A 57671-nucleotide genomic window follows, 5' to 3' on the forward strand; every position below is an offset into this window, starting at 1 on the left:
TTGTAAATCACGGGTCGAAGGTTGACTCACGCTTACATCATAGCCCGACCACAAATACCGGTTATTTTTGAGGTCATAATTCAACGAAGCGTTGGGTATCCACGTCGTAAACCGACGGTTGATGTTGATAAAAGAAGCTGGGTTTTGGCCAAGTGCAAATTTGCCGTCAATTTGGAAGCTCTGTACCGCCAACCCTCCTGAAAAATTCAATCCTTTGTAGGAGTACCGCACACTGCTTCCTATCCGGGCGTAGTTGTAACTGTTTTTATAAAAACTGCTTAAACTATCAACAGGTACCCGGCGACCGCTGTCTTTGGCGAGGTCAAATACGTCGCGGTCTACGTTGTCGGAACGGTAGCTCAGGTTGACAAAACTTTCCCAGAAAAAGCGCTTAGCAAATGGCTCCACAAACAGCAAACTAGATTTTAGCTGGCTCACTCGACTGCCAGTGTTGTTGGTTAAATCCAACATGCGGCGCATTACATCGGTGGGGTCGGTGGCGTTGTAGAATAAGTTGAGCGATTTTTGGTCGGCAACTCCGTCGTTGTTGGTAAAGTTATAGGAAGCACTGGCGGCAAAACTCCGTCCTTTATTTTTCTTAAATTTCAAGCGGTAAATCAACGTGTTGGCCGTTTCAATTTTATCCACGTTGGTGGCATTATTGATGGTGGTTTCGTTGGATTTGAAATTGTTGTTTCTGAAAAATTCCTGAAGGCTGTTCAGTCGGGTATCACCTACGTTGTAGCGGCTGTTGTTGGTAAAAATAAAGGCATTGAGTGAGTCAACGGTTTGTTCATGGCGGAACGCGAGTCGGTGATTGCCGACGAAATTGATTTGGCTGCTTTCTTCTTCGGTTTTAAAAGAGCCGTTTTGTAGGAAGTTCTCGCGGTTGCGCACTGCATCCACTACCTGCCGGGTAGAGTTGTAATAATAACTGGCGTTGGTCTTGATTTTTTTGGTGTTGTAATTGTAGTTGATACCGCCAGCAATGTTGTTGGAGTAGCCGCGACCGTTGCCGCCGCCGACTGGAATGCTGAGTCCGCCGTCGTCGTCACCGCCAATGATGATGTATCGACCGCCGCCGCCACCAAAACCAAAATCGCCGTTGTCGTTCCAACTATTAAAGGAGCTACTGCCTCTAAAGTCTTGATAATCATCCCATGACATTCCAGTTTGGTTGGTGTTATTGGTCAATCCTATGACCGAAAACTGGTTTTTATCGTCAAACTTATTGTAATTTCCTTTGATTTCGCCGCGCGGTCCGGCATTGCCGTTGCCGTCGGCTCCCAATCCAGCGGTCAGTTTTCCAAAGCCTCCTTTCTTAAATCCTTCTTTGAGTTCGAGGTTGACCGTTTTTTCTTGTTTCCCATCGTCTACGCCCGTCACTTTTGATTGCTCAGTTTTGTCGTTGAAAATCTGCACTTTAGTAATGGCGTCGGCGGGGAGGTTTTGGGTGGCCATTTTAGGGTCACTCCCGAAGAAACGTTTTCCATCTACGGTTACTTTCTGTACTTGCTGGCCTTGGGCAATGATGTTGCCGTTTTGGTCTACCTGCACGCCAGGAAGCTTGCGTAATAAATCTTCAACCGTTGAGCCAGGAGGTACTTTAAACGACGCGGCGTTGTACTCAATCGTATCTCCTTTGATACTCAGGGGCGCGCGGGCCGTCTTGACCACCACCTCAAAGAGCTCTTTGGTAATGGCTTTTAATTTGAGGGTTCCTAAGTCGACGATTTCTTTGTCGCCAAAAACAATGTCTTGTTGAAAAGGAATGTAGCCGACGTACGAGATTTTGAGCAGATAATCTCCGCGCTTTACGTTGCGCATGGCAAAGGCGCCTTTGTCGTTAGTGCGGGTAAAATTAACCAGTGAGGAATCTTTGCGTTGGAGCAGCATCACCGTGGCAGAACCCAGGGGAGTAGATGAGGTGTCGGCGGTAATACCTTGAATTTGAAAGCGATTGGGCGTTTGAGCATACAATACACTCATGCATGGCCACAGTAGGGCCAAAAGGAGAAGTTTACGCATGGCTGTTTAGGTAAAGGTTTAAATTAAGGATGGATGGATGGTGATGGTGTATTTTTCACGGCTACTATAAAGGTGTAAACGTACTAAAGATTTAGTTTATTGTCAAGAAAATTAAATAATTTATATTTAAGAATGTTGTATATTTTTGAATACTGTAATATAAGCATTAACGACTACTTGATTTTGAGAAAAAGGTTACAGTAAGGCCAAAAAAAAGAGCCAACTCTTGCGAGAAGGCTCTTTTTTGTATCTTCTTTCCTAATTACTAGAAACGGAAGTGCGAGAACGCCTTGTTGGCTTCAGCCATACGGTGCGTATCGTCTTTCTTTTTTACTGAAGCACCTTCACCTTTTGAAGCGGCGATGATTTCAGCGGCCAAACGATCACGCATGGTTTTTTCACCGCGTAAACGAGCGTATTTGATCATCCATTTCATTCCCAACGCAATTTTACGGTCAGGACGAACTTCGGTAGGAACCTGGAAGTTGGCACCACCTACACGGCGGCTTTTTACTTCTACAGCAGGCATTACGTTGTTCAACGCTTTGCGCCAGATTTCAAGACCGCTTTCGCTAAGACGTTTTTCGGCAATTTCCAACGCGCCGTAGAAAATATCATAGGCGGTGCTTTTTTTGCCTTGCAACATCAAGTTGTTTACAAACTTGGTTACCATTACGTCCCTGTATTTAGGGTCAGGTAATAGGTATCTTTTTTTCGGTTTTGCCTTTCTCATTGTACTGAGTTGTTAATGTAGGTTTCGTTTTTCAACTGATTCACCCCAAACCTTTGCTTGGGATTACTACCCTTTTATGCTATTGTACTGTATTACGCAAACAAAAAGGACGAGCGATTAAACGCTCAAATTACTTCTTCTTCTTAGCCGGAGCGCCTTTTCCTGCGGGTGCTACCTGACCTGGTTTCGGACGTTTTGCTCCGTAAAGTGAGCGGCTTTGCTTACGACCGTTTACACCGGCAGTATCAAGCGCACCACGCACTACGTGATAACGTACCCCTGGAAGGTCTTTTACACGACCACCACGCACCAATACGATTGAGTGCTCTTGGAGGTTGTGTCCTTCGCCTGGGATGTAAGCGTTGACTTCCTTCATGTTTGATAAACGTACACGCGCTACTTTGCGCAAAGCCGAGTTTGGCTTCTTCGGGGTCGTTGTGTATACACGCGTGCATACACCGCGACGTTGTGGGCACGAATCTAAGGCCGGAGACTTAGATTTCCACGTCATTTGTTCACGTCCTTTGCGTACTAACTGTGAAATAGTTGGCATTTTATGCTGGTTTTTTCAAAAATGGTTATACCACCCCAAAAATGGGAGTGCAAAAATAGTGGGTTTTTGCGGGAATGCAAAAATTAAGAGAGAAGTTTTTTGAAGAATCCGTAGGGGCGGGGCTCGCCTCCGCCCCTTTTAACGAAGCAAATCGCCCTTTTTTGACGGAATAAGCGGATACTGGGCAGAATAAAATCAGGCGTACAAAATATATCTCTTCGCTTTAGGCGGCAAAGCGGAGGAATGTGGGCGAAGGTAAGCCCCGCCCCTACGATGCTTGGAATTCCTTTTACATTTTGTATTTATTATTTTTCTGTCTTTCGGTTTATGTAAACTGACGGGTGTTTTCGGGCGGAGGCGAACGGTCCATCGATGCGACCCCGCCCCTACGATTATTTGATGCCTTCTTTGGCCAAATCGGCATAGCCTGCCCCTTGGAGGTTATAAATTTCTTTAAAACCTGCTTCTTTCAGGATTTTGGAAGCTTTGGCGCTGCGGCCGCCAGCGGCGCAATACACAAATACGGGCTTGGATTTATCCAACTTCTCGACTTGCTGTTTAAAATCAGCGTCCATGAAATTAACGCATTTGGAGGATTCGATTTTTCCAGCGTTCCATTCGTTGGGGGTGCGTACGTCTAGTAATTGTGCCTTGGGCGTTTCCTTAAACTTTTGAACGAAGGCTTTGGTGTCAAGATTGGTTTGGGCAAAAGCGCCGTTAAGGCAACTTACGGCGACTAGCAAAATGAAAGATAAAAGAAACGATTTCATATCAGAATAAAGTTAAAATGATGGTTTTGAAATATTACCTCAAAAATAGCTCTTTAAAAATAATGAAGACCCCCATCAAGAGAATAAAATAACCAAAAATGGGTTTGAGTCTTTCGCCGCTGATTTTGTGGGCTAGGGAGCTGCCCGTTAAAATTCCCGTGATGGCAATGGTGGAAAAGTAGACCAAGAAGCGCCAGTCAATGAGTTCATGCAATTGATAGTCGCGCCAAAAACCCATAAAAGAATTGGCCGTAATGATTACCAACGAGGTGCCTACGGCTTTTTTCATTGGGAGATTTGCCATCAGAACCAATGCTGGAATAATGAGAAATCCTCCTCCAGCTCCTAAAAGTCCCGTTACGCATCCTGCCAGCATTCCTTTTATAGATAATGAAAACAGATTGTAGGAGATACTTCCTACAGTCTTATCTTCTTCGGTCGTTTCTTCTTGGTCTCTAATCATGAAAAAAGAAGCAACGAGCATGAGTATTGCGAAGAGAAGCAGTAAAAATAGCGATTTGGTGAGTACTAAATCGCCCAGTTGATAAATAACGGGAGGGATAAGTGGGAGGACGAAAGACCGAGTCAGATAAACAGCGGTCAGCGAGGGAATACCAAAGACCAGCGTGGTGGGCCAGTGAATATTGCCAGCACCAGCGCGTACAGTTGCGCCGACTAAACTCGTAATCCCTACAATGAAAAGCGAGTAAGTGGTAGCAATGAGGGTATCAATATAAAATAAATAAACGAGAATGGGCACGGTGAGAATGGAGCCACCACTCCCCACAAGGCCCAGCGACAGTCCCATTAAAAATGCTCCGATGAAGCCTGCAATTTCCATTTGGTAAACGTTGCCCCGAACGACGCACCACAACTTGCGTGTCTTGGGGCCGAACGTTGACTATGTTTCCAAAATTAGAGTAATTTTTCTTCCAAAGCCAGTTTGACGAGTTCGGCGGCGTTGTGAACCTGAAGGCGGCGCATCATGTTGGCGCGGTGATTGTCGACGGTACGAACGCTTAAATCCAGTTGGTCGGCAATTTGGCGACTGCTCATTCCTTCTACCAACAACCGCAATACTTCTCTTTCTTTTTTGGATAAAAGCGTTTTGCGTGACTCGGTCGCTTTTTCAACTTTTTGTACCTGAGATAAATAGCCGCTTACAATCACGCTTGCCACCGATGCGTTGAAGTATTTCTCGCCATTTTTGACGGCATGAAGGGCGGTCAGAATTTCGTCGCGGGTGGCATCTTTGAGCAAATAACCATACGCGCCTGCTTCAACCGACTTGAGGATATAGGCGTCGTCGTTGTGCATTGAGAGGATAATGGGCCGGATATTGGTCCACTGCTTCGTTACTTTTTTAATCAATTCAATGCCCGAGATACCCGGCATTGAGATGTCAACGAGGATAATTTGCGGTTTGAGAAGGGGGATTTTTTCGAGGGCTTCTTCGCCGTTAGAGGCTTCGCCGATGACCTCTACTTCGTCGGTGTTTTCTAAAATAGACCGTAGGCCATTTCTAACAATGGTGTGGTCGTCTACGAGCAGTACTTGGATTTTTTTCATCGTTTGTTGATTATAATTGGGGTATTTGTGCAATGACTTCGGTGCCGCGCCCGATGGCTGAGTTGATTTTCAATACACCATCAAGCAAATGCGCTCGTTCGTGAAGATTGCGTAGTCCATTGGTGGCAGTTGATTTTTTTCGAGCAGCATTAAAACCCTTGCCATTGTCGGTCACCCGCAGGGTTACTTTTTTGTTGCTCAGCGAAACATCCAGACTGATTTGTGTTGCTTCTGAGTGCTTTACGGCATTATTAATGGCTTCCTGCGCAATTCGGTAGAGTCCTATCTCAACATTCCTGTCCAGACGTTTTTCCTTCAAATTGGAAGTAAAAGTCAGCTGAGCGCTTGTATTTCGCGCCGTTGAATCCATCAATTGTTTCAAGGCCAAGTCGATGCCAAAATCATTGAGGACGGTCGGCATCAGGTTGTGGGAGATGGTTCTGACTTCCTGAATCGTTTGGCTGATAACGGTCCGCAAATCTTGCGCATTGCGGAGGTCGCGCGGGCTCCATTCTTTGGTTTCGCCAAAATTTTCAGCAATGAGTTTTAGGCCCGTAAGCATTTGCCCCACCCCGTCGTGCATTTCTTTTGAGAGGCGTTTGCGCTCTTCTTCCTGTCCTTGCAAAAGCGCCGAAGCCCGAATTTTATGCTCTTTGATTTCTTGCTGGTGGCGGAGTTGGGTGGCTTCCAATAGCTGCGCCTGCGTGTCGCGCAGTTGTTGATACGCTTTTTGAAGTTCCCGGTTAGCAATCATCGTGTTTTCGCGTGCATCCATCAATTGAGCGATTGTTTCGCGTAATTTTCCCACCGCTGGGCGGAAAATAAACAACCCCTCCAACAATAGTATAACCAACGTTAAAGCCATCAGCCATAGTTCAATACGACGAAGGCGAGTTACTTTTTCTTTTGCTTCTTTATCGTATTGGAATACGATTTGATTCATTTTGTGTAAAAAAATCAGTTCGTGCGCAAAAATATTACGAACTGATAAGTCGATGCTGGCCGAGTCTCCAGGCTTTTCCATCCACTTCAGTACCGAATGGGCATTTTGTTGAATAGCGCTGAAATGAGGTTCTATATCCACAAACATTGCTCTTACGGTGTCACTATTGACGTAAGTGGCCGAAATATCCCGCAGGTTGCCCGTTTGGAGTTGATCCTGGTGGTCTTCCCAATCGGCCAATACCCGTTTAAACTCTTTCAATTGAGTGCTTTGGTCGGCCAAATCGGGACGTTGGGTAAGGAGCAGGGCGGTTTTGGCAATCAGTTGACTTTGAAAGCGCTGCCGCCCTGCAAAATTGACCAACCAAGAGTCATTCAGGCCGTCTTTAAGGGTGTTTTGGACCAAGATTTGCCCCAATATCGTTAAAAAAGCAACTAACGATAAAGCCGTGATATACAATCGGGTGAACCGTTTGGGAATACGTATGGGCATAATTCATGGTTTTAGACGCCAATAAAAACGAATCCGTCTTCTACTTTGACGGGGTATACATTGATGCAATAGTCTTCGCCTTGCAGGTTGAGGCCTGTTTCGAGCGAAAAGGTTTTTTTATGAAATGGGCACGCTACTTTAGGATGCCCCTGTTGGTCGCCGAGCATCCCTCGGCTCAAAATCATCTGGTGCTTGTGAGGACATTCGTTGTCGGTGGCATACCATTTGTCTAATTGTTTGAAATGGAACACCGCAATTTGCCGGTCATTGTATTTTACACAGGCTCCGCCATTTTCGGGAAACGCTGATATCGGGGCCGCTTTAAACCAAGTTGTATGTTGAGTTGTCATGAGAATTGTCGAATAAATGATGATTAGAAACGTTGTTTTTACCAGTCCGACGGACGTTTTTGGCCTCTCATTTCTACAAATTCAAGGGTTGGGTCGGCTTCTTCCGAATTGACAAAGTGGGTAAAACGCGCCCGTATTTCGGGGGTTTCGACGGCCACTCGCCATTCATCATGGTACGTTTCAATCAAATACTCCATTTCTTTTTCCAGCTCCGCACAAATCCCCAGACTGTCGTTGATAATTACGTCGCGTAGGTACTCCAGCCCGCCTTCTAGTTTGTTAAACCACGTGGCGGTGCGTTGGAGTGGCTCGGCGGTTTTGATATAAAACATCAAAAACCGGTCGATGTACTTGATGCAGGTGTCGTCGTCGAGGTCGCTTGCAAAAAGCACGGCGTGTTGGGGCTTGATGCCTCCGTTGCCGCAGAGGTACAGATTCCAGCCTTTTTCGGTCGCAATAATCCCGAAGTCTTTGCTTTGTGCTTCGGCGCATTCTCGGGTACAACCCGACACCGCACTCTTAAGTTTATGGGGCGCACGAATTCCTTTGTAACGATTCTCGATTCTGACCGCATACCCTACGGCGTCTTGCACGCCAAAACGGCACCACGTATTGCCAACGCAGCTTTTTACGGTGCGCAGGGCTTTGCCGTAGGCGTGCCCACTTTCGAAGCCCACGTCAATCAGTTCTTCCCAAATAAAAGGAAGTTGCTCTACGCGTGCGCCAAATAAATCAACCCGCTGTCCGCCAGTGATTTTGCAATAAAGGTCGTATTTTTTAGCAACGGTTCCGAGGGCAATCAATTGGTCGGCAGTGATTTCGCCTCCAGGCACGCGCGGTACAACCGAATACGTTCCGCCGCGCTGAATGTTGGCTAGATACCGGTCATTGGTGTCCTGAATAACGGCTTGCTTGGCAATCACGTCGTTATAAATACTCGCCAGCATGGAAGCTACTGCGGGCTTACAAACTTCGCAGCCGCAGCCTTTGCCGTGTTTTTCTAGCACTTCATCAAAGGTACGCGTACCCGACATTTTGATGAGGTGATACATTTCCTGGCGCGAGTAGTCAAAATGTTCACACAGTACTTTTTTGACCGTTTTGCCTTGTTTTTTGAGGGTTTCGGTCAATAAATCCGATAGCATCGGAACGCAGCCTCCGCAACCCGTACCTGCTTTGGTACATTTTTTAATGGCCGCTACATCTCCCAGATTCTGCCCTTCAATGGCTTCACAAATGGTGCCTTTTGTAATGTTTTCGCAGGAACAAATGCTTGCGTCGTCGGGTAAGGAAGCTACACCCATGCCTGCACCAACGCTTTCGCCTTTGCGAACGGGCATGACCAAGTCTTCTGGGTTGGGCGGTAAAATCATTTGATTTTTAACCATTTGAAGCAGCATATTATAATTGTCTGCTTCGCCTACCAGAATTCCGCCCAAGAGGTATTTTCCGTCGGTGGTTACGTTGAGGCGTTTGTAAATACCTTTGAGTTTATCTTCTACCACGATGGTGTCGTGGGGTGTATGCTCGCAGAAAGGCTCCCCGAAACTGGCTACGTCGACCCCAATCAATTTAAGTTTGGTCGACATATCAAAGGCGTGAAAGGATTTCACATCTCCTTTTTTGGTAACAGACAGCGTGAGGTTATTGGCTACTACTTCGGCCATTTCGTAGCCAGGCGCTACTAGCCCGTAAATCATTCCTTTGTGCAATGCACATTCGCCGATGGCATAAATATCGGAATCGGTGGTTTGCAGTTCGTCGTTGACCATGATTCCACCCCGGGGGCCAACGCCCAAACCAGCTTGTTTGGCCAGCTCGTCGCGGGGGCGAATACCCGCCGAAACCACCACCATGTCTACCTCCAACGAGGTATTGTCCACAAAGGCAAGCCCTTTTACGTTGGATTCGCCTTCAAAATGCGCCGTATTTTTATTAAGGTGAATTTGAATCCCCAAGGCTTCCATTTTACGTTTGAGCATTCCTGCCCCAGCGGCGTCCAATTGCCGTGGCATGAGGCGCGGAGCAAACTCAATAACGTGCGTTTCGAGGCCGAGGTCGAGGGTGGCTTTGGCGGCTTCTAGCCCCAAAAGCCCGCCTCCGATTACCGCCGCTCGGCCAGCTCCCTGCGCATAACTTATGATGGCATCTAAATCTTCGATGGTGCGATAGACAAAGACACCTTCTTTTTCAACGCCGGGTACGGGGGGGACAAACGCCGAAGAGCCCGTAGCGAGAATGAGTTTGTCATACTCGATTTTTCGCCCAGTGTGGGTCATGACGTAATGCGCTTCGGGGTGGATGTGCAATACGCACTCGCCCGTGAGGAGTTGGATGCCGTTTTCGGCGTACCAACTTGCGGGAGCCATTGTAAGCTCGTCGACCGACGTGCCAGAGAAATAAGCGGAAAGATGAACCCGATCGTACGCTGGCCGAGGTTCTTCGCCGATTACCGTGATAGAAAACGAGCCGCCACCCGCTTTATTCAGCAACTTTTCGCAGAACTTATAGCCTACCATTCCGTTGCCTACTACCACTACCTTTTGAGGTTGTGCCATGAAAATGTTGTTTTGAGAATCCCTAAGTACTCTTTGTTATTTACTGCTTTTTATTAAAATAGTTAAATTAATACTTGTTTTACCTTAAAACTGAAAATTGTTGTTTTTGCAAAAAAGAATAATAAAATAGATATTATTGAATGTTGTTTTTGCAAAAATAGTAGTGTTGTTTAAATTATTACTTAAAAATAATACTTAATTTCTCAAAATTTGCTATTTTTGAATAAATATTTTTTAAAATAGCTACTTAGCAAAATAATATTTCAATAAAGTATTTATAAAGTACAAAAAGCGTTTGTGTAAGCATTAAAAGTAGGTCCAGAAAATACTGAGTAGACAAAGGGTGGCGGCCCTGTTTCTGGAAGTATTCATTTTTTTAAAACGGGATTAACGATGAAACCAAAATTAACACTCGTGGGAGCAGGTCCAGGAGACCCTGAGCTCCTCACTCTCAAAGGACTTAAAGCCATTCAATCGGCAGATGTGGTATTGTACGATGCCCTTGTTTCTACCGAACTTCTCACGTACGCGCCAGCCCACGCCCGTATCGTATTTGTTGGCAAGCGTCGCGGGCGTTGTGAATTTGTCCAGCAAGATTTGAATCAGCTCATTGTAGATTATGCCCTCAACTACGGCCACGTGGTCAGACTCAAAGGCGGTGACTCGTTTGTGTTTGGACGCGGCTATGAAGAGATTGCTTTTGCCCAAGATTTCGGTATTGAAACAACCGTTGTGCCGGGCATTTCAAGCAGTATTGCTGTACCAGCCTTGGCGGGAATTCCGCTGACGTGCCGTGGGGTGAGCGAAAGTTTTTGGGTATTGACCGGAACCACAAAAAATCATACACTTTCTAAAGATGTAGGCAAAGCGGCGCAAAGCTCCGCTACCTTGGTGATTTTGATGGGAATGCAGCATTTGGCACAAATCGTGGCTGAACTTGCTGGGGCTGGCAAAGGCGATACGCCCGTAGCCATCATCCAAAATGGCAGTAATCCCGAAGAAAAAATAGGGTTGGGAACGGTTGATACCATCATTGAAGTCGTTGAAAAAGAGGCATTGGCCAATCCCGCAATTATCGTTATCGGCGAAGTAGTACGACTGCACCCCTCTTATGAAAAAGGTAGAATAGAAGTGCTTTCGGCTTTGGGTTACTAAAAACCCCTCTGTATGAAACGCCTTTTATTATTGCTTACTACCTCTGTGGTTTGTCAGCTTTCGTATGCCCAAGCGGCGCCTGAACTTTGTCAAGGTGCGTATTTTACCGAGCCTCAGGGAAAAGATTTTTTGGGGCAGCACGTTCCTGCGTCCAAACAAGAATGGGAAACCAGAGCGCAACAAATCAGGAATCGTATTTTGGAAGGCAGTGAATTGCAAAAAATGCCTCCGCGCCCTTCCTCAAAGCCGATGATTCACAGTCGGAGAGAAATGGATGGGTATACCATTGAAAATGTGGCATTTGAGAGCATAGATGGGTATTATGTAACGGGTAATCTCTATAAACCACTGAACCAAAAAGGCCCTTTTGCGGCGGTCTTGTGTCCGCATGGGCATACCGCCAAGCCAGATGCGCGTTTTCTGGAACCGATGCAGTTTAGGTGCGCCAATCTGGCCCGCATGGGCGCGGTGGTGTTTGCTTATGATATGATTGGGTACAGCGATTCGCAACTGAGCACGCACAAAATCCCCAAAGCCTTTAAACTTCAGACCATCAACAGCATTCGAGCGTTAGATTTTTTATTGTCACAACCCAATATTGATAAAAACCGGGTAGGGGTAACGGGAGAATCGGGCGGTGGAACGCAGACTTTTATGCTCACGGCGTTGGACCCTCGTATCAAAGTTTCGGTGCCAGTGGTGATGGTGTCGGCGCATTTTTTCGGCGGTTGTGTGTGTGAAAGTGGGATGCCCGTTCATAAAAAAGGGGGCTTTCAAACCAATAACGTAGAAATTGCGGCATTGGCGGCCCCGCGGCCCATGTTGTTGGTGTCGGACGGTGCCGACTGGACCAAAAATAATCCAGAGGTGGAGTATCCACATTTACAAAAAATCTACGGATTATATGGCAAAGAAAATTTGGTTGAAAATGTACACCTGCCCAACGAAAAGCACGACTATGGCCCCTCAAAACGTGCGGCAGCGTATCGTTTTTTAGCCAAGCATTTAAAATTGGACATTTCGAAAGTAACCAAAGCCGACGGTAGCATTGACGAAAGTCACGCCAAACTCCTCGACCGCAAAGACCTTGAAGTGTTTAATGAAGCCCATCCGCGTCCTACCAATGCTGTGGCTAGTGAAGAGGCGGTGATGGCGCTGTTGAAGTAGTACTGCATCGCGGTGTCAGACGGTTTTAAACCGTCCGACACCGCGATTTTCTTATAAACCATTCAGTGCTTGTTTCAAATCTTCAATCAGATAGTCAACTTCTTCCAGACCTATATAAAGCCGTACCAGACGGTGTTCTGGATTTTTGGCATTAAATTCTTCGGGGTGTAGGCCTGCGCATTTGGGCATGATGAGTGATTCGTGGCCACCCCAACTTACTGCTAATAAAAAGTGTTTCAGGGTTTTAGCAAATTTCTCAATTTGGTCATATCGTTCTACTTTGAGCGCAATGGTCACCAAACCACAAGCCCCGGTCATTTGTTTTTTTGCCAATTCATACTGCGGAAAATCAGGGTCGAGTGGAAAATAAACGCGCTCAATGGCGGGGTGATTTTTCAAAAAAGCGACCACTTTTTGGGTACTTTCCGAAATATGTTTCAGCCGAATGGGCAACGTCCGTAAGCCTCTTAATAGCAACCAACCGTTAAACGGAGATACAAATGCACCCGTATTGAGGGCTTCACGGTCAAAAATCTGCTTTATCATGGCTTTACTGCCCGTCAAAACACCCGCTACGGTATCTGAGTGCCCGCCGATGTACTTGGTGGCCGATTGCAGGGATAAATCGATGCCAAAGCGATGCGGTTTTTGGAACAATGGGGAACAGTAACTATTGTCAATGATGGTGACAATGCCCCGCGATTTGGCCAGTTGAGCCACCGCTTCCAAATCTTGCAGGTCAAAAGTCAGGGTATTGGGTGATTCCAAATAAATCACTTTAGTGTTGGGTTGCAGGGCAGCTTCAAAATTTTCAATCAGCGTACCGTCAACGTAAGTGGTCGAAACATTGTACCGGGGCAGAATGTTGTCAAACAATTTCCAGGCCCACGTATAGGGTTTGTGAACGCTTACAATGTGGTCGCCAGCCTGAACATTGGACATTACCGCGCAAAAAATGGCCGACGCGCCGCTGTTTAGGACCAAACAATCTTCAGCTTCGTCTAAGGCGGCTAATTTTTGGCGTAAAATATCGACCGTTGGGTTCACGCCCCGAGAATACAAGTAGGCCGACATTTCATCTTCAAAAGCCGCGCGCAGAGAAGCAAAATCATTAAAAACGAAATTGCTAGTTTGGACAATCGGCGGGCTAACGGCGTTGAAGTACTGCTCGCGGTCTTCGGCAAGCTCGTTGATAATATGAGAATAGTGCATGTAAAGTGAATTTATCGCAGTAACATCCCGATGAAAATGCGAAAATAGAACACTACGTTAATTATTAGTGCTACTGCTGACAGAAATATCCAACCGTAGGAGAGCAATGGCTTTCGGGGTTGGGATTACAAGGGGAGAGATATGACAAAGCGGGTGCCCTTTCCGAGTTGAGAAAAAGCCCTGATACTGCCGTTGTGAAGTTGAATAATTCGTTGGGTAAGGGCCAGCCCGATACCGTGTCCTTTACGAGATTTACTAGAATCACCCCGGTAAAAAGGTTCAAAAATATGGGGTAAATCTTCTTCCGAAATACCGATGCCCCGGTCGGTAAAAGAAATACGTATGGTGTCGGAATGGGCCAGTAATGACACATTAACGCGTTGGTCTTCTGAGTATTTACAGGCATTTGCCATGATGTTTTGAAAAGCCATTTGAAGCAGTGATTTATCGCCCTTGATTTTAAATTCTGTTTCTTCCTCTTGCGACTCATCAAACTCGATTTGAATGTTGTAGTCAGGAAATTGGATGAGCAACGATTCGCGAACCTGCCACAACAAATCATCAATATTTAACGGACGAAAATGCAACTGAAATATGTCATTGTTGATGCGGGCAAGTTCTAGTAGTCCATTGATTAAATCGCGCATTTTCTTTACCTCTTCAATGGCCTCTTTGATGGTTTGTTGGTAGTCTTCGACGGTTCTTTTCTGAAGCAAAGCTACTTCTAATTGCCCCATCATGATAGTGAGTGGGGTGCGTAATTCGTGCGAAGCGTGTGAAACAAAATTGCGCTGTGAGCTAAAAGCTTCCTCCAATCTACTTAGCAAATCATTGAAAGTGGCCACCAATTGCCCCAATTCATCTTTATGACGTCGGGCTTTGAGGCGTTCGTGGATATTACGGGCTGAAATGTTTTTTACCTGTTCAATAATATCCGAAACAGGCCGTAGAGCATCGCTCGCAAAAAGCCATCCTGCCAAAATAACCAGCAGCAAACTAACCGCCCAACCCGTAATAAGAATGTTACGTAACCTTTCCAATTTACTGAATCCATACACATCAATTGCGTACGCAACCACGACCAGCACCTGTTTTCGTTTGTCTACGTACCTGACGCCAATGATTTCTTTTTCGCCATCCCGAAGACTAAAATCAATTCCTTCTCTTGCTTGAGCCAGCAATTGAGGGGTGATGATGTAGGGCTCTTTCCCACTGTCATAAACTACTTTGTTGTTGGAATCATAGACCGTCACTTCCTCTTTGTACATCGTAGTGAGGTCGTTGCGTTCGATGTCGTGTAGAAGTTCTTCGGTGATTCCCCCCACATCCTCAAACAGCCGAACCGTGGTCAAGGCTTTGTCGCGCAAGCGTTTGTTAAATTCTTGCTCTCGAAATTGATTGTATAAATAGTAAACAGACAACGAAAAGGCCAGCATGATGGAAGCAACCAACACCGCAAAGAGAAGCGTGAGGCGCAGCCGAATGTTCATATTCTCATTCCAATGCGGAACGTCCAGTATTCTTTTCATTATTCTTTGAGAATATATCCCATGCCAACGACGGTATGAATCAGCTTATGCGAAAACTCTTTGTCGATTTTTTTACGCAGAAAATTAACGTAAACATCGATGGTATTGGTGCCAGTGTCGAAATGTATATCCCAGACTTTTTCGGCAATATCTACCCGTGAAACCACCCGACCACGGTTGCGCATAAAATATTCTAACAGGCCAAACTCTTTGGCTGTCAGTTCAATACGATGCCCTTCGCGCCGTGCTATTCGCTCATTCAGGTCTAATTCCAAATCGGCGATTTTTAAAACATTGGTTGTGGGTCCGCTTTCTGAATTTCGTTTCTGTAACGCTCGGAGTCGAACAATAAGCTCTTGAAATTCAAAGGGTTTCACCAAATAATCATCTGCACCAGATTCAAAGCCCGCCAGTTTATCATTGAGGGTTCCGAGGGCGGTCAGCATCAGAATTGGAGTACGGATGTTTTCCCTGCGCAACAGAGCGGCCAACTCAAAACCGTTCATTTTAGGAAGATTAACGTCCAAAACAATGACGTCGTAAGGATTTGAAAGGGCTAAACTACTGCCCATTTGTCCGTCAAAAGCTATATCTACTTCCCATGCTTGCTCTTCAAGTCCTTTTTTTATAAACCCCGCCAGTTTTGGCTCGTCTTCAACAACTAAAACTTTCATATACAAACAATTAAGTAAATGGTGGTTTTTCATTCCGACTCCAATTTTAAAGATAAGATTTTTTCACCGAAAGCCTTACGCTGGATTTTAACTGCCTTTTAATATGAACAATATGAAATCACAAAACCCAAACGGTCGGTTAAAAACCGTTAATCATCGGCAACTTATCGTTTTTTGTCTAATGTATTGTTTTGATACAAACTATCGCCTCTATCTTTGAGTGAAATCCGTCATAATTTTACTAAGAAAACTACAAATTTCTCTTGCGTATGTATTTCTCTACCTCTCTTCGTAAGTTGGGAGCCGTTGGTCTAATCGCACTAGGCGCGGCAACCGTTACTTACAGCCAATCGTCACCTCCTGAAGAAAACCGCTTTACCAAAAGCATTTTGACGGAAAAATTGGACGAACCCATGGAAATGACCTTTTTGCCCGATAAGCGGGTGTTGTTCGTGGAGCGAAAAGGAAATTTAAAAGCGTATAATCCCAAAACCAAGGAAGTGAGCGTATTGGCCACGATTCCGGTCAACACAAAATATACCAATCGGCAGGGCCAAGTGCGCGAAGCAGAAGAGGGTTTGATGGGTTTGATTGCCGACCCTAATTTTGCCAAAAACAACTGGATTTATATGTACTATGCCGACCCAACGGATAAAAAGCACGTGCTGGCGCGTTGGGAATTGAAAGGCGATGAATTGGTGGAATCTTCCAAAAAAGTGATGTTGGAGGTCACGACCCAGCGCGAAGAATGCTGCCACACGGGTGGCGGAATGGTGTTTGATAAAGTTGGGAATTTGTACTTAACCACTGGAAACAATACCAGTAACAGTAACTCCGACGGCTATGCCCCCATTGATGAGCGCCCCGAGCAAAGCACATGGGACGACCAGCGCGGCGCGGCCAATACCAACGATTTGCGTGGTAAAATATTGAGAATCAGGCCACAGGCTGACGGAACTTACACGATTCCCGAAGGGAATTTATTCCCCAAAGGTACCCCCAAAACCCGCCCCGAAATTTATACTATGGGTCACCGCAACCCATGGCGCCCGACCATCGACAGCAAAACTGGCTTTTTGTATTGGGGTGAAGTAGGTCCCGACGCCTCGCAGGATTCACCGCGCGGACCACGTGGATATGATGAATTCAACCAAGCGAAAGGTCCCGGCTTTTTTGGGTGGCCTTATTTTATTGGTGATAATAAAGTGTACGCAGACTGGGATTTTGAAACCAATAAACTCAAAGCCGACTCAAAATTTGACCCTGCCAAGCCCATCAACGATTCTCCCAACAATACTGGTTTGCGGGAATTGCCACCTGCTCAAAAAGCATTTGTATGGTATCCCTACGCCAATTCTACGGAGTTTCCGTTGGTAGGAAGTTCGGGGCGGAGCGCTACGGGTGGACCCGTTTTCAGAAAAGCTGATTTCAAAAATGCCCCCCGTCCTTTTCCGGATTATTATGAAGGCAAGTGGCTAATGGTGGAGTTTATGCGCGGCTGGATTATGGCCGTAACGATGGACGAAAACGGCGATTATAAATCTATGGAGCGGTTTATGCCCAGCGAAAACTTTAGCAGTGCCATCGACATAGATTTCAGCCCCGACGGAGATTTGTACGTGTTGGAATATGGAAGTGCGTGGTTTAGAGGGAATGACAATGCACGCTTAGTAAAAATTGAATACAACGCAGGCAATCGTACCCCGATGGTAGAAGCAACCGCCGACAAAAAGGCGGGTTCGGTGCCTTTCAAAGTGGCGTTTTCGTCGGAAGGAACGCAGGATTTTGACCGTGATGTGTTGAAATATGAGTGGAAAATTACCTCCAAAGCGGGTGTTTTTAAAACGCTTACGCAACCCAATCCAGTGGTAACATTCGACAAACCGGGTACCTACAAAGCTACTTTGACGGTAACTGACCCTAAAGGAGCCAAAAACAGCCGTACGCTAGAAATCAAGGCGGGCAACGAAGCCCCCGAAGTGGCATTGGAAGTAACCAAAGGCAATAAATCTTTCTTTTTTCCCAACGAAAGTATTGAGTATAAAGTAAAGGTAAGCGATAAAGAGGATGGTAGTTTGGAAAATGGAAAAATCATTCCCACTCAGGTAGCGGTCAATATCGACTACATGCCCGATACGTTTGACCCCATCGAAATTGCCTCCAACTACCGGGGCACCGATGCCTCGGCGCGCTTCTCGACGGGCTACAAACTCATAAGTGCCAGCGATTGTAAATCCTGCCACATTGTTGATAAAAAATCTGTGGGCCCCAGCTACAAAGACATTGCACAGAAATACAAAGGTGATGCCGCTGCTCCTGAAAAATTAGCCAATAAAATCATTGCTGGCGGTGGGGGAGTATGGGGAGACCACGCCATGAGCGCCCACCCACAAATTTCTAAAAACGATGCCGCAACGATGGTTAAATACATCATGAGCCTAGGCGAAAAACCATTGCAGGCTAAGTCGTTGCCAACCGCAGGTGCTTATACTACCAAAGTACCTGAAGGAGAAAACGGGCGCGGAAGCTACGTGTTGCGCGCAGCCTACACCGACCGAGGAACAAAATTGTTGTCGCCGTTGATGTCGGAGAATATTTTGCACTTGCGCAACCCTTCGCTCGACCCCGCCAAAGCAGAGAAGAGCAAAGGAACGCAGTTGTTGATAACACCTTCAAAATCATTCAATTTGATTGGTAATGACTCCTACATTGGATACACCCAATTGGACTTGACAGGTATTAAACAAATCGAAGTGTTGGCCCAAGCTACCACGCGTGTGGGTGCTTCTGGTGGTGTGGTAGAAATTCGTTTGGGCTCTCCAACGGGTAAATTAATCGGAAAAACATCGCCCGTAGAAGTCAAAGACCCCTCTTTTGGACCACCACCAGCGGCGCCTGCCGCAGGAACGCCTGCCGCAGGAACGCCTGCCGCAAATGCACAACGTACGCAGGGGCAGGCGGCCACTGACCCAGCCGCAAGAGCTCGGCGCGGGGCTCAGCAGGCCGTGGCCAAAATTGAAGCCACAGAGGGCGTGCACGATGTGTATTTTGTGTTCAAAAATCCCAATGCACAGCCGAATCAAATCGTCATGTCGGTGGTTTCGATTCAGTTTCAAAATACAATTACTAACCTATAAAAGTGCCGCTAGAAAGTCGTCGGGCGTACTGTCCGGCGACTGACTTTCTGGTTTATCAATTCAGGATTATTACCTCGAACAACTATGCAAAATCGCAGAACTTTCCTTAAAAATACCAGTGCTTTGGCATTGGGAAGCTTGGCCGTACCCGCGTTGGCGAAAAATCTTTTGGCCCCAGAAGCATTACCGCGCCCGGGTTTGCAGCTGTTTACGCTGTTCAGAGCCATGTCTGACGATGCCAAAGGCTCGTTAGAAAAAGTAGCGGGTATTGGTTATAAAGAAATCGAATCTGCTTTCAGCATGAAAGACGGGTATTATGGCTATTCGCCCAAAGAATTTAAAAAGATAGTGGAAGATTTGGGAATGACTTGGCGCGCCCACCACGTAGGAGGTGCTCCTTTTCGTCCGCGACCCGCTCAGGCAGGTGCCCCCGCAGGAGGTGGCGCGGCTGCGGCAGGTGCGCCACCGCGCCAAATGCCAGCTAATATGCCCAAACGACTGAATTTGTTGGAAAATTACCAACAATTGGTAGATGAAGCCGCCGAAGGAGGGTTGAGTTATTTGGTGTGCGCATCTACGCCCGTGGGGACGTTGGATGAAATCAAAAAATCTATTGAAGTATTTGTCAAAACGGGTGAAGCCTGCAAAAAAGCGGGTATCGGTTTTGCGTATCACAATCACGCCACCGAGTTTGACAAAGTAGAAGGCCAAACGCCCTATGATTTGATTTTGTCGCAAACCAGCCCTGACCTTGTAACGATGGAAATGGACATGGCGTGGGTAGTAAAAGCGGGCCTTGATCCCGTAGAATTGTTCAAACAGCAGCCCGGTCGTTTTCCACTTTGGCACATCAAAGACATTGATAAAGAACTTAAAAAGCCCGTAGAGGTTGGAACTGGGGTCGTAGACTTCAAAAAGATTTTTGCAGGGGCCAAAAATGCAGGCCTGAAATACTACTTTGTGGAGCAAGACATGGCGGCAAGCCCCTTTGAAAGTATCGCGACGAGTTTTGCCAACTTGCAAAAATTAACTGCGTAATTGTCTCAATTTGAAACACTTTCGTTGGATTTGAGTTTCTTATTTATTGGAGTTGTCGTAAGTTACACAACGCGTAAACCATAAAATCAATACTGGTATGAAAAAGATGTTTTTGTCTGTTGCAGCGGCCCTATCGGTAGCAGTACTGGTTGCCTACACCAACCGCACCGCAAGTGTTTTGAGTGGATTTGAGACGGGGACACCCGAGGTAAAGTCGATGAATGCGCTTGCTTTTGGACCTGAAGGGGTCTTGTTTATTGGTGATTCTAAAAGTGCTTCGGTGTTTGCGGTTGATACAAAGGATGCCGAAAACGTGGCCAATGCCAAACCCGTTGACATAAAAAACATCGACCAAAAAATTGCCGCTTTGCTGGGTACCGAAGCCAAAAATATCACCATTCAGGATTTGGCGGTCAATCCCATTTCCAAGAAGGTATATTGCGCCGTGCAAGCTGCCAACGGAACACCCGTATTGTTTAAAATAGACGGCGAAAACATTCAGCCCGTGAGCCTGAAAGACGTCAAGTTTGCCTTGGTGTCGCTCAATAATGCGCCTGCCGAAGACGCCAAAGACCAACGAGGCCGGCCGCTGCGGGTTTGGGCTATTTCAGACCTCAATTATGCCGATGGAAAAGTGATGGTGAGCGGATTGTCTAATCAGGAGTTTGGCTCTACTTTCCGCAGTATTCCTTTTCCATTTACCAACAAACAAGAGCAATCTTCGTTAGAAATCTATCATGCCGCCCACGGGCAATACGAAACCAACTCGCCCATCAAGACCTTTACAACGGCAGAATTGAATGGTAAAAAGTTTCTGGTAGCAAGCTACACCTGTACCCCACTTGTTCTTTTTCCGATTGATGACTTAAAGCCAGGTACGCACGTAAAAGGCCGTACCGTCGGTGAATTTGGCGCGGGAAACAGCCCGTTGGACATCATCACGATGAAAAAAGGCAACGATTTGTTCCTGATTATGGCCAATTCTGACCGGCCGGTGATGAAAATTAAGTACAAAGATATCGAAACTTACGAAGGCTCATTGACCGAACCCATCAAGGAAAATTACAGCACGGCTGGCGTGCCCTACGTTTCGTTTCCGATGGTGAATGTGCTCCAACTTGACAAACTGGACGATACTCAATTTGTGTTTTTGCAACGGAGAGCCAACGGAGACCTTGACATCCGAACTTCCAATAACCGATCATTATGAGAAAAAGAGTACGAATCAGTTGGCCCAGCCAACTGATTCTTTTTTCTTTGTTTCTGTTGGTTCGTTGTGCGGGAAGTCAGGATACGTTACAAAAAAACATCGTAATTCGGTGGAAAAATAATCAGGCAATGGGGCTGTCGATGGCGTTAGGCCAATTCGAAGCTCACTCTAAAGAAACGCTGCCCGAATTGCTGAAAGTACAACTGGCCAACTCCAAAACGGCGATTTTAGGCGATTATTCGATACTGAGAGATTCAGTGATTTTTGAGCCTCTTATCCCTTTTACCCCTGGTTTGCAGTATGAAGTGTTACTGGAAAACCGTCTAGTGGGTGAAATTGATATTCCGCAGGCAGTGCCTTCCACCACCCTGATTGGAATTTACCCTTCCCAAGATACGCTTCCTGAAAACCTCCTTAAATTCTACTTCGTTTTTTCTCGCCCCATGCGGGAAGGCCGTTCTTTAGCGTATGTTTCTCTGCTTAATGCCAAAGGAGACACATTGCCCGGCACGTTTCTGAATTTACAGCCAGAATTATGGAACGCTGAAAAAACTGTTTTGACACTGTGGCTAGACCCGGGCAGAATCAAGCGCGATTTGCAACCCAATAAATCGCTAGGAGCGCCTCTCACGAAAGGGAATCATTATACGTTAGTTGTTTCAGAGCGTTGGCCAGATGAATTAGGGGCTGGGCTGACACAATCATATACCAAACGTTTTGTGGCGGCAACACGTGATATGACCTCACCCGACGTCAAGTCTTGGACGATTAAAATTCCCTCGAAAGGCACTACCCAAGCCCTTGAAATCCATGTCAAAGAAGCACTGGATTATGTTTTATTACAAAATACGATTCGGATAATTGACGCTCGGGGCAAGATTATAAACGGAGTCATTCAGATCAGTAACAAAGAGCACCTTGTAGACTTTATTCCAGCATCGCCTTGGTTGGCAGGTGCTTATAAAGTGCTGGTGGAGTCGAGGTTGGAAGATTTGGCGGGGAATAATTTAAACCGTCTGTTTGACCGTGACATAACCGATAGGCGCACAAAACCTTCACAACAAACGGTTTTTGAACTGAATTATCGGATTGACTAAACTCCTTTTTTAGGTTGTTTTTTTGATTCGATAAATGTAGGGGGGCTTGTGGGCTTTTCCCGAAAATTTCTTCTCAACCCGCTCCAATATCTCCATGCTGAGCATTTTTCGCTGAAAATTGGCCCGAAGGAGCTTTTTATCTAAAATTGTCTCGTACAAACTTTGAAGCTCATTCATCGTGAATGTTTCGGACAGTAGATTGAAACCGACCAATTTATAATCTAACATCAAACGGAGAGTGCTAAGGGCCTTTTCGACGATTCGGTTGTGGTCAAGAATCAGCGTCGGAATCTGATGAATATCGTGCCAGCCACCTATATCTGAAAAAATATCGGGCGTTGGTATTACTTTCGAGAAGTCTACCAAGGCGTAATAGCCAATGGAAATAAAACGTTGCAAGAGCCAATGATTGGTTTCCAGTTCAAATCCGTGGGAAGACATGGTGGCTTTGTGTACATCCCAGTTGCCACGATTTTGTTCTCCGAAGGTATGAAACTGTTCAAGATAAATGTCTTTTACGCCTGTTCGTTCCCACAGAATCCGGGTGGCGGCTTCGTCGGCACTTTCTTCCTTAAATACAAACCCCCCCGGTAAAGCAAAGGCTTTCGTATGCTTAAACTCCAATAATAAGACTTTGAGTTGACGTTCATGAAACCCAAAAATCACACAATCAACCGAGACACTCGGAAGGTATTCTGGGCCAGCTTCCAAAAAAGTTTTAATGTTTTGGCTAGGGGTCATAAAATAAAAATTTTGCACAAAAAAAAGAAAAAGTTTGGAATATCGTTGTTGTCCCGATAAGTTTGTATCAAAATGATTCAATCGACCATGAAAAACCTATTTATTCTTCACTTTTTTGACATATCGCTTCAGGATTCAGTAAAGAAGGAGTAGTTGAGTGAGTCGATGTGTAGCATTTTCAAGAAGGGGTCAAGTCAATCACAAAGGACACACTCACAGTTCGCTTATTTCAATGCTATCGTTGTTTGTTATTTCAGTTGTAAGGTACGTATCCATTATTAGATATACGTATTCATTATTAAATATAAACCTTTGCGTATATACGTTAGCTCAATTTTTGCACATGTTTTTTAGTAATAATAAATAAGACTTTTAAATTAAAAAATAGGCTTAATTTGTTTGAAATGAGAAATAACTATACTTTTACAAGTAAAATTGCAATTAATAATCCTTTTTAGGATTGATTTTGATTGCCCTTTTTCCTCAGCATTTTTACTGAACAATTACGAAAGCTGAGCGTCAAAAGTGCTAATATTTTAAACTGAATTCTTTGAATATTAAGGTAGTAGCGCAGGTTATATTTAGCAATACTATCCAAAAATACACTGCCGATAAGTCAGTGTCTCCACACCCACCCGATAAAAAGTGACTCGTGATAGTAACCACTTAGAAGGTTATTTCACTAATCAACAAGTCTTCCTATTGGCAAAATTGCTGGCTAGGAAGCAACAAAGCGTAAATCCATTCCTCTGTTCGTTAGAGAATAATAATTGTTTTCAGTCATCTATTTAGCGTCAGCAATAGAGGGCTGTTGAGGAAGTCGAAAGTGCTTTTTGAATTTGTATTTTTTTTATTTTTAATTGTTCATTTTTAACCTATCAGTTTTTATTTATGAAACCAAAGTTCTATTATCCGCTGATGTGTGCGGTGGCATGGATGTTTATTCTATTCCTTGCACCCAGTTCGGCACATGCACAAGACCGGAAAGTGACGGGCAAGGTCGTTGCTAACGATGGGCCTGTTCCCGGAGCAACCATTTTATTGAAAGGCAGCAATGTAGGTACTTCCGCTGATGCCAATGGGGCATTTACCATTAATGTGAGCGGGGCAAATCCTGTGTTGGTGATTTCGGCCATCGGTTACAAGCCACAAGAAGTAACGGTAGGCAATCAGAGCGTTGTAAATGTAAAAATTGAAGACGATGTGAATGCCTTAACGGAAGTAATCGTAACGGGTTACTCCATCGACAGCCGCCGTGAGACGACGGGGGCGGTTTCGACGGTAAAAGCAAAAGACCTGACCGTGCGCCCATCGGGTAACGTTGAGCAGCAGTTACAGGGTCGTGTAGCTGGTTTGACGGTGATTACCAACGGACAGCCAGGGACTGCCAGCCAAGTACGCGTACGCGGGTTTGGTGCTTTTGGTGGTAACGAGCCTTTGTACGTAGTAGACGGAGTACCTGTAGGTTCAACTGACTTTTTGGCTCCAGATGACATCGAGACAACAACGGTGTTGAAAGATGCTGCCGCCGCTTCTATCTACGGTGCGCGTGCTGCCAACGGGGTAATTGTATATACTACCAAAAAAGGTTCAAAAGGAGCAAAGAAGCTGAACATCAGCTATGATGGTATGTACGGTGTAACGCTTGCTGGTGAAGGCCAGAAGATGATGAATCCAACTGATTTTGCTACTTGGACTTGGAATGCCAAGAGAAACTCAAACGAAGCTTTCGGGCACCCTCAGTTTGGCTCAGGTTCTACGCCTGTCATTCCTGATTACCTCACAGTAGGTGGTCGTTCAGGGGTTGTAGGTACTGTTGATTTGGCTGCTGAAAAAGCCAAATACAACGTTGACCCTACCGCTGGTTCGATCTATCAGGTAGTAAAAGCTAACAAAGAGGGTACTGATTGGTATAAAGCCATTACGCGCAATGCGGCCCTTCAGCGTCATTCACTTGGATTCTCAGGTGGCGGTGAAAACAGCCGCTTCTACATCGGTTTCGGTGCTCAGAATCAACAAGGTATTTTAAAAGGAAACGATTTTACACGTTATACTTTCCGTGCCAACAGCGAGTTTAACGTGTTGAAAAATGTACGTATCGGCCAGAACCTTCAATTTACCTACCGTTCGATTCTAGGCCAATCAGGTGGTGCTGGTGGAAACGGGGTTGCTGCTGACGAAAATGACATCTTGAGTGCTTTCCGTATGCCCTCTATCATTCCAATTTATGACGAGTTTGGTGGTTATGCAGGTACGGCCGCAAAAGGATTCAACAACCCCCGTAACCCAGTTGCTAGCCGCGACGGATTGGCTAACAACCGTAGTTTTAACGCCAATGGTTTCGGAAACATTTATGCCGAGTGGGATCCAATCCCAGGTTTGACTTTGCGTAGTAGCCTTGGTGGACAGTACAACAACTTCTACAACTGGGGTTATAGCCGTTTGCAATACGAAAACTCTGAAAACAACTCGGCGTTCGGTTACAACGAAGGCGGTGGCTGGAGCTTTGGTTGGGTATTGACCAACACTGCCACTTACAAAAAGCAATTTGGCAAGCATAACGTAGAGGTGTTGGCTGGTCAAGAAGCCTTGAATACAGGTAAAGGCCGTAACATGAGCGGTAACGGTTTGAATCCATTCTCTACTGACATCAACTACGTGAACCTATCCAACGTAAGTGCCAGCGGAAGAGTCGTAAACAGTAGTCTTTTTTCGGGGGTTAACTTCTATTCTTTATTCGGTCGTGTAAACTACATCTTCAATGATAAATATATCATAACAGGGGTGGTTCGTCGCGACGGTTCTTCACGTTTCGGAGCTAACAATCGTTTCGGGGCATTCCCTGCGTTCTCGGCCGCTTGGCGTATTTCATCTGAGCCTTTCATGAAGCAATTGACATGGGTATCAGATTTGAAAATTCGCGGTGGTTACGGTACAATGGGTAACTCAAACAACGTAGATCCTAACAACCAGTTTAGCTTATACGGTGCCAGCATCGGAAACTCTGCTTACGACATCAACGGTTCTAACTCAAGCACTGCCGAAGGTTACTATCGCACGCGTATCGGTAACCCCGATGCTAAATGGGAAACTTCAATTACCAAAAACATTGGTATCGACGGAACGTTCTTAAACGGTAAATTGGACGTAGTGATTGACTTCTGGCAAAAAGATACCAAAGACTTGTTGTACCAATTGCCAATCACGGCAACTGCTGGACCATTTGCCTCACCTCCATCGGTGAACATCGCTAAAATGGCCAACAAAGGTATTGACATCTTGGTAACCAACCGTGGTCGTATCACTAAAGACCTGTCTTATGACATAACTTTCACTGGTGGTACATTGAGCAACGAAATCGTTTCGGTTGCACCTAACGTAAATTACCTTACCAACGTAAACCCTGGTTTCCGTGGTATCAACCCTATCCGTAACCAAGTAGGTTATTCAATCTCTTCTTTCTACGGTTATAAAGTGATTGGCTTGTTCCAAAACGCCGAAGAAGTGAAAAATGCTCCTACGCAGGATGGTGCTGGCCCAGGTCGTTTCCGTTATGCTGACATAAACGGCGATGGAAGAATCAATGCCGATGATCGTACCTATTTGGGTAGCCCAGTTCCTAAATTTACCGCGGGTATGAGCCTTGGCTTCAAATACAAAGGATGGGAGTTGGAAGCGTATTTGAACGGTTTCTTCGGTAACAAAATCTTCAACGTATCTAAATGGTTTACTGATTTCTATCCTTCATTTGCAGGGGCAGCCATCAGCGAGCGCGTGAAAGATTCATGGACTCCGAGCAATCCTGGTGCTACTACTCCAATCTTCGAAACAGCATCAAACTTCAGTACCAATACCCAGTCTAACTCGTTCTACGTAGAAAACGGTAGCTATGTACGTTTCCAAAACATCACGTTAGGATACAACCTTCCTGCCAGTGCGTTGAGTAAGGCCCGTATCCAGCGCTTGCGCGTGTTTGCGTCTACCAACAACATCTTTACCCTTACTAAATACCAGGGCTTAGATCCGGGTGTAGGTGGTAATGCTGATACTAACTTCGGTATCGACGTAGGTAACTACCCACTCACAAAAGGTTGGACTATTGGTTTGAACCTTGGATTCTAATAATGTTACAATTCTAATTAATTGATAAAAAATGAAAAATTACGCAATAAAAGGATCGATTACCGTCGTATTGCTGGTAGCGCTTTCGGTTGCTTGTAAAGATAGCTTTCTGGAAGTGGCACCAACTGGCTCAGTGGGGAAAGAACAGCTTTCTACTAAGAAAGGATTGGAAGGAGCGTTGATTTCGGTGTACAGTAACCTGAACGGTCGGGCCAACCGTATGGCCAGCGCTACCAACTGGGTATGGGGAAGTATTCGCGGTGGCGATGCCAACAAAGGAACTGACCCAGGTGACTTCAGTGATATCAACCCGATTCAACGCTTTGAAAACCTGTCCACGCAAGGAGTAATCAGAGACAAATACACTGGTACTTACGAAGGTGTGGCCCGTGCCAACGCTGTATTGCAATTGTTGACTACTGCTACTGCGGAAGTAACCGATGCCGACAAAAAACGTATCTCGGCCGAAGCACGTTTTCTACGCGCTCACTACTATTTTGAGCTGAAAAAGACGTTTGGCAATACCCCTTACGTAGATGAAACACTTGACTACGGAACAGGTATTGAGAAAGTTAAAAACGATGTAGATTTGTGGCCAAAAATTGAGGCTGACCTTAAGTACGCCTACGATAACCTACCCGAAACGCAAGCTGCTGTGGGTCGTGCCAACAAATGGGCTGCCGCATCTTACTTAGCTAAAGTGTATCTGTATCAGAAAAAATACGCCGATGCTAAAACTTTGTTTGACTTGGTGATTGCCAATGGTAAAACATCAAACGGCAAAAAATACGGCTTGGTACCTAAGTATGCTGATATTTACAGAGCTTCTAATGATAACAACGAAGAGTCTATCTTTGCGATTCAGAATGCTGCTAACACGGGTTCGGTAAACAACGCTTTCCCTGAGTTTGACTTGAACTATCCGTACAACACAGGCCCTAACGGCCCAGGTAACTGCTGCGGATTCTTCCAGCCAAGCTTTGAGTTGGGTAACTCATTCCGTACCAGCGCTGCAGGTTTGCCTTTGTTGGATGGTTCGTATAATGTAGGCGCTAATCAGGTAAAAACTGATATGGGTGTTGGCGCTAGCGAAACTTTTACGCCAGATGCAGGCAACCTTGACCCCCGTATCGACCACTCTATCGGTCGTCGTGGTATCCCTTATTTGGATTGGCAAGATCACCCAGGTGCTGCTTGGATTCGTAACCAACCTAATGGTGGTCCTTATTCTCCTAAAAAATATACTTACTACAAGTCTGACGTAGGTTCTTTGCAGGATAACAGTACTTGGACGCCTGGCTACACTGCCCTTAACTTCACCATCATTCGTTTTGCGGATGTGTTGTTGATGGCTGCTGAGTGCGAAGTAGAAGTAGGAAGCCTTGAAAAAGCGCGTGACTACGTAAACCAAGTGCGTAAACGTGCTGCCAACCCTGCTGGCTTTGTAACCAAAGCGGGAGCTCCTGCCGCTAAATATGTTATCTCTACGTATGATGCCCCTTGGACCGATAAAGCTGTGGCTCGCGACGCCGTACGCTTTGAGCGTAAATTGGAGCTTTCAGGCGAAGGTTTCCGTTTCTTCGACCTAGTACGTTGGGGTATTGCTGAGAAAGAAATAAATGCCTATTTGGCGTATGATAGCAAATTCCTGCCTGGTACACTGGGTGGTGCTAAATTTACGCCTAACAAGCACGAATTGTTGCCACTTCCACAAGATCAAATTGACTTGTTAGGCAAGGATGTATTGAAGCAAAATCCGGGTTACTAATTGATTAATAGTAAACGATTTTTGTAGGCAGTGCTTACTACTATTATAAAAAAACGGCAAGCCCTACGGCTTGTCGTTTTTTTATAATAGCCACATCATTTGTTGTTACTATTTTTGTATTTAGTATTTCTCATACCCACCCCAATCCTTATGTTACGCTTTTTTTATTGTATTCTATATGTTGCACTTGCAGGTCTGGGTTTAGCCTGTGGAAATGACAAAACGCTTTTTAGCAGGGTACCAGTGAGTGAGTCGGGCATTGATTTTTCCAATCGGATTCGAGAAAATGATACGCTCAATATCTTAGATTTTGAATACATCTATAACGGTGGAGGCGTGGGGATTGCCGATATGAATGGCGATAGCTTGCCCGATGTGTTGTTTTCTGGAAATCAGGCTGATAGCCGCATTTACCTCAATCGAGGTAATATGAAATTTGAAGACATCAGTAAGAAAGCGGGGATTTCCAACGTAGGCCGCTGGTGTTCTGGAATAAGCTTGGTAGACATCAACGCCGACGGCCGAATGGATATTTATTTGACTTCTACGGCCAAAAAAGCAGAAACGCAACGCGCAAACCTGCTCTTTGTTAATCAGGGTAACAACGCCGAAGGTATTCCGACTTTTAAAGAAATGGCCGAAGAATATGGCATCGCCGATAAAGGTTACTCCATGAATGCCGCCTTTTTTGACTACGACAACGACGGAGATTTGGACGTATATATTTTGACCAATACCCTCGAAAGCAACCCCAATCAATACCACGAGAAACTTCGCGACGGCTCTTCGCCAACCACCGACCGACTTTATCGCTGCGAATGGAATGACAGCCTTAGCCATCCTGTTTATACCAACGTGTCCAAAGAAGCGGGTATTCAAATCGAAGGTTTTGGCCTCGGGGTTAATATTTGTGATTTTAACCGTGATGGATTCAAAGATATTTATGTTACGAACGATTATTTGTCGGACGATTTACTGTATATAAACAATGGTAATGGCACTTTTAGTGACAAAGCAGCCTCGTACTTTAAGCATACCAGTACCACCGCGATGGGCAACGATATTGCCGACATCAACAACGACGGATTGATGGATGTGATAGCCGTTGATATGTTGCCAAAAGATAATACCCGTAAAAAACAATTAATGGGCCCCAACAGCTATCAGGCCTATTTGAACAATGACTTGTTCGGATTTAATCACCAATACGGACGAAATACCCTTCAACTCAACATGGGCAATAAGCCCGGAACCAACGAGCCCGCGTTTGCTGAAATCAGTCTTTTAGCCAATGTTGCCCAAACGGATTGGAGTTGGACGCCATTACTCGTTGATTTTGACCATGACGGATGGCGTGATTTGATTGTCACCAATGGCTTCCCACGCGACGTAACTGACCGTGATTTTGCGCAATTTCGCGCGCAAAGCAGTTCGGTTGCTTCCAAAGAATACATTCTTGGGGAAATTCCCGAGGTCAAAATTCCCAACTTTGCCTTTAAAAATAAAGGAGATTTGACGTTTGAAGATGTTTCGGAAAAATGGGGGCTTAATCAGGCTTCTTTTACCAACGGAGCCGCCTATGCAGATCTTGACCTCGACGGTGACCTTGATATTGTTTCCAACAACATAAATGACTCCGCTTTTGTATACCGCAATAATTTGTCAGAATCACATCCCGAAAAAGCCAATTACCTGCGCATAGGTTTTAAAGGTTCGAGAAAAAACGTACAGGGTTTGGGCGCTGGCGTAGAGCTCTATTATGGCAAAGGGCTGGTACAGGTGTATGAACATTCGCCCTACCGGGGGTACTTATCGACCGTTGAGCCGATTGCCCACTTTGGACTTGGTGAACATACCCAAATAGACTCGGCAGTAGTGGTTTGGCCCAACGGCAAAAAACAGACGTTGAAAAATCTGAAAGCCAATCAAACAGTGTACGTTTCGGAAGCCAGTGCTACCCAAATCAATACTCCTGTGCAGTCAAACCCGCGTTATTTGTTCAATGAATTGAATGATTCTCTGAATATCAAATGGACGCACCAAGAGCCTGAATATATTGATTTTAACGGACAAAAATTACTGCCCCATAAGCTGTCGCAGTACCCGCCAGCGGTATCGGCAGGCGATATAAATGGCGACGGCTTAGATGATTTCTTTGTGGGAGGCTCACGGCAAAACAAGGGTAAATTCTTTGTGCAAAATCCCAACGGGACGTTCAATATCAGTGATTTACTGCCTGGTGTTGAGGGGCCTGATAAAACCTCAGAGGACATGGGAACGCTGCTTTTTGACGCCGATGGCGATGGCGACCTCGACCTCTACATTGCGAGTGGAGCCAACGAATTGCGAAGCAATGACGCTGGCTACCAAGACCGATTATACATCAACGACGGAAAAGGAAAGTATCAATTGGCCGAGGGTGCTATTCCGTCGATTTTGGCCAGTAAGTCGTGTGTACGCGCGGCTGATTATGACCATGACGGCGATTTGGATTTATATGTGGCGGGGCGTGTGGAGCCTGATCACTACCCCAAACCTGTAAGTAGTTTTATTCTACGAAATGACACTTCTCCTAACCAAGCGCCCAAATTCACCGATGTTACGCCCCAAATTGCCCCTGCATTAACCAATCTTGGTTTGGCTTGTGATGCGTTGTGGACTGATTATGACAACGATGGCTGGGTGGATTTGCTTATTGCGGGAGAATGGATGCCGCTGACACTATTGAAAAATACGAAAGGAAAATTTACGGTTTTACATTCCGCTTTGGATACTCAAACAGGTTTTTGGGGTAGTTTGGCCGGAGGTGATTTTGACGGTGACGGCGATACGGACTACATTGCAGGCAATCTGGGATTAAACGCGCTCACCAAAGCTTCAGATGCTTATCCAATTAGTATCATGGCGGGCGATTTTAACCAAGATGGTATGTATGATGCCATTCCGTTCATTTACTTTCCAGACGCCGAAAACAAGCTGATTCGGGTTCCTTTTCATGGACGTGAGGATGTAATCAAACAGTTTATCCAGACACGGGCGCGTTTTCAGACGTACAAAGATTTTGCGAAAGCAACCTACGATAATCTATTGACGGAAGAGGAACGCAAAAAAGCGCTGAAACTAGATGCCAACTATTGCCCGTCAGTCTACGTTGAAAACACGGGCAATGGCACCTTCAAAACCAAGCCCCTGCCGACCCTCGCGCAGCTATCACCCATCAACGGGATGATTGTGGAAGATTTTGACAAAGACGGTCACTTGGATGTATTGCTCGTGGCCAATGATTTTGGAAATGAAACCAGTACAGGCCGCTACGATGCTTCTAATGGCTTGATGCTCAAAGGAAATGGGAAAGGAGATTTTGCGCCGCTTACCCAAGCCATTACGGGTTTTTATGTGCCTGGCAATGCCAAAGGATTGGCCCAAATGGCAAGCTCTGATGGTCGTAGAATGGTGATTGCAACCCAAAACCGAGGGCCTTTGAAAGTGTTTGGACAGGCAACCGCTCCCATGAAATGGCTGCCGCTGCAAGCCAATGACGCTTATGCACTCATCCAAACCAACGACGGTAAGACCCATCGCCAAGAACTATACTATGGGGCTTCTTTTCTATCGCAATCTGTTCGTAAATTACCCCTGACGGGTCGGGAGAAATCGGTAGAGATTGTTGATTTTAGAGGTAAAAAACGGAAAGCATATTAATCGTGTCTTTATCTTCCTAACAATAACGGTCGCCCATTTTTGGGCGACCGTTATTGTTATAGACTTTTGGAGCTGTTTTTAGAAATTCAACTCAATTAATACCCAGCATTCTGTTTCAAATACCCAGGAATGTTGGAGGCCCCGTCAATGGCAGTTTGCGGAATCGGGAACACCCGCTTGTTTTTGTCGGTGTTGGTTTTTTCGGTCCAAGTACCTTCGTATTTGCCAAAACGAATCATATCAGTCCGGCGGAGCATTTCCCAGTAGAACTCAAATCCACGCTCGCGGAATAACAGATCGAGTGTCATGCTGGTAAGCGCGGGCGCAGGAGTGGTGGCCGTTCTAGCGGCTCTGACGAGGTTTACGTCGGCAAGGGCACTTGCGGCATCGTTGCTTTTGCGCAATTTGGCTTCGGCCCGCATCAAGTATACATCGGCCAAACGCAAGATGATGATGTCGGCTTCGCCGAAGTTACGTCCACTCACCGATTTTTTGCTGAATTCGTATTTTTCAACGCGGTAGCCTGTATTGTAGTTACTTCCGGCTACGGTAAAGTCAATCTGCTCCGTAAAATCAACCGCCAGTGTAGGTTTATTACGAGTATCATGAAAAAGTTTGCCCACCTTCATTTTACCGTCGGGACATTTCAAAAACACCCCGTTTCTTCTGATAAGGCCATATTGCTGCCCGCGCAAAATTCCCCGGTTGATATTGAAGTTTTCGGCCGCTACGCAAGAGTCAGCGGGGTTTGAATAAATGCTCAAATTTTGCTTATAAAACCTCGGGTCTGCTGCTGCAGGGTCTTTGGGTGCATTGGCCGTTACCCACGTTCTGTAGAAATCAGGGGTGATGCCTGGTCCATCCGTACCGTTGGCGTTTGGATAAGCAGGAAGCGGAAACTGGTCGCCTGAAAGCGAGAAATAAGCCATCCGGTTGTGCCCGTTCAAATCGGCCCGCTGGTCTACCGCAAAAATCAATTCTTTGTTGTTGTGGTTATCGTCGTTGAAAAGTGAGAAATAATCCCTTGACAACTGATACATACCTGAATTGATGATTTTATCGCTGTACTCAACGACTTTATCCATGTCTTCGAGCTTAAAGGTAAATTGAGCGGCATACGGGTCGCGGTACACGGCGGCGTTTAGATACAAACGGGCCAAAAGTCCCCAAACGACTCCTTTAGAAATGCGGCCAGGGCCCACGTTAGGATCGACCAAGGGTTCGATGGCAAGAAGTTCGCTTTTGATATATTCAACGGCCTCTTCGCCCCGGATGATTTTGGAGTTTTCGCCCAAATCATCTTTGACGAACACCAATCCAAACATATCAAGGGTCAGCATCGAATAATAAGCGCGCATACCTCTTGCTTCGGCCAAAAAGGTTTTTGCCGAGGGGTCATTGAGGGTTGGTAACGAATTGATGGCGGTAATGGAGCGTGACATTCCCTGCAAAATCAAATTCCAAGTGTTACGGATGTTGGGGTCGGTACTTGTATGTGTGTGCTGGTGCATGGCCAGATAGATACCATTGTCACCCCAATCGGTGCCGCCTCGGTAGGGGAGAATGGCCTCGTCGGTCGAGATTTCTTGCAGGGCAAAATAGTTGGTATGCTGAAAAATATTGGGCAACAATGCATACACGGGTGAGATGATTCCTTCGGCAGCTTGCTTGTCAGAAAGTCCCGATGCCGAGGCTTCGTCCAACACAATTTCGTTCAGATTGGTACAACTGTTGAGCACCATGAGCCCAACGGTTGTCACTAATATAGATAGTTTCTTTTTCATCGTTCTTAATGTTAAAATGTAACGTTCAAACCAAAAATGAGCGATTTGGCTTTGGGATAACTCAAGTAATCAATACCGTAGGACGAAATTCCGTTGATGGTCCGGTCGGTGTTTACTTCGGGGTCGTACCCATCATATTTAGTAATTACGAATAGGTTTTGGGCCGTGGCCGAAACCCGAATCCCCGCAATCCATTTGTTGATTCCCAACGCTTTGGTGTTGAGGTTATACCCCAATGAAAGGTTGTTTAATCGGAAAAATGCGCCGTCTTTCAAATAACGTGTCGAAACGGGTGCTGCATTGTTGACCGACTCATTGGCCGCCGCAATTGCCTCGGCGGTAGTGTTGATTCCTTTCGATAATCTCAGTTTATAAAAGTTTGCGTTGGCAGTGTTGTCATAGATTTTGTTTCCCGACACACCATTAAAGTTAGCTACTAAATCAAGACCTTTGTAGGCAATGCTACCGTTGAAGTTGAATTGTTTTGTGGGTAAAGCACTGCCAGCCGTTACGCGGTCTTTATCGGTCACGATACCGTCGCCGTCGGCATCCAAATAGGTACTGATTCCTTTGTCGTCAAAACCAGTGAATTGTTTCAAATAAAACGTACCGATGGGCTGGTCATTGATGTAGCCGTTGATGGTGGCTGAAGTTAGCCCCGAACCAGAAGCCGAGCCAGAAGGGATAACTGAGTATGGAGAATTGGTTACGTTGTTTTTGATAAACGTAACGTTACCTCCAATGTCAAACCGCAATCCGTTTGTCCCGATGTGGCGGTAGTTTAATTCTAACTCCAAACCTTGGTTTTTGATGGTCATGTCGGCTACATTGGTCCAGAAAGTACCTGCGGGCTGAACGGGGTCAGCGGGGATTACTTCCAACAAAATATTGTTGGATAGTTTGGTGAAATAGTCGATTGTACCCGACAATGCCCCGTTGAACAACCCAAAATCAAGCCCTACGTCGGTCTGTGTTGATACTTCCCACTGAATGTTGGGATTGGCTAGTCGAGAGTAAGAAGTGCCGGGAGCGTAGGCACCTGTGGGGTACAAAGGATAGCTGGTGGTACCTGATACCTGTGATGTAAACAAGGCTTGGGTAATTTTGGAAGGGATTTCTTGGTTACCGGTTTTTCCCCAACCCGCGCGCAGTTTCAAATCACTAAATGGCAATGATTTTAGGAACTCTTCCTCCGAAAGTCTCCAACCTAATGAGAACGAAGGGAAAATTCCGTATTTATTATTAGAGCCGAATTTAGAAGACCCGTCGGCCCGTACCGTGGCCGTCATCAAATAGCGGTCTTTGTATTGGTAGTTTACCCGCGAGAAGAATGATTGCAACTCGTTGACCACGGCATAACCGCCCGGTTTGTTGTTGGCCAATGTCAATTCTTGTCCAAGTCCTGGATTGTAAATCGGTTCGATGCCCGAAATCGGGAATTTATTGATGCTGTTGTTACGGCCCTGAACAAATATTTTCTGGTACGAATGTCCTACCAACGCCGAGAGACTATGGTCGGTTTGGTTCAACGTATAGGTCAGATAGTTTTCAATCAGCTTGTTGTTGTTGTAAGTATAGATGGTTTCGAGGCGTCCATCTTGCAAAGGCACTGCGTTGGGCAAAGACTGCAAATCACGCACGGAATTGGAGTTGTCGATACCAAAGTTGAGTTTGTACACCAAGCCTTTGATGATGGTAAACGAAGGAGAAATGTTACCAATCACCCGGTTGATTTTGGTTATATCTTTTTCCAATTTCAAAGTAATCAATGGATTCACTCCGCTGGCGTATCTGAAAGGCTCGCCGTTGGTATCATACGCAGGGTACGTAGGGTTGGCTGAAATAGCGCCACCCAACATTGCCCCAAACGGTGGGCGCTCATTTTGGGTATAACTTGCGTTCAAATTTACGTCAATGCTCAGGCGGTCGTTCAGTAATTTTTGGTTTACGTTGATACGGCCTGTATAGCGGTTGAGTTGGTTGTTTTTCAAGATACCTTCTTGGTTCTGTAAGCCCAACGAAGCATAGTACGTCAGTTTGTCGGCACCACCTCCAAAAGATAAGTTGTGGTTTTGTGTATAGGCCGTTCTGGTCACTTCTTTCTGCCAGTCGGTATTCGCTTTCAAATCTTCCAACACGCCGCCTACTGCTGGCACCTGCTTACGGTATTCATCAGCCGTAAACACATCCAATGCCCGAGCCATGGTGGAGATTCCGACGTTTGAGGAAAAAGTAAGGCTTGAAAAACCCGCTTTCCCTTTTTTTGTCGTAATCAACACCACGCCATTTGCGCCCCGTGAACCGTAAATGGCGGTTGCTGAAGCATCTTTTAGCACGTCGATGGACTCAATATCCTGCGGGTTAAGAAATGTCAGTGGGTTGGTGGCCCCCCCCGTGCTGGAGTTGTCTAATGCCATACCATCAATCACAAAAAGAGGAGTACTGCCCGTGCGTACACCGCCTGGCCCTCTGATAGTGATGGACTGCGCCCCGCCTGGCTCACCGCTGGCGGAGGTGACATTGACTCCCGCTACTTTTCCTTGCAAAAGCTGCTCGGGCGAGTTGATGATTCCTTTGTTGAAATCGGTGGTTTTGAGGGATTTTACCGAGCCAGTCATGTCTTTTTTGGTGGTGCTTCCGTAGCCGATAACGACCACCTGCGCCAAATCGGAGGCGCTAGATTTGAGCGCAACGTCTACGGCATTGCGGGCACCCACAACGATTTCCATTTTTTCATAACCGATAAAACCAATGACCAATACGGCTTTATCATCGGGTACAGACAGTGTGTAGTTTCCGTTTGCGTCGGTGTTGGTTCCGCGTTGCGTGCCTTTAATCACGACGCTACAGCCCGCCAAAGGCTCACTGGTAGTGGCATCGGTGACACGGCCCGTTACGGTTTTGTCGGTGGTTTTTACCACAGAAGGAGCGGAGGCGCTTGTTATCTGAGGAGTGGCAATCATAGCTCCCCCTACCAACAACGACCATAACAGCCACTTCGGGGACCTCAAGTTGTAGATATTGTTCATATAATAAACAGTTATTTGTTTGTAAATAAAGCTTTGCAAAGGTCAGGCTCACCCGTTAACAAATTGTTACGTGAGCATTATCGAATTGTTACGTGAGCATTATCGAACCATTATGTTTAGCAATGGTAAAATTTAGATAAGCGTAAAATGAACTCCTCGAAAATTTTAAAGAAGGGATTCTATAAAAAAGAGGAGAACGCCGAAGCACTGAATGAAGGAGAAGAAAAAGGTAAAACGTTAATCATAGGGTATTGCGATTATGAATTAGATGGAGAAAGGAAGGTAATTTCGGTACAATAGTATAATTGAATTTTTTAAATAAAAAATATGATTGGCATCAATGGCTATGCAAACGTTTGAAATTGTAGAATAAACCGAATGCTCTCAACTTTGATTTCAGAGTAAAGGTAGAATGAACTGATAATAATAGCTGAAAATGTTTAATGTATAGATAAATCCCTGAAAGGGCAGGACAAACAAAGACTTTTTGGTTTTTATTTTTTTGAAATAATTCAAGTAAAAATGTTGCTTATGCTTGCTTTAAAGCAAGGTTACAGTTTTACTGTGCCGTTTAGCTCACTTAATTTATCTAACAAAACATGAAAAAACATCTTTACCTAGCCACACTTTTGTGGCTTTGTGCGCTTAGTTCGTGGGCGCAAAGCCGCTTAACAGGGCGCGTTACCGACGCCGCTGAAAGTATCCCACTTCCAGGGGTAAGTGTCCTACTGAAAGGCACTAACACGGGAGTCACTACCGATGGAGAAGGTCGATTTAGCCTTCCAAATGCCGCTTCAAACAGTGTATTGGTCGTTTCTTACATTGGTTATATTTCGCAGGAAATCACCGTTGGAAATCGTACGAATATTGACGTTGCCTTGGCAGTCGATGTAAAATCACTCTCTGAAGTTGTGGTGACAGGGTATGCCAGTCAACGCAAAAAAGACATTACGGGAGCCGTAACGGTGGTCAATGCCAAAGAATTGACGGCAGTGCCAGCGGCCAGCGTCACACAGATGCTTCAAGGACGGGCATCGGGGGTAGTAGTTGGAAATGACAACTCTCCTGGAGGAGGTACCATGGTGCGTATCCGTGGGTTTGGTTCTATCAACAACAACAGCCCGCTGTATGTAATTGACGGTGTCCCTACTCAAGGAACACTTAACCAGCTCAATCCCAACGATATTGAGTCGATGCAGGTGTTGAAAGATGCTTCTGCCGCTTCTATCTACGGGGCACGTGCCGCCAACGGGGTAGTTATCATTACCACCAAAAAAGGTAAAACGGGTGAGCCAAGCATTACGTTTGATTTTTACAGCGGTACGCAACGCCCCGGTAAGATGCTGGATTTGTTGAATACCAAAGAATTGGGAGAGTATTTGTATCAATCTGAACTCGGCGCTGGAAAAAACCCGTCGGTTACTTCACCATCGGCCCAGTATAAGTTTGGCCCTAACGGCGAGCAAACCATTGCGGATTATATCTATCCAAACGTTTACGGAACGCTTCCTGCCAACTATACTTATACCAACGACATCGCCGACCCTAATTTGGGTAGAACGGCTTTTAACATCACCAAAGCCAACAAAGAAGGAACCAACTGGCAGGATGTTATTTTTGATCCAGCTCCGATTGCTAACTTCCAAATAGGTGCAACAGGCGGTTCAAAATCAGGAAAATACGCCATCTCGGCCAATTACTTCAAGCAAGATGGTATTTTGAGATACACGAAGTATGATCGCTACTCATTGCGTGCCAACACCGAATTTACCAAAGGAAAAGTGACAATCGGTGAGAACTTTACCTTCTCATACGACGAAAGACAGGGTATCACCAACAACGATGAGTCCAACCCCATCATGTTTGCGATTCGCGTACACCCCATCATTCCGGTATTTGACATTACGGGCGGTCCGGTAGCGTTGGGCGGAACCAACACATCACCTTACAATGGTTTTGCAGGAAGCCGGGGCAGTAACTTAGGAAATGCTCCCAACCCATTGGCAAGATTATACCGTGAAAAAGATAACATAACCAAAGGCTCACACGTATTTGGAAACGTATTTGCCGAAGCAGAAATTATCCCGGGCTTAAAGGCCAGAACTAGCTTGGGCCTTGAGTATAATCAGTACAACCGCTCCGAGTATTTTCACCGCGACATTGAGGCGGCTGAAGCAAGAAATGCCAATAGTTTAAACGTAATCAATAACTTTGACCGCTCATTGACGTGGTTCAACACCTTGAATTACAACAAAACCTTTGGTGTTCATTCATTGAATGTATTGTTAGGAACCGAAGCTGTTAAAACCTATGCAGTAGGTTTTCAGGCCAGCCGAAGCAGCTTTGCTTTTGATGATTTAGATTATCGTTATTTGGATGCAGGTTCGGCCGCAGGCTTGAACAACGCTGGCGCGGGTGCAACGTTGAGCTCGCTGTTCTCTCAGTTCGGAAAAGTAAACTACTCGTACAAAGAACTTCTCTTGGCCGACTTCACCCTTCGCCGCGACGGTTCTTCCCGTTTCTCGGCGGCCAACCGCTACGGGGTATTCCCCGCGTTTTCGGTGGGTTTGCGCATGACCGAACTTGCCTTCATGCGGGAAGTGAAGTTTATCAACGATTTGAAAGTACGCGTAGGTTGGGGTAAAACGGGTAACCAGTTGATTCCTAACGTGTATAACGCTTATACGCTATACGCTCCCGATCCTTTAAACAACGCGTATGACATCAACGGTACGGGTTCTTCAATTGTCGGTGGATTTGACTTGGTACAGTTTGGTAACACAAATGGTAAATGGGAAACAAATACCTCCACTAACTTTGGTATCGACGCCGTTTTATTAAACAACAAAATGGAGTTTGTATTAGACGTTTATAACCGTCTAACGACCGATATGTTGACCCAAATTGCGATTCCAAGAACGGCGGGTTCGGGTACTATTCCTTACACCAATATCGGTGAAGTGCAAAACAGAGGCTTTGACCTTGGTATCAACTTTAGAGATAAAAAAGGTGACTTCCGCTATCAGGTAGGTTTGAATTTTGGGCACTACAAAAACGAAGTGAAGAAATTGAACGATGACCCCAACGCCACGGTATTTGGTTTCACCACTCGTTTGCCAGCTATCTCGGCTACCAAAGCAGGCTTGCCCATTGCCAGTTACTATGGATACATCGTGGATGGTGTAATCAAAGATAAAGCAGAAGCCGACGCCGCCCCCAAATTTGGAACTTATACCCGTGAAGGTACTTTCAAATTCAGAGACATCAATGGTGACGGTATCATTACGGCTGCCGACCGTACCATCATGGGCAATCCTCACCCTGATTTTACGTACGGTATTAACGTAAATCTTGGCTATAAAAACTGGGATTTGACAATGTTTGGTCAAGGTGTACAAGGCAACCAAATCTTCAACTATGTGAGATATTGGACTGACTTTAACGTATTCCAAGGCAACAGATCGAAGGATATGCTTTACAATTCATGGAAAAAACCAGGTGATGATGCAAAATTGCCCCGCTTGAATTCTGGCGATGCCATCAGTCAGCAGGTTTCTTCTTACTTCCTCGAAGACGGCTCGTATTTGCGCCTGAAAAACATTCAGTTGACATATACCCTTCCTTCTTCTCTCTTGAAAAAAGCAGGATTGGCTTCGGCGCAAGTGTATGTACAAGGACAAAACATCCTGACGCTTACCAAATACAGCGGACTTGACCCTGACATCAACCTCAGAAGATCAGGTAATGACAACCAGGATATTCACATGGGTGTTGACGAAGGTGCCTATCCAGTGGCAAAGTCGTACATCGTTGGATTGCGTTTTGGTTTTTAATCTTAGTTGACAATCATTATTCTTGAATCATACAATGAAAAAAATAATCTCATTACTAGTCTTGGTCGGCTTGAGTTTCTCATGTTCTGAGAGCTTCTTTGACCTAAAGCCCCAGGGGCGTGCTTCCTTGGAGCAGTTAAGTAATAAAAACGGCGTAGGCGCCTTATTGATAGGAGCTTACTCTCTTATGGACGGTGTTGGTGCAGGAAATACGGGACGTCAATCCACGATTTCAAATTATGTGTTTGGTGGAATCAGTAGCGACGACGCCGTAAAAGGAACCGATGCAGGTGACCAGCCAGAGCAGTCGTTTATCGAACAATACAACTGGCTTTCTGACAATACCTATTTCCTCGGAAAATGGTGGCACTCTTACGACGGTGTGGCCCGTTGCAACGAAGTGATTCAAATTGTGAGTAGCGCAGCCGTAAAAGATATGACCGAGGCTGAAAAAACGCAGGTGATTGCCGAAGCACGTTTTTTGAGAGCGCACTACCACTTTGAAGCCAAAAAAATGTGGAATAAAGTGCCGTTTATCGACGAGAAAGTCTACGTTGCTTCTGACCCTAATTCTACAAAAGTGCCTAATACCGAAGATATTTGGCCTAAAATTGAAGCAGATTTTGATTTTGCTGCCAAAAACCTTCCTGCTGTTCAGGCCCAGAAAGGCCGTGCTACGCAGTGGGCTGCTAAATCGTATTTGGCTAAGGCCATGATTTTTCAGAAAAAATGGGCGGCAGCAAAAACGTTGTTGGAAGATGTTTTGAAAAATTCGGGTAAAAAACTGGTTGCTAACTACCACGACAATTACAGAACGACGGGCAACAACAATAGCGAGTCAATTTTTGAAGTTCAGTTTTCGGTCAATGATGGTACCAACGGAAACAACGGAAATGCTGGCGATAACCTAAATTGGCCGTATTCGGCAACGGCTCCAGGACGTGGGTGCTGCGGTTTTTATCAGCCTTCACACAACTTAGTAAATGCGTTCAAAACCGAAAATGGCCTCCCAATGATTGGCGCTGCGGCTGACGGTACTGCTGATACCTACAACAAAGTAGATTTACCCAATGACCAAGGAATCACTGCTTCAACGGCATTTACATTGGATAAATCAATTCCAGTTGACCCACGTTTGGACTGGACGGTGGGTCGTCGTGGTGTGAATTTCCTTGATTGGGGCCCAATGCCTGGCTCTACTTGGATTCGTGACCAAGCCTACGCTGGTCCGTTTACGGGTAAAAAATGGATGTATTATTTGTCGGAAGAAAACAGCACTACGCACTCCACAAGTAAGCGTAATGTAAACAATAACTACCGTTTGTTGAAGTTATCGCACGTTATTTTGTGGTTGGCAGAATGCGAAGTAGAATTGGGCAATTTGGCTGCTGCCGAAGGTTACGTAAACCAAATTCGTTTGCGTGCCAAAAATGGATCGGTTCAGGATGCTTCTGTGACGTATCAGATTGAGGCATATCCTGCCGGTACTTTTGCCGCCAAAGGCGCTGATTATGCCCGCAACGCCGTTCGGATGGAGCAGCGCCTGGAGTTTGCGATGGAAGGCCACCGCTTCTTCGACTTGGTGCGTTGGGGCATTGCCGAAAAAGTGTTGAACAAATATGCCGCCGAAGAATCAGTACCGGGCACTGAGCCTTCAGGACGTAAGTTCAACAAGCGGGGTTATATGGCTGGAAAAGTATTTACTTCTAAAAACAACTACTTCCCGATTCCTCAGGATGAAATCCTGAACAGCCAGAAAGATGGCAAGCCTACTTTGACCCAGAACACAGGGTACTAACATATTTCTTTTTTATCACAAAAAAGGCTCCGCAGTTTGCTGTGGGGCTTTTTTTGTGATAAAAAACACAAAATAACTTGGTTTTAGATTACTGTTTAAACCATTGAATGGTATGTTTTTCTAAGGAAAGAATGGACAAACAAACCAGAGCCAACCAAGGTGTTTGATTTTAATCAATGTGTTATCCTAAACAGTATTAAATATGAAATCTGATACGAGACTTATGACATTATTAGCTACAGGACTGCTGATTTACCTGCTTTCAGGGTGCGTAGTAAGTCCGCGTCCCGTGGTTGTTCGTCCTGCTCCGCCTGCTCCTCGTGTCGAAGTGATTCCGCGCAAGCCATCCCCTCGCCATGTATGGGTGCCCGGGGAGCACCGTTGGCGTAAAAATCACTATGTATGGGTTCCTGGTCATTACCGACGAGTTCGGTAATGACAAAAAAACTCCGCCACGTGGCGGAGTTTTTTGAGGAAAGCAATCGGTACAATTAGTTATATCTCAGTGAATCTGAACTGTACGTATGTTTTGGCCAGCAAGGTCATTTTTTGAAAATCAGGAACTCGAATCCGTACTTCCTGAATACGGGTTGCGGGCGTTTCCTTGATTTTATTGAATAACGTCAGATAATACACATACGCCAGATAAACGCCCATACGAGCGCTACGAGGGAGCTGTTTGATGGCACCATAGGCAGCATCAAAGTCTGCCTGAATGTCAGTTTCGATTTGGTGTTTACTCTCTTTGGTAAATTTCGTAAAATCAACCCCTGGAAAATAAACGCGCCCCCGGTCGACATAGTCACTTTTTAGGTCGCGCAAAAAATTTACTTTCTGAAAAGCCGCCCCTAAACTACGAGCACCGTCTTTTAGTTGCTCAAACATGGCGTTGTCGCCTTCACAAAATACACGCAAGCACATCAAGCCCACTACTTCTGCCGAACCATAGATATACTCTTCGTATTTTTCGTCGGTGTATTCCTGTTTGTATAAATCCATTTCCATGCTGTGCAAAAAAGCATTGATCAGGTCATGGTCAATCTTATATTTGTTAACAATCAGCTGGAAAGAATGCAAAACTGGGTTTAGACTAATACCCGCTTCGATGGCTTCATAGGTATCTTTGATAAATTTTTCGAGCAGGTATTTTTGATTAAATTCATAAAACGTATCGACAATTTCATCGGCATAGCGTACAAACCCATAGATAGCATAAACAGGTAAACGGAATTTTTTATCCAGCGTTTTGATTCCCAGCGTAAACGACGTACTGTACCTCTCGGTAATGAGTTTGCTGCAATCTAGCGTTGTTTGGTCAAACAATTGCTTCATATAAGCCGTGCCACGCACGCAGGTTAATGGGTTATTGGAAGATATGATTACTAATTTGGTCCAAACTCTTTGGCTATCTCATCAGCTACTACCAGCCCCGAAATCAGGGAAGGGGGAACCCCAGGGCCTGGAACAGTGAGCTGTCCTGTATAAAACAAATTATTTAGCTTTTTGTTTTTGAGCGTCGGTTTCAGAAAGGCCGTTTGCAAGAGGGTATTGGCCAGCCCGTACGCATTTCCTTTGAACGCATTGTAATCTGACTGGAAATCTCGGTGCGCAAAGGTACGTTTATAGACAATGTTGGGCCGAATGGCTTCCCCTACGTAGGCCTCTAACCGTTCCATCACTACGTTGAAATAACGCTCTCTGATTTCGTCAGTATCGTCCGTCAGTCCCGTTGCCACTGGAATCAGGATAAAGAGGTTTTCGGAGCCTTCTGGTGCAACCGAGGGGTCGGTTTTTGAGGGCGCCGAAACGTAGAAAAGCGGCTTGCTCGGCCATTGGGGTTCGGTATAAATTTCGTACGAATGCTGTGAAAAATCTTCGTCAAAGAACAAATTATGATGGAGCAGTTTTGGTATTCTTTTGTTGACCCCCACATAATAAAGCAGCGAAGATGGGGCAAGTGTTTTTTTGTTCCAATACGCTTCAGAATAATTTCGATATTCACCCAGTAATTTTGAATCTACATGGTGATAATCAGCCCCTGCCACCACGACGTCGGCCTCAAAAATGTCGCTATCGGTGATTATCTTCTTTGCGCTGCGATTGGTTACTTCGATTTTCGTTACATTCTGATTTAGCTTTATTTTTACACCTTTTTCTTCCGCCAGTGCCACCATTCCTTTCACGATTTCATACATACCGCCCATCGGGTACCAAGTTCCCATGGTTATCTCGGCGTAGTTCATGAGGCTGTACATGGCCGGTGTATTTTCGGAGGTGGCCCCTAAAAACAAAATGGGAAATTCCATCAATTGCAACAATTTAGGGTCCGTAAAAAACTTACGAATATGCTCCGAAAATGACTGCAATACGTCCATGCGCCCCAAATCATACAACAGTTTAAGGCTTACAAACTCCGTAATGCTGCGACTTGGCTTCCAAACAAATTTGTTCATGCCCACGTCATATTTGTACGAAGCCTGTTTCAGAAATGCGTCCAATCGCGCACCGCTTCCTGGTTCTATGCTTTCAAAAAGCTGTTTGAGCGCCTCGATTCCCGCTGGAATTGCAACGGTGGTTTTTTGGTCAAAAATAACCGCGTAAGAGGGGTCGAGTCGGACCAGATGATAATAATCCGATGGTTTTTTGCCGAATTTACCGAAATAGGTTTCAAATACATCGGGCATCCAATACCAACTCGGGCCCATATCGAAAGTAAACCCCTCGGCTTCAAACACCCGAGCGCGTCCTCCCGGAACCGAATTTTTCTCTAAGATAGTAACATCAAACCCTTTGTCGGCTAGGCGGGTAGCGGCCGAAAGCCCCGCAAATCCAGCGCCGATAACAATTACTTTTTTCAAGGTATAAGACTTTTTTTATTGTAAACTTCCAAAAGGGGGTGACGGTTTGAGAACATACGTAAAAAATGACGCCGTCGTGCAAATTGCTATTGCTTATAGACTACGCCATCTTTCATCACGAACGTAACGTTTTGGAGCGTTTTGATGTTTTGAAGCGGATTTTCGTCGGTGGCAATGATGTCGGCGTATTTGCCTTTGGTGATGCTTCCCATGTTGTCCTGTTCTCCTAAAATTTGGGCAGGAACCACCGTTGCCGATTTTATAGCCTCCATGGGGGGCATTCCGACTTCGGTCATGTATTCAAATTCTTTGGCATTTTTGCCGTGGGGGTACACGCCACCGTCGGTACCAAAGGCAATTTTTACCCCAGCTTTGTAGGCTTTCTCAAAAGTTTTTTGAATCAAAGGCCCAATTTCCAGCGCCTTCATGCGCACAAAAGGGTGGTAATAGCCAGGCACTTTGGCGGAGTCGGCGGCAGTACGCCCAGCGATGATGGTCGGGACGTAGTAAGCCCCCATTTTCTTGAACAACTCAATGGCTTCATCGTCCATGTATGTGCCGTGCTCAATGGTAGTTACGCCTGCTCTGAGGGCGCGTTTCATGCCGTCGGTTCCGTGGGCGTGTGCCGCTACGTGAAACCCATAATCTTTGGCGGTCTGCACAATGGCCGAGATTTCGTTTTCGGTAAACTGCGGTGCCTTACCGCTTTTGGCAATGCTTAATACGCCCCCAGTAGCCGTGATTTTGATACAATCTGAACCATCTTTGTAGCGTTGACGTACGGCTTTTCGGCCTTCATCGGGGCTGTCAACGATTGCATCAGTGACTTTATCTGGAACACTGTACATGTTGCTGAGTCCGTTGGTGGGGTCGCCGTGCCCGCCCGTGGTGGCGATGGTCTGGCCCGACGTAAAAATGCGTGGCCCTGTCACCAAGCCTTTGTTGATGGCATTGCGAAGGGAAATGTTTACGCCCGTGCCTCCCAAATCTCGTACGGCCGTAAAACCCGCCATGAGCGTAGTAAGAGCGTGTTTTTGGGCTTCAAAGGCAATGTCGGCCGAGTTGTTGCTGAGCCGTTTGAGGTATTGGTCTCGGCTGGTTTCGCTTTCGATGTGTACGTGCATATCGGTCAGGCCGGGCAAAACCGTTTTGTTTTTTAGGTCAATCAGTTTATCGCCTGTTAGCGCTTTGGTATAGCCTTTTTCAACGGCCGTAATTCGATTTTTTTCGACGATAATTGTGGTCTGCTCTTGGGCGGCATCACTGACTCCGTCGATTAGTTTTCCGCAATAAATCAGCGTTCGTTGGGCATGGGCGTAATTTGCCGCCGCAAAAAAGAGTCCCGCAAAAAGCAAACGTTTTCTCATGGATAATTTGGTCGTTAGGTTCATTGTAATGAATATTTTACCTAAATAAAGCGTTTTTTCGTCTCAAATGGAAACGGAGAAGGAAAGTAGTATACTGATATGTCCATAAAAAAACTCCCTGGTCGTGTTGCCACGACCAGGGAGTCAAATAATTGGATACTAAACCGTACAATTATTGCTGCTGAGTTATTCAGGATAGCCCGGATTCTGTGGTTTCAGATTCGGGTTGTTCAGCATTTCTTGTTTTCCAAGTGGCAATAACAAATGTTTTGATTGCAGCGGCTGGTTAGAGCTCAAGTTCACGTGTCCCACAAAGTTGTCAAATCCTTTGGTTTTTTCGTTAAACACTTTGCGGAGGCGAACCATGTCAAACCAAGTGATTTGCTCATAGCACAGCTCATGCCAGCGCTCTTTCCAAACGGCTTCGCGGAAAGAATTTTGGGTATAAGTACCAAGAGCAGGCGTAGTGAGTTGCGCTCGGTCACGGATGCGCTTGAAGGCATTATAAGCTTCCTGTGTAGGTCCACCCACTTCGTTTTGGGCTTCGGCAAAGAGCAATAACACCTCTGCATACCGAATTTGGGGTACATTGAGGTTGTTTGCGCGTGAGCCTGGCACCCCCGAAGTACCGTTTGCCACTCTGTTGAAATGTTTGAAAATATAAGGAGCACCCAGTTCAAACCGTGCTCCACTACCGTTGGTAAAATAGGTAGTGTAGAAATACCCTTCTTGGTCTTTGGCACGCAAATCGCCTGGTTCGTACGACTGGTAGAAGGCAAGGGTCGGAACGGTACTTCCTGTTCCACCTGGACCGTTGAAAGTTACTGGCTTAAAGTTAGGAAACATATTACCCATCGGATTTTGCTCTACAACGGCATTGTATTGCAGCATAAAAAGGTGTTCTACACGATTTTTCAAACTCTCCCGGCGAGTGTCTTCGTAAGTAGGAAACAAGTTGATTGTTCCAGGATTGGCATTGGCATAGTCGATCACTTCTTTGGCTTTGTCGGCGGCCAACTTATAGTGTGAAGCCCCTTTGCTGAGAGGGAAACCTGCCATGGTCAAATATACGCGTGCAAGCTGCGCTTTGACAGCCGCCAAATTGACCCGTCCACTCTGATCCATCCATGGTAAACCAGCGGCTTCTGCTGCAAGTAAGTCTTCTACAATCAGTTTGTAAATATCTTCTTGTGGCGAGCGCTTAGGGAAAAAATCTTCCGAACTAGCCGTTTGTGGATTGGTAATCAGTGGAATATCGCCCCACAAACGCACTGCTGTAAAGTAAGCGTATGCACGTAGAAACCTTGCCTCTCCCAAAATTTTCTTCTTTTGTACTTCAGGCATGGGTGTAATGGGCGGCACTTTGGCAATCACCTGATTGGCTTGTGCAATGATTTTAAACAAACCATTCCAATAATTGACTACGTGTACAGTATTGCCATCGTGTACTAAACCATACAGGTTGTTCAAGTCTGAATTTTGGGCAGTTTCGGTGGTAGAAGTACCCGTCATGGCCTCCAGTAGCTGCCAGTTAGAAGAAAATATACCTGCTCCTCCACCCATAAAACGTAAATCGGCATACACCGAAGCGAGTGCTGCCTCGGCGTGGTCGGGAATGGTGTAAAAGCTTTCGGGTGTTAGGTTAGAAGGCGCTTGCTCCGCCAAAAAGTCGGTGCAGCCTGAGTAGCCCAGTAAAAAAGAGGCCATCAGTGCTGTTTTTCCTATATTTTTTAATAGTTGCATTTTCTAATTGATTTAGATGTAAAACAGTGATGAATTAAAGCCCTACCTGTAATCCGATCATGAAAGTAGTGGGTTTAGGATAGTTGTGCCAAATCATACCTTGCGAAAACGCACTGTTGGCATTTCCTTGATTGGTAGGGGTAACTTCTGGATCACCTACAATCTTATCTTTCACCGCGAGGAAGAAGTTTTGGGCCGAAGCATACACTCTGAGGCGACTCATTTTGAGTTTGCTGGTTACGTTGCTTGGGAAAGTATAACCCAATAAAAGGTTTCTACCCCGTAAGAAAGACCCATCCTTTATCCATTGGGTATCCACGTTGGTTACGTAGCCTGCACGGGTATCACGTATTTCGGCAATCATTGTGTTTTGATTCTGAGGTGTCCAAGCGTTCAATACCGACGTGTAGCTGTTGGCTAAGTTTTGACGGTCTTCGCTGGGGTGTAGGTTCATCAACATTACGTCGTTGCCATACGAAAACTGCATCTCAAAGGTCAAGTCAAAGTTGTTGTAGCGAAATGTATTGGTCATGGCTCCCCAAGCTTTAGGACTACCGTTTCCGATGATACTACGGTCGGCATCGGTGATAGCCTTGTCGCCGTTTACGTCAAGGTATTTGATGTCACCAGGAAGGATGGTCAAGCCATTGCGGTAGCTGGTAAATTTAGCCGCTTCTTCGCGCTCTGCTTCGCTCCATACGCCTAAGCGAGTTAAGCCCCAGAAAGAACCTACGGGTTCGCCAATTCTGATGATATTGGTAGGATTAGTAAAGTTTGGACCACCTACGTTAAAAATATCAGAAGGCGTAGCCAATGAAAGCACTTTGTTGCGGTTGAATGAAATATTGAAGTTGGTATTCCACTGGAAGCCACCACGGTCGATATTGATGGTATTTAAGGCCAATTCCACCCCTTTGTTGTACATTGAGCCTACGTTTCTACGGATGGTAGCATAGCCACTGGTTTGCGGCACAGGTGCATCCAAAAGCATGTCAGTGGTAAGGCGATAGTAGTAGTCGGCTTCAAGTGTTATTTTACCTCCAAACAAGCCTAATTCGATACCTGCATCGGTTTGAGCTGTTTTTTCCCAACGCAAATCCGGGTTAGCCAAACGTTGCAGACCTGTACCCGCTACCCGCCCTTCGTTATACACAGTGGCGTAGTTTGAGCTCAACAATGACAATGAAGTATAAGGAGGAATTTCAGAGTTTCCGGTCAAGCCGTAGCTCGTTCTAATTTTGAGGTTAGAAATAATCGAGTTGCCTTTCAAGAAGTCTTCTTCAGAAACCCGCCAAGCCAAAGCTCCCGAGGGGAAAAAGGCAAATTTGTGATTCTCTCCAAACTTCGATGAACCGTCGGCGCGGCCTGTCAGGGTTACTAAGTATTTGTTTGACAATGTATAATTAACACGGCCAAAGTAAGAGTTAAAAGCAAAACGTGAGGCTCCTGAACTAACGGAAGGATTGGTAGCACCTGCACCCAGGTTGTTAAAACCAAAGTAGTCAGTGGCAAAGTTGTTTACACTGGCGCCGATACCAAACACATTGGTTTCTTGCCACGAAAGTCCCGCTAAGGCATTGATAGAGTGCTTATCACCGATTTGCTTGTTGTAGGTCAAGTAGTTTTCCAATGACCAGAAAGTTTCTCGGTTGTTGTTGGCAGAGGCGTTTCCGTTACCACCAATATTAAGTGTTCGGGTCTGCGATTGGTTTATTTCTTGGGTTTGTACATTGACCCCCAACACCGTCCGCATCTCCAACCCTTTGGCAATGTTGATGTTGGAGTATAAGCTACCCAATGTTGTTTGGTTGTTTACGATGTACTTACGACCTTCCAAACGGTGAACAGAACTGAAAGTGCCTTCGGCAAGTGGATAATCGCGATTGTTGGCATAAGTACCATCTTCGTATCTTACTGGCAAAAACGGAAAGTCTTCAACAATCTGACGTGCTACGGCATCGTTGATGTCCACGATATTTTCTGATTGGTTGTTATAAGAAAGTGTACCACCTATTTTCAACCATTTTTTCACTTGGTCATCAATCGTAAAACGGGCAGAATACCGTTTCATGTAAGACTGTTTCAATAAGCCTTGGTCATCGCGGTAGCCCAATGAAAGATTGTATTGTGTGCGCTCATTGCCACCACTAAAACCTAATTGGTGATTCTGAGATAGTTTGTTTTGGGTTGTTTCTTTAAACCAATCGGTATCATACTTATTGCTGCCATCGGGGTTCCATACGCGTGGATCTACCCTGCGTAACTTTGGATTGAGGTTTGCAAACCTACCAGCTGCCCAGCCAACAGGGTCGTATTTGGCCATGTTGGCCCAGGCCAATTCTTCTACGGCCATGTATTCTTTGGCATTTAATACTCGTGGTCTGTTGGGCCCGATGGTGTTTACGCTAAAATCGGCATTGTAGGTTACTGTACCTTCGCCGGCTTTTCCTTTTTTGGTGGTTACAAGGATAACCCCGTTTGCGCCTCTGGCTCCGTAAATAGCGGTAGAGGAAGCGTCTTTCAGTACTTCTACCGATACGATGTCGTTGGGATTGATGTAATCAATGGCCGACGTAAATTGCGTTTGGGTTCCTTGTGGCATCATTACGCCATCTACTACATACAACGGGTTGTTGGAGGAGTTGATAGAGCTGAAACCGCGTACCCGAATGGTGGTTCTACCTCCAGGGCGACCTGAGTTGGTGTTTACTTGTACACCAGCCATTCTACCAGATAGTTGTTGTGCAAGCGAGGGCGCGGGGCGTTCCATTAGTTGATCCGCTTTTACGGTACTAACAGAGCCCGTTAAATCTGATTTTCTGAGGGTACCATAACCGATAACCACAATTTCTTCCAATACTTTGCTGTCGGATTTTAGCGTAAGATTAATGGAAGATTGGTTACCAACGGCGATTTCTTGGGGCACGTAACCTACGAATGAAAAAATAAGCGTTGCATTGTCAGGGACTTCCAATTTGTAGAGCCCATTCCCGTCGGTTACTGTACCGCGTTGAGTACCTTTAATGACAATACTTACGCCGGGCAACCCACTATTTGTTTCGTCTACAACTTTTCCGGAGATAGTTTTATCTACCGCTTTTTCTTCTAAACGAACGTTAGCGTTTTTTTCGAGTAAGTCTCGATCAGGAGCAGCGTAGGCAAATGTGAGGCAGGAAAAAGACAGAACGAAGGGTGCGGTGGATTGTCGCATCATCCTGCTAAACCGGCCATGCGGTTGTAAGGGTTTTTCCATAGTGATAATTCAGGCTGTCTGTACAGCGTTTAAGTTAAAAAAAACAGTTTGAAAACAAAATACGATTTTAGAAGAGATATAGGCCTCGTAACTACTGCCTTTCTTGATAAAAATTATGTTAATTCTTGAGCCTATAATATAATTTATTTAATATATTAGGTATATTTTTTGAATGAAAATGACAATAAATATAACTTTGGTAAGGCTTGACTGATATTATTCCAATTTATGGCATTGGCTCCGTAAGCCGGAAACAGAGAATAAAAATAATAAATGAAGTATTATCAAGTAGGTGGGAGTACTTGATAGAGTAGAATGATAAGGACTTAAAAAGATATATTTTTGAGTTTGGAGCAGAATCAGGGCTCTCTGCTTTGTTTTGAAGACCAAAAACTTGGCAAGCCCAAGCTTTTTATCCTAATAATACCTAGGAATTCCTAAAGGGATACCAGTACTGATGGTGAAGGAGGTGAAGTCGGGGTTGAAAGGCGTCGTTACGATGTGCTCAATTTCTAATTTTATCTCACCAATCACCATTCCAATTTTGGGGGCGGCGGTAAAAAATACTTCTTTGCCGTGTCGGCGTAGGGAATATACCTGTTGGGTTATTAAGTCTTTGGCCTCCAATTTCCCAAAGTAGGAAGCACCCGCACTGAGGCCGATGTAAAAACGGGTTTTGGCAGGAGCCCCCCAGCTTCGATAGGCAGGTGTTAGAAAAATATCGGTAAAGAATAACCCGTAGGAGGTAAATTTGGGCTGAATGATACTGTTGGACTCGGCATCTTCAAACTTTGGGCGGAAGATGCCTCCCAATTTCAAACCCATATTAATTCGCTCATTTACAATGTAATAAGGGGATGCGAAAATTTGCCAGCCGAGTCCTGCTTTGGTCAAAAATAGGGGTTTAGTACTGTACGCACTGCCCGCTTTCAAAAGGCCAGGACCCACGCCTACCGCAAGCCACAAACGGCGCTCATCCTGCTCGGTCGAGATAAAGCGTTGGGCCAACACATTTGATCCAATAAGAACTCCTAAAAGCAGACTTTGTAAAGCGAGTTTCATCATTTTTGCTTAAGTAATCAAAATGCAATGGCAGCCATTAGTAGCTTAGAGTACTACTGTTTTTCTACTTTCAAAAACCGTGCTAATCCGTAACTGCCAACCATTTTTGCCGTAAAAATATCAATTTGGTGTCATTTTTGGCGTTTGAAGGTGAATTGGTTAGTTTTGAGGAGGTGTTAAACTAACCTTCGTATGAAAAAACTATTCTTACTGATTTTTGTTGGGCTGTGTGTGGCAACTATGACGGCCTCTGCTCAAGAAGATGTGCTAAAAAAACTACAGGCCATTGCCGTGGTTGATCAAAAAGTGATGATGCCCATGCGGGATGGTGTTCGCTTGGCAACGGATATTTTTCGTCCTAAAACCGATAAGCCTGTTCCGGTGATTTTTTCCAGAACTCCTTATAATTTTAATTCGTGGGGCAACGGCGAACCAAGAAACGGAACCTATCAGCAGGCACTGGATGCGGTTTCGCACGGGTATGCGTATGTAGTTCAGAATGAGCGCGGACGGTTTTTTTCGGAAGGGGAGTGGGATATTCTCGGAACACCCGTAACGGATGGCTACGATGCTTTTTCGTGGTTGACCAAGCAGGCTTGGTGCAACGGAAAAATCGGTACGCTGGGCTGTTCTTCTACCGCCGAGTGGCAAATGGCCGTGGCTGCCCTCGACCACCCTTCTCATGCCGCAATGGTGCCGCAAGGCTTTGGCGCGGGCGTAGGAAAAGTAGGGGAGTTTTGGGAGCAGGGCAACTGGTACCGAGGCGGCGCACAGCAGATGCTGTTTACGGCGTGGCTCTATGGCACTCAAAACGACGCAATTCGCCCGCAGTTTCCCAAAAATGCCACGCAGGAAGAATTGGTACGCGCTTCTCGCTATTTCGATTTAGCCACCGAGATGCCTCCCGTCGATTGGTCCAAAGGATTACGTCATCTTCCGGTGCAGGATATTATCAAAAACGTGAATGGACAAAAAGGGGTTTATGATAAAATGATTGTCCGCAAACCCAATGACCCAGATTGGTTCAAAGGAGGATTGTACCATGACAATATGCCTTTTGGCGTGCCGAGTTTTTGGTTTGTGTCTTGGTACGATGTGTCGAGCGCACCCAATCTTGCGCTCTACAATCATGTTCGTAAAAACGCCACCGACCCGCAAGTGCGAGATAATCAATATCTGGTCATTGCACCTACGCTCCACTGCGCCTACAAACGTGCTACCGAAAACACCATCGTGGGTGAGCGTAGCATGGGCGATGCCCGCCTCAATTATGATGAGCAAATTTATGCGTGGTTTGATCTTTGGCTCAAGGGAGAAGCCAACGATTTTACAAAGAAAACGCCTAAAGTTCAGTATTTTACGATGGGGTCAAACAAGTGGCAGTCGTCAGATACGTGGCCACCTGCCAACGTTGAAATGACCACTTATTATCTCATGAGCGGTGGTAAAGCCAACAGCCTCTACGGCGATGGAAAACTCACGCTTTCAGCCCCGGCCAAAGAAGCTAAGCCAGATGTTTTTGCTTATGACCCTATGTTCCCCGTTCCTTCTTACGGTGGCAATGTCTGCTGTACTGGTACGGCGGTGCAAGGAGGCTCGTTTGACCAGCACCAAATGGAAACGCGACATGATATTTTAGTGTACACGACTGACCCATTCAAAGACGGGGCGGAGCTGTCGGGACCGATTGAAACGACGCTCTACGTAGGCTCAGATGCCAAAGACACCGATTTTACGGTAAAACTTATCGACGTTTATCCCGATGGGCGTGCCTATAATCTGGATGAGACGATTCTGCGCGCCCGCTACCGCGAGGGGTTTGACAAAGAGGTATGGATGGAAAAAGGTAAGGTGTACAAACTTACGCTCAGCCCTATGGTAACGTCCAATTATTTTGCACCAGGTCACAGCCTTAGGGTAGAAATATCGAGCAGTAATTTCCCTCGGTTTGACCGAAATCTCAATACGGGCGGGAAAAATTTTGATGAAAAAACGGGGGTCGTTGCTAATAACCAAATTTTTCATTCTGCGGCGTATCCATCGGCGATTCGGGTGCCGTTGGTGAAAGGGAAATAAAAAGTGCCGGCGGTGAGAACACCGCCGGCGGCATGAAAAGATATAAACCTATTGCTTTTCTCCTTTTCTAATGTGGAGGTATCAAATCGCCTTTCGTCCAATACTTTAGAATAAAAAACGTTACTTTTAAGGCGATAATAGCGAACAAATTATTATGTCTTGCCCTAACTCAATTTCAATTGCTGCGTGAAAAAACACCTTGCCTGGCTTTGTCTGTTGCTTTTTTTAGGTTTAGAAGGCTGTAAAACGGCCCAAAAACCACGTGCCGGTTTCCGCGACTTTGGCCCAATGGGTTTACGCCGAGAAATGCGGGCCGTTTGGATTGCCACCGTTGATAATATTGACTGGCCCAGCCGCAAGAATCTTTCTCCCGAAGACCAACGCGAGGAATTTATCCGCATTTTAGACACGCACAAGCGTACGGGCATTAATGCGGTATTTGTTCAAGTACGTGCCGCCGCCGACGCATTTTATGCCAAAAGTGAAGAGCCGTGGTCGGAATGGCTCACGGGCAAACAAGGTCGAGCACCCGAGCCATTTTATGACCCGATGGAGTTTATGATTGAGGAATGTCATCGGCGCGGGATGGAGTTTCACGCTTGGCTCAATCTCAATCGGGTATCGCACCGCGTAAGCAAGAGTATTTCCAACGAGAATATCGGTCGGCAGCATCCTGAGTGGGTTTTTGAGTATGATGGGTATAAGCTGTTCAATTTTGGCCTGCCCGAAGTGCGGGAGTATATTACGGGTATTACCACCAATATTGTTAAAAATTACGATGTCGACGGGATTCATTTTGACGATTATTTTTATCCTTATACGGTTACCGGGCAGACCCTAAAAGACGAAGAAGCCTTCCGACAATACGGTGCTCGATTTAGAAGCAAAGACGATTGGCGACGTGATAATATCGACAAACTCATCAAACAAATCAGCGATGCCATCATTGCCGAAAAGCCGTATGTAAAATTCGGTGTTAGCCCTTTTGGGGTATGGCGAAACCGGAAAGATGACCCCACAGGCTCGGCCACGGAAGGCGGCCAAACATCGTACGATAACCTGTATGCCGACACCAAAAAATGGATGAAGGCGGGATGGGTTGACTACATGGTGCCGCAAATTTATTTTTCTACCAAACACGATAAAGTCCCTTTTAAAATCCTGACTTCATGGTGGTTGAAGCATACCTACGGGCGTCACCTGTACATCGGACAAGGCGCGTATAAAGTAGGGGTACAAGAGAAAGACAGGGCCTGGACCAACGCTTCTGAATTCTCCAACCAAATGCGGTTTATCCGGCTTAATCCCGAAATTACGGGAAGTGTATTTTTTAGTTCTAAATCTTTGATTAACAATAAATTGGGGCACGCAGATTCGTTGCGTACCAATTTCTATAAAGAGCCTGCTTTTCCACCTACGATGCCGTGGAAAGACCGAGTAGCGCCGCAAACACCCACTAACTTGCAGGTATCCGACACCCGTAACGGGGTAGAACTGCGCTGGAATGCCCCAGAGCCCGCCCGTGATGGCGACAAAGCTCATTATTACGCTGTTTACCGCTATTCTGACAACGAAAAACCACGGTTGTTGGCGGCCTGTTATGAAGGTCAAACCCGCGCGCTTGACCGTACCGCACTCCGTAATCGGCGTTATACGTATGCCATCACGGCCCTCGACCGCCTGCATAATGAAAGCGAAGCCGTACTTGCCAGCATCATGGTGCGGTCGACTGTTCGCGCTTCCAAAAAATAATGGGGTAACTTTCTTTCGATTGAATATGCCTGACAGGACTCTTTAAGGTTTGGTCTCTCATTTCTCCACCCGTACTTTCCATTCTGGGCCGCTTTTAACGCTGTATTTTGTGGAAAAATCGCCCATGTTTAGGGCAAATGAAAGGTTCATCAGGCTGTTAAGATAAGCCATTGGTTGTCCTTCGGGCACTTCGCCGAAGGTATTGGCAAATGGCATTTTCCCTTCAAAAATGAGTTTTTCATTTTGCCACACCGTTATCTTTACTTTTTGTCCTGCGGCGATATTCAGTTTTTTAAATAAATCGGCGGAAATATTGGTCCAGATATTGCCGTATTGAACGTCTAAAATTGGAATATTTCCCACAATGGCCTTGCCTTCAAGAACGGGTTTTTGAAAGGGGATTTTCACCACTTCGTTGGGAAGTCGATTCCCGACCTGCGCTAAGGTAATCACCCCCGCTGCCAATCGCGCTGCCGTGTAAGCGTAAACATCACGCCCGTGAAAGGTATAGGAAGACTGTGAGTTGCGGCGACGGTTGAGGGCCTCGTCGATTTCATGAACTTCCTGA

The 57671-nt window shown here is 45.7% G+C and carries 36 protein-coding genes (2 of these 36 cut by a window edge); 14 read left to right on the forward strand and 22 right to left on the reverse strand.

Annotation, left to right across the window (positions count from 1 at the left end; all coding sequences use genetic code 11):
- The 9 genes from NCI00_RS23715 to nirB all read right to left on the reverse strand — a co-directional run.
- Positions 1–2028 carry the 5' portion of a TonB-dependent receptor domain-containing protein gene (locus NCI00_RS23715; RefSeq protein WP_253531906.1) on the reverse strand. It extends 837 nt beyond the left edge of the window, so only the first 2028 of its 2865 coding nucleotides appear in the window; its start codon is at positions 2026–2028; its stop codon lies off the left edge, out of view.
- 265 nt (positions 2029–2293) lie between these two features.
- Entirely contained in the window at positions 2294–2761 is a 468-nt protein-coding gene (rpsG, locus tag NCI00_RS23720; RefSeq protein WP_114068789.1) for a 30S ribosomal protein S7, read from the reverse strand.
- A 130-nt stretch (positions 2762–2891) separates the two neighbouring features.
- Positions 2892–3314: a 30S ribosomal protein S12 gene (gene rpsL, locus NCI00_RS23725; RefSeq protein WP_114068790.1), complete on the reverse strand. Its 423-nt coding sequence runs from the start codon at positions 3312–3314 to the stop codon at positions 2892–2894.
- 392 nt (positions 3315–3706) lie between these two features.
- Entirely contained in the window at positions 3707–4084 is a 378-nt protein-coding gene (locus NCI00_RS23730; RefSeq protein WP_166561059.1) for a rhodanese-like domain-containing protein, read from the reverse strand.
- A gap of 34 nt (positions 4085–4118) precedes the next feature.
- Positions 4119–4925, reverse strand: a complete 807-nt coding sequence (locus tag NCI00_RS23735; RefSeq protein WP_253531907.1) for a sulfite exporter TauE/SafE family protein — start codon at positions 4923–4925, stop codon at positions 4119–4121.
- A gap of 74 nt (positions 4926–4999) precedes the next feature.
- Positions 5000–5653 (reverse strand): response regulator, encoded by a 654-nt coding sequence (locus NCI00_RS23740; RefSeq protein WP_114068793.1) that lies wholly within the window; start codon positions 5651–5653, stop codon positions 5000–5002.
- A gap of 10 nt (positions 5654–5663) precedes the next feature.
- The gene (locus tag NCI00_RS23745) at positions 5664–7088 is read right to left on the reverse strand and encodes an ATP-binding protein (protein ID WP_253531908.1); all 1425 of its coding nucleotides are present in this window, start codon (positions 7086–7088) and stop codon (positions 5664–5666) included.
- 11 nt (positions 7089–7099) lie between these two features.
- Positions 7100–7438: a nitrite reductase small subunit NirD gene (gene nirD, locus NCI00_RS23750; protein WP_114460109.1), complete on the reverse strand. Its 339-nt coding sequence runs from the start codon at positions 7436–7438 to the stop codon at positions 7100–7102.
- A 38-nt stretch (positions 7439–7476) separates the two neighbouring features.
- Entirely contained in the window at positions 7477–9996 is a 2520-nt protein-coding gene (gene nirB, locus NCI00_RS23755; RefSeq protein ID WP_253531909.1) for a nitrite reductase large subunit NirB, read from the reverse strand.
- 393 nt (positions 9997–10389) lie between these two features.
- Here nirB and cobA point away from each other — a divergent pair, with 393 nt between their 5' ends.
- Positions 10390–11151, forward strand: coding sequence for a uroporphyrinogen-III C-methyltransferase (cobA, locus tag NCI00_RS23760; RefSeq protein ID WP_253531910.1), 762 nt, complete (start codon positions 10390–10392; stop codon positions 11149–11151).
- A 12-nt stretch (positions 11152–11163) separates the two neighbouring features.
- Positions 11164–12318: an alpha/beta hydrolase family protein gene (locus NCI00_RS23765; protein WP_253531911.1), complete on the forward strand. Its 1155-nt coding sequence runs from the start codon at positions 11164–11166 to the stop codon at positions 12316–12318.
- A gap of 51 nt (positions 12319–12369) precedes the next feature.
- Here NCI00_RS23765 and NCI00_RS23770 read toward each other — a convergent pair whose 3' ends face one another.
- From NCI00_RS23770 to NCI00_RS23780, 3 genes are all read right to left on the reverse strand, one after another.
- The gene (locus NCI00_RS23770) at positions 12370–13530 is read right to left on the reverse strand and encodes a trans-sulfuration enzyme family protein (protein ID WP_253531912.1); all 1161 of its coding nucleotides are present in this window, start codon (positions 13528–13530) and stop codon (positions 12370–12372) included.
- 125 nt (positions 13531–13655) lie between these two features.
- Positions 13656–15059: a sensor histidine kinase gene (locus NCI00_RS23775; protein ID WP_253531913.1), complete on the reverse strand. Its 1404-nt coding sequence runs from the start codon at positions 15057–15059 to the stop codon at positions 13656–13658.
- On the reverse strand, positions 15059–15733 hold the full coding sequence (locus NCI00_RS23780; RefSeq protein ID WP_253531915.1) for a response regulator: 675 nt from the start codon (positions 15731–15733) through the stop codon (positions 15059–15061). Before NCI00_RS23780 ends, NCI00_RS23775 begins: the two co-directional genes overlap by 1 nt.
- A 269-nt stretch (positions 15734–16002) precedes the next feature.
- On the opposite strand from NCI00_RS23780, the gene NCI00_RS23785 reads away from it, so the two are divergent.
- The 4 genes from NCI00_RS23785 (at position 16003) to NCI00_RS23800 (ending at position 22215) form a co-directional block, all read left to right on the forward strand.
- Positions 16003–18870 carry a PQQ-dependent sugar dehydrogenase gene (locus NCI00_RS23785; protein WP_253531917.1) on the forward strand — a complete coding sequence of 956 codons (2868 nt, stop codon included), beginning with the start codon at positions 16003–16005 and terminating at the stop codon, positions 18868–18870.
- A gap of 84 nt (positions 18871–18954) precedes the next feature.
- Complete coding sequence (locus tag NCI00_RS23790) at positions 18955–19908, forward strand: sugar phosphate isomerase/epimerase family protein (RefSeq protein WP_253531919.1); 954 nt, start codon at positions 18955–18957, stop codon at positions 19906–19908.
- Between the two features lie 97 nt (positions 19909–20005).
- Positions 20006–21118 carry a hypothetical protein gene (locus tag NCI00_RS23795; protein WP_253531921.1) on the forward strand — a complete coding sequence of 371 codons (1113 nt, stop codon included), beginning with the start codon at positions 20006–20008 and terminating at the stop codon, positions 21116–21118.
- Positions 21115–22215 (forward strand): hypothetical protein, encoded by a 1101-nt coding sequence (locus tag NCI00_RS23800; RefSeq protein WP_253531923.1) that lies wholly within the window; start codon positions 21115–21117, stop codon positions 22213–22215. The genes NCI00_RS23795 and NCI00_RS23800 overlap by 4 nt, the downstream gene beginning before the upstream one ends.
- A gap of 9 nt (positions 22216–22224) precedes the next feature.
- Here the strand turns inward: NCI00_RS23800 and NCI00_RS23805 are convergent, their stop codons facing one another.
- Positions 22225–22956 (reverse strand): NUDIX hydrolase, encoded by a 732-nt coding sequence (locus NCI00_RS23805; RefSeq protein ID WP_253531925.1) that lies wholly within the window; start codon positions 22954–22956, stop codon positions 22225–22227.
- A gap of 891 nt (positions 22957–23847) precedes the next feature.
- Between NCI00_RS23805 and NCI00_RS23810 the strand changes: the two genes are divergently transcribed.
- The 3 genes from NCI00_RS23810 to NCI00_RS23820 all read left to right on the forward strand — a co-directional run bounded on the left by NCI00_RS23810 (position 23848) and on the right by NCI00_RS23820 (position 32548).
- Positions 23848–27078 (forward strand): SusC/RagA family TonB-linked outer membrane protein, encoded by a 3231-nt coding sequence (locus tag NCI00_RS23810; RefSeq protein ID WP_374758859.1) that lies wholly within the window; start codon positions 23848–23850, stop codon positions 27076–27078.
- A 31-nt stretch (positions 27079–27109) separates the two neighbouring features.
- Positions 27110–28846, forward strand: a complete 1737-nt coding sequence (locus NCI00_RS23815) for a RagB/SusD family nutrient uptake outer membrane protein (protein ID WP_253531928.1) — start codon at positions 27110–27112, stop codon at positions 28844–28846.
- Positions 28847–28996: 150 nt separating this feature from the next.
- The gene (locus NCI00_RS23820; RefSeq protein WP_253531930.1) at positions 28997–32548 is read left to right on the forward strand and encodes a VCBS repeat-containing protein; all 3552 of its coding nucleotides are present in this window, start codon (positions 28997–28999) and stop codon (positions 32546–32548) included.
- Positions 32549–32643: 95 nt separating this feature from the next.
- Here the strand turns inward: NCI00_RS23820 and NCI00_RS23825 are convergent, their stop codons facing one another.
- Complete coding sequence (locus NCI00_RS23825) at positions 32644–34332, reverse strand: RagB/SusD family nutrient uptake outer membrane protein (protein ID WP_253531932.1); 1689 nt, start codon at positions 34330–34332, stop codon at positions 32644–32646.
- Between the two features lie 11 nt (positions 34333–34343).
- Complete coding sequence (locus tag NCI00_RS23830; RefSeq protein WP_253531934.1) at positions 34344–37361, reverse strand: SusC/RagA family TonB-linked outer membrane protein; 3018 nt, start codon at positions 37359–37361, stop codon at positions 34344–34346.
- Positions 37362–37960: 599 nt separating this feature from the next.
- Here NCI00_RS23830 and NCI00_RS23835 point away from each other — a divergent pair.
- The 3 genes from NCI00_RS23835 (at position 37961) to NCI00_RS23845 (ending at position 43428) form a co-directional block, all read left to right on the forward strand.
- Complete coding sequence (locus NCI00_RS23835; RefSeq protein ID WP_253531935.1) at positions 37961–41194, forward strand: SusC/RagA family TonB-linked outer membrane protein; 3234 nt, start codon at positions 37961–37963, stop codon at positions 41192–41194.
- 34 nt (positions 41195–41228) lie between these two features.
- Positions 41229–42992: a RagB/SusD family nutrient uptake outer membrane protein gene (locus NCI00_RS23840; protein WP_253531936.1), complete on the forward strand. Its 1764-nt coding sequence runs from the start codon at positions 41229–41231 to the stop codon at positions 42990–42992.
- A gap of 202 nt (positions 42993–43194) precedes the next feature.
- Positions 43195–43428 carry a hypothetical protein gene (locus tag NCI00_RS23845; protein WP_253531937.1) on the forward strand — a complete coding sequence of 78 codons (234 nt, stop codon included), beginning with the start codon at positions 43195–43197 and terminating at the stop codon, positions 43426–43428.
- 59 nt (positions 43429–43487) lie between these two features.
- Here NCI00_RS23845 and NCI00_RS23850 read toward each other — a convergent pair whose 3' ends face one another.
- The 6 genes from NCI00_RS23850 to NCI00_RS23875 form a co-directional block, all read right to left on the reverse strand.
- Positions 43488–44324 (reverse strand): phytoene/squalene synthase family protein, encoded by an 837-nt coding sequence (locus NCI00_RS23850; protein WP_114460127.1) that lies wholly within the window; start codon positions 44322–44324, stop codon positions 43488–43490.
- Between the two features lie 50 nt (positions 44325–44374).
- A complete protein-coding gene (crtID, locus tag NCI00_RS23855) occupies positions 44375–45850 on the reverse strand; it encodes a bifunctional phytoene desaturase/3,4-desaturase (RefSeq protein ID WP_253531938.1) in 1476 nt (491 codons plus the stop codon).
- 86 nt (positions 45851–45936) lie between these two features.
- Positions 45937–47217 carry a metal-dependent hydrolase family protein gene (locus NCI00_RS23860; RefSeq protein WP_253531939.1) on the reverse strand — a complete coding sequence of 427 codons (1281 nt, stop codon included), beginning with the start codon at positions 47215–47217 and terminating at the stop codon, positions 45937–45939.
- Positions 47218–47403: 186 nt separating this feature from the next.
- A complete protein-coding gene (locus NCI00_RS23865) occupies positions 47404–48960 on the reverse strand; it encodes a RagB/SusD family nutrient uptake outer membrane protein (protein WP_374758862.1) in 1557 nt (518 codons plus the stop codon).
- 34 nt (positions 48961–48994) lie between these two features.
- Complete coding sequence (locus NCI00_RS23870; RefSeq protein ID WP_253531941.1) at positions 48995–52213, reverse strand: SusC/RagA family TonB-linked outer membrane protein; 3219 nt, start codon at positions 52211–52213, stop codon at positions 48995–48997.
- Between the two features lie 417 nt (positions 52214–52630).
- Entirely contained in the window at positions 52631–53278 is a 648-nt protein-coding gene (locus NCI00_RS23875) for a hypothetical protein (protein ID WP_253531943.1), read from the reverse strand.
- Between the two features lie 189 nt (positions 53279–53467).
- Here NCI00_RS23875 and NCI00_RS23880 point away from each other — a divergent pair, with 189 nt between their 5' ends.
- Both NCI00_RS23880 and NCI00_RS23885 read left to right on the forward strand, forming a co-directional pair.
- Positions 53468–55351, forward strand: a complete 1884-nt coding sequence (locus NCI00_RS23880; protein WP_253531945.1) for a CocE/NonD family hydrolase — start codon at positions 53468–53470, stop codon at positions 55349–55351.
- A gap of 186 nt (positions 55352–55537) precedes the next feature.
- Positions 55538–57103, forward strand: a complete 1566-nt coding sequence (locus NCI00_RS23885) for a glycoside hydrolase family 10-like protein (RefSeq protein WP_253531946.1) — start codon at positions 55538–55540, stop codon at positions 57101–57103.
- Between the two features lie 57 nt (positions 57104–57160).
- On the opposite strand, the gene NCI00_RS23890 is transcribed toward NCI00_RS23885, so the two are convergent.
- Positions 57161–57671: the 3' portion of an SAM hydrolase/SAM-dependent halogenase family protein gene (locus tag NCI00_RS23890; protein WP_253531947.1), read on the reverse strand. It continues 380 nt past the right edge of the window; only the last 511 of its 891 coding nucleotides appear in the window; its start codon lies beyond the right edge, outside the window; the stop codon is at positions 57161–57163.

This window comes from Runella salmonicolor (assembly GCF_024158025.1).
Lineage (GTDB): Bacteria > Bacteroidota > Bacteroidia > Cytophagales > Spirosomataceae > Runella > Runella salmonicolor.

What these genes read in the sequence shown, in the direction of transcription:
- NCI00_RS23770 (WP_253531912.1), bottom strand. Translation starts at nt 13,530, where the DNA reads ATGCACTATTCTCATATTATCAACGAGCTTGCCGAAGACCGCGAGCAG.
- rpsL (WP_114068790.1), bottom strand. Translation starts at nt 3,314, where the DNA reads ATGCCAACTATTTCACAGTTAGTACGCAAAGGACGTGAACAAATGACG.
- rpsG (WP_114068789.1), bottom strand. Translation starts at nt 2,761, where the DNA reads ATGAGAAAGGCAAAACCGAAAAAAAGATACCTATTACCTGACCCTAAA.
- NCI00_RS23820 (WP_253531930.1), top strand. Translation starts at nt 28,997, where the DNA reads ATGTTACGCTTTTTTTATTGTATTCTATATGTTGCACTTGCAGGTCTG.
- nirD (WP_114460109.1), bottom strand. Translation starts at nt 7,438, where the DNA reads ATGACAACTCAACATACAACTTGGTTTAAAGCGGCCCCGATATCAGCG.
- cobA (WP_253531910.1), top strand. Translation starts at nt 10,390, where the DNA reads ATGAAACCAAAATTAACACTCGTGGGAGCAGGTCCAGGAGACCCTGAG.
- NCI00_RS23795 (WP_253531921.1), top strand. Translation starts at nt 20,006, where the DNA reads ATGAAAAAGATGTTTTTGTCTGTTGCAGCGGCCCTATCGGTAGCAGTA.
- NCI00_RS23805 (WP_253531925.1), bottom strand. Translation starts at nt 22,956, where the DNA reads ATGACCCCTAGCCAAAACATTAAAACTTTTTTGGAAGCTGGCCCAGAA.
- NCI00_RS23850 (WP_114460127.1), bottom strand. Translation starts at nt 44,324, where the DNA reads ATGAAGCAATTGTTTGACCAAACAACGCTAGATTGCAGCAAACTCATT.
- NCI00_RS23860 (WP_253531939.1), bottom strand. Translation starts at nt 47,217, where the DNA reads ATGAGAAAACGTTTGCTTTTTGCGGGACTCTTTTTTGCGGCGGCAAAT.
- NCI00_RS23780 (WP_253531915.1), bottom strand. Translation starts at nt 15,733, where the DNA reads ATGAAAGTTTTAGTTGTTGAAGACGAGCCAAAACTGGCGGGGTTTATA.
- NCI00_RS23810 (WP_374758859.1), top strand. Translation starts at nt 23,848, where the DNA reads ATGAAACCAAAGTTCTATTATCCGCTGATGTGTGCGGTGGCATGGATG.
- NCI00_RS23875 (WP_253531943.1), bottom strand. Translation starts at nt 53,278, where the DNA reads ATGATGAAACTCGCTTTACAAAGTCTGCTTTTAGGAGTTCTTATTGGA.
- NCI00_RS23835 (WP_253531935.1), top strand. Translation starts at nt 37,961, where the DNA reads ATGAAAAAACATCTTTACCTAGCCACACTTTTGTGGCTTTGTGCGCTT.
- NCI00_RS23825 (WP_253531932.1), bottom strand. Translation starts at nt 34,332, where the DNA reads ATGAAAAAGAAACTATCTATATTAGTGACAACCGTTGGGCTCATGGTG.
- NCI00_RS23730 (WP_166561059.1), bottom strand. Translation starts at nt 4,084, where the DNA reads ATGAAATCGTTTCTTTTATCTTTCATTTTGCTAGTCGCCGTAAGTTGC.
- NCI00_RS23740 (WP_114068793.1), bottom strand. Translation starts at nt 5,653, where the DNA reads ATGAAAAAAATCCAAGTACTGCTCGTAGACGACCACACCATTGTTAGA.
- nirB (WP_253531909.1), bottom strand. Translation starts at nt 9,996, where the DNA reads ATGGCACAACCTCAAAAGGTAGTGGTAGTAGGCAACGGAATGGTAGGC.
- NCI00_RS23865 (WP_374758862.1), bottom strand. Translation starts at nt 48,960, where the DNA reads ATGCAACTATTAAAAAATATAGGAAAAACAGCACTGATGGCCTCTTTT.
- NCI00_RS23745 (WP_253531908.1), bottom strand. Translation starts at nt 7,088, where the DNA reads ATGCCCATACGTATTCCCAAACGGTTCACCCGATTGTATATCACGGCT.
- NCI00_RS23840 (WP_253531936.1), top strand. Translation starts at nt 41,229, where the DNA reads ATGAAAAAAATAATCTCATTACTAGTCTTGGTCGGCTTGAGTTTCTCA.
- NCI00_RS23815 (WP_253531928.1), top strand. Translation starts at nt 27,110, where the DNA reads ATGAAAAATTACGCAATAAAAGGATCGATTACCGTCGTATTGCTGGTA.
- NCI00_RS23880 (WP_253531945.1), top strand. Translation starts at nt 53,468, where the DNA reads ATGAAAAAACTATTCTTACTGATTTTTGTTGGGCTGTGTGTGGCAACT.
- NCI00_RS23870 (WP_253531941.1), bottom strand. Translation starts at nt 52,213, where the DNA reads ATGGAAAAACCCTTACAACCGCATGGCCGGTTTAGCAGGATGATGCGA.
- NCI00_RS23735 (WP_253531907.1), bottom strand. Translation starts at nt 4,925, where the DNA reads ATGGAAATTGCAGGCTTCATCGGAGCATTTTTAATGGGACTGTCGCTG.
- NCI00_RS23790 (WP_253531919.1), top strand. Translation starts at nt 18,955, where the DNA reads ATGCAAAATCGCAGAACTTTCCTTAAAAATACCAGTGCTTTGGCATTG.
- NCI00_RS23830 (WP_253531934.1), bottom strand. Translation starts at nt 37,361, where the DNA reads ATGAACAATATCTACAACTTGAGGTCCCCGAAGTGGCTGTTATGGTCG.
- NCI00_RS23765 (WP_253531911.1), top strand. Translation starts at nt 11,164, where the DNA reads ATGAAACGCCTTTTATTATTGCTTACTACCTCTGTGGTTTGTCAGCTT.
- NCI00_RS23775 (WP_253531913.1), bottom strand. Translation starts at nt 15,059, where the DNA reads ATGAAAAGAATACTGGACGTTCCGCATTGGAATGAGAATATGAACATT.
- NCI00_RS23785 (WP_253531917.1), top strand. Translation starts at nt 16,003, where the DNA reads ATGTATTTCTCTACCTCTCTTCGTAAGTTGGGAGCCGTTGGTCTAATC.
- NCI00_RS23845 (WP_253531937.1), top strand. Translation starts at nt 43,195, where the DNA reads ATGAAATCTGATACGAGACTTATGACATTATTAGCTACAGGACTGCTG.
- NCI00_RS23800 (WP_253531923.1), top strand. Translation starts at nt 21,115, where the DNA reads ATGAGAAAAAGAGTACGAATCAGTTGGCCCAGCCAACTGATTCTTTTT.